We start from the raw sequence: 56,221 nt of genomic DNA on the forward strand, positions 1-56,221 counted from the left end.
TGAAGCGGTGCTGCGCGAGCGCGACCCGACCAAGGCCATCCCGCCCTTGGCCGGTGCGCTGGTGAAGAACGAGCAGGACGTGCAACTGCTGGAGCGCCTGGCCTTCATGAGCCGGCGCGGCAACCGCTGACAGGAGCCGGGCCATGCTGCTCAACCTGTTCAATGAAATGCGCGCGGCCAAGGTGCCGGTGTCGGTACGCGAGCTGCTGGACCTGCACCAGGCCCTGCAAAAGCGCGTGGTGTTCGCCGACATGGACGAATTCTACTACCTCGCCCGCGCCATTCTGGTGAAGGACGAACGCCATTTCGACAAGTTCGACCGGGCGTTCGCCGCCTACTTCAAGGGCCTGGAAAACCTCGACCGGCACATCGAGGCACTGATCCCCGAAGACTGGCTGCGCAAGGAATTCGAGCGCTCGCTCACGGACGAAGAGCGTGCACAGATCCAGTCCCTTGGCGGCCTGGACAAGCTGATCGAGGAATTCAAGAAACGCCTTGAAGAGCAGAAGGAGCGCCACGCCGGTGGCAACAAGTGGATCGGCACTGGCGGTACCAGCCCGTTCGGCTCAGGCGGCTTCAACCCCGAGGGTATCCGCGTGGGCGAAGCCGGCAAGCGCCAGGGCAAGGCAGTAAAAGTGTGGGACCAGCGCGAGTACAAGAACCTGGACGACCAGGTGGAACTGGGCACGCGCAACATCAAGCTGGCCCTGCGCCGGCTGCGCAAGTTCGCCCGTGAGGGTGCCGCCGAAGAGCTGGACATCGACGGCACCATCGACCACACCGCGCGTGATGCCGGGTTGCTGAACATCCAGATGCGCCCTGAGCGGCGCAACACGGTGAAGCTGCTGTTGCTGTTCGACATCGGCGGCTCGATGGACGCGCACATCAAGGTCTGCGAAGAGCTGTTTTCGGCGTGCAAGACCGAGTTCAAGCACCTGGAGTACTACTACTTCCACAATTTCGTGTACGAGTCGGTGTGGAAGAACAACCTGCGCCGCACCTCGGAGCGGTATTCCACCTTCGACCTGCTGCACAAGTATGGCGACGACTACAAGGTGGTGTTCGTGGGTGACGCGGCCATGGCGCCCTATGAAATCACCCAACCGGGGGGTAGCGTGGAGCACTGGAACGAAGAGGCCGGGTATGTGTGGATGCAGCGCTTCATGGAGAAATTCAGGAAGATCATCTGGATCAACCCGTATCCGAAGCAGGCCTGGGACTACACGGCTTCGACCCATCTGGTGCGGGATTTGATCGAAGACAAGATGTTCCCGCTGACCTTGCAGGGGTTGGAGGAAGGGATGCGGTACCTGTCCAAGTGAGTATGGGGCCGCTTTGCGGCCCATCGCGACACAAGGCCGCTCCTACAAAGATACGCGATCCCCTGTAGGAGCGGCCTTGTGTCGCGATGGGCTGCAAAGCAGCCCCAAAAATCTCAAAGCCAACGCACTCCAAAAGCCTGATGCTCCCGCCAGGCCTCATCCTGCACCACCGCCCTGAACCGCACCACTGTCCCAGGCATGCACTGCGCCAACTGCGCCAGCGCCAACGGCGTCAACGCCCCCAACCGTGGATAACCGCCAATGGTCTGCCGGTCATTGAGCAGCACGATCGGCTGCCCATCCGGCGGCACCTGCACAGCCCCCAGCGGTATACCTTCGGAAATCATCGGCGCGCCCTGATAGACCAGCTGCGGCCCCAGCAGGCGGATGCCCATGCGGTCCGCCCGGTTGTCCAGCGTCCAGTCACTGTTGAACGCCTCGAACAGGCTGATACCGCTGAAGTCGCCAATCTGCGCGCCCATCACCAGGTCGAGCACAGGCTTATGTACATACTGCGGGCGCAACGCTTGCGGCACTTCGCACAGGGCTGCAGGGCCGCCGGTAAATGCCAGCGCCTGGCCTTTGGCAAGTGCAGCGCCTTGGCCATCGATACCGCCCAATTCTTCCCGCACAACCGTGGCGCAACTGCCCAGTACGTCTTCAGCCTGGAAACCGCCCGGCGCCGCCAGATAAGCCCGCACGCCTTGCTTCGGCTGCGTCAAAGTCAAACGTTGCCCTTTGCCCAGGGCAAAGCTACGCCAAGGCGCAACCGGCTGATCATCAACCCGCGCATCCAGGTCGGCACCGGCCAAGGCCAGCACACAATCCTGCTCCGCCACCACGCAGAACCCACCCAGCGCCACCTCGACCACCGGTGCTCCCAACGGGTTGCCCAGCAGCCAGTTGGCCCAGTGCATCGCCACCCAGTCCAGCGCGCCGCCCTGGGTTACGCCCAAGTGGCGCACGCCAAAGCGCCCGGCGTCCTGCAACTGGCACAACGGCGTACTGGCCTCGATCTTCAACTGCTTCATGCCTGCGCCTCCACATCACCACCCAAGGCCAGGAATTCGCTGCGCGAAACCGGCACGAAGCGCACCCGGTCACCGGGTTGCAACAGGCTGTAGCCCTCGCGACCCCGGTCGAACAGGCGCACCGGGGTACGGCCAATCAGGTTCCAGCCGCCCGGCGATACCGCCGGATACGCTGCCGTCTGCCGCTCGGCAATGCCCACGCTACCCGCCGCCACGCGCTTGCGCGGGGTGCTCAGGCGCGGGCTGGCCAGGCGCTCGTCCACCAGGCCCATGAAGCCGAAACCGGGGGCGAAGCCCAAAGCGAATACCGGATAGTCGCGCTCGCTGTGCAAGCGGATGACATCGGCTTCACTCAAGCCGCTGCGGGCCGCCAGAACGGGCAGTTCAGGGCCGACGCTGGCGTCATACCAGACTGGAATCTCATGACGCCGACCACCGCTGCCGACGTCTGGCTGCAAACCGTCCAGCGCCTGGGTGATCAGCGCCCTCGCCTCACCCGGCGGCAAGTCGAACTGCACCATCAGCGTTGTGTAGGACGGTACCAGGTCCACCAAGTGCTTACCGAACGCGGCGCTCAGGCGCTGACTGGCGGCGAGCATCCACGGCATGTTGGCCTCGTCGATACCGTCGAACAGGCGCACCATCAGGCTGTCGATGGCCACCACTTCGATGCGCGGCTTCATCGTGCCTCCAGGGCATCAAGGGCCTGGCGTATCTGCCGCACCGCTGCCACCGAACTGTCGTTGTCGCCATGCACGCAGAGGGTGCTGGCGTGCAGGCGCAGGGCACTGCCATCGTCCGCCACCAGGGTGTCGCCCCGAGCCAGACGCACGGCCTGCTCAACGACCAGTGCCGGGTCGTGATGCACGGCCCCGGGCAGGCGTCGCGACACCAAGTGGCCGCTGGCGGTATAAGCGCGGTCGGCGAACGCTTCGAACCACAGCGGCACGCCGACTTCATCGCCCAGGGCCTGGGCAGCACGGTTGTCGGCAGTGGCCATGAGCATCAGCGGCAGGTTGCTGTCGTAGGCTGCCACGGCCTCCAGCACCGTGCGCAGCTTGAGCGGGTCGGCCATCATGTCGTTGTACAGCGCGCCATGAGGTTTCACATAGGCCACGCGGCCCCCCAGCACTTTGCAGATACCCTCCAGCGCACCGATCTGGTAGTGCAGCAGGTCGCGGATTTCTTCCGGGCTGCAAGCCATGGAGCGGCGGCCGAAGCCGACCAGGTCCGGGTAAGCGGGGTGCGCGCCGATGGTCACCCCATGCTCCAGCGCCAGGGCCACGGTGCGGCGCATGATGCCGGGGTCACCCGCGTGGTAGCCACAGGCGATGTTGGCGCAATCGATGTAGGGCATCACCTCGGCGTCCAGGCCCATGCGCCAGCTGCCGAAGCTCTCGCCCATGTCGCAATTGAGTAGCAGGCGTTCCACCACGCGGTCTCCCTTGTTGTTGTCCATAGCCCTACCTTACCGCGCCTTGAGCTGTTTGCCGCGGGTTTCCGGCAGGCTCAAGGCCGCCACGATAACAATCCCGTAGGACACTGCGGAGAACACGCCGATACCCAGGCCCAGTGGCACATTCTGGCCAAGCATGCCGATCATCAACGGGAACAGCGCCGCAATGACCTTGCCGATGTTGTAGCAGAAGCCTTGCCCCGAGCCACGAATGCGCGTGGGGAACAGTTCGGTGAGGAACGCGCCCATGCCACTGAAGATGCCCGAAGCAAAGAAGCCCAGCGGGAAGCCCAGCCACAGCATCACGCCATCGCTGACCTGCATTTGCGTGTACAGCAGCACGATGACGAACGAGCCCACGGCGAACAGGATGAAGTTCTTCTTGCGCCCCAGCAGGTCGGACAGGTACGCGCTGACCACATAACCCACATACGAGCCAACGATCACCATGGCCAGGTAGCCACCCGTGCCCAGCACGCTCAGGCCGCGCTCGTTCTTGAGGAAGGTCGGCAGCCACGAAGTGATGGCGTAGTAGCCGCCCAGTGCACCGGTGGTCAGCAGGGACGCACGTACAGTGGTCCAGAGCATGCCCGGGGCGAAAATTTCGTAGAAGTGCGAAGGTGCCTCGGCGTTTTCCACCGCCTTGGCCTCGCGGTACACCTCAGGGTCCTTGACCAGGCGACGGACGAAGATCACGAAGACAGCCGGCACCAGCCCCAGCAGGAACAGCGCCCGCCAGGCCTGCTCTGGCGGCAGCCAGGAGAACAGCAGCGCGTAGAGAATCGCCGTAAGGCCCCAGCCGATGGCCCAGCCGGATTGCACCATGCCCACCGCCTTGCCACGGTCCTGGGCGCGGATGACCTCGCCGATCAATACCGCGCCAGCAGTCCATTCACCGCCGAAGCCAAAGCCCATCAGGGTGCGGGCGATCAGCAGCTGTTCGTAGTTCTGGGCAAAGCCGCACAGGAAGGTGAAGAAGGCGAACCACAGCACCGTCAGTTGCAGGGTACGCACCCGGCCGATGCGGTCGGAGAGGATGCCGGCGACCCAGCCGCCTACGGCCGAGGCGATCAATGTGCTGGTGTGGATCAACCCTGCTTCGGTGGTGGTGATACCCCACAGCATGATCAGCGTAGGGATGACGAAGCTGAGCATCTGCGTATCCATGCCGTCCAGGCCGTAGCCGATCTTGCAGCTCCAGAAGGTGCGCCGTTGCTGTTTGTCGATATCGCGGTACCAGGCGAAAGGCCCGGACGAAGGTGGGGAACTGACCTGCTGCTGCACGCCGGTGGGGTTCATGGATGCCTCGGCTTGTTGGTATTGTTTTATGGGCGACATAAAGCGTCGCGGCCTGGGCACCATTGTTCAGAGGCCACGCCGCCTGCGTCCAACGAGAAAAACCGCCGGTCTGGAACAAGAAAAACTGATCATGAACCTTCGCTTCCTCGAAACCTTCGTCTGGGTCGCCCGGCTCAAGAGCTTCCGCCTGACCGCAGAAAAGCTGTTCACCACCCAGGCCTCGGTGTCCAGCCGCATTGCCGCGCTGGAGGCAGACCTGGGCGTGAAGCTGCTGCTGCGCGATTCCCGCGGGGTCAGCCTGACCCCGGAAGGCGGCAAGGTGCTGGAATACGCCGAGCGCATGCTGGAAACCGCCAAGGCCATGAAGCAGTCGCTGGACAGCGACCGGGCCAAGGTCGGGCGCATTCGCATCGGGGTGATGGACACGGTGATCCACACCTGGATGAGCGCGCTGGTGGCAGAGCTGACCGAGCGCTACCCGCAGGTGGAGATCGAACTGGTGGCCGACACCGCGCTGAACCTGCGCGAGCAGCTGCAGAAGGGTTTTCTCGATGTAATCCTGCAGACCGACCTGCTGCGTGAGCAGTCGATCCGCAGCCTGGACCTGGCGCGCTACCCGATGGGCTGGGTGGTGGCGGCAGGCTCGCACCAGCACCGGGACTATGCATCGCTGGCCGAGCTTGGGCGCGAGCGCATCATCACATTCTCGAAGAATTCACGGCCGCACCAGGAGGTACTGAGCTTGCTGCAAGCTGCGGGGGCTGAGGCGCCGCGGCTGAACTGCGTGAACTCGGTGGCGGCGATTACCCGGCTGTTGCGCGATGGGTTTGGTATTGGCGCGTTGCCGCCAGCGTTGGTGGATGCCGAGTTGGGCCGGGGCGAGCTGGTGTTGCTGGAAGGGCTACAACCCCCGCCCAGCCTGGAGCTGGTGGTGGCCTGGCAGACCGGGGTGGCGCTGGTGGATGAAGTGGTCGGGGTTTGCCGGCAGGTGCTGGAGCTGTATGCCCGAGATGTGGGGGGGCAGCGGATTGTGTTGGTTTCGTAGATGCTTGCCGTTGGAATTGCGGCGCCTGTGGGATCGAGCGCCGCCCGCGCGGCGCATCGCGAGCAAGCTCGCTCCTACATTTTTTCGGGCCAATTCTTCCTACAAGATTTGCGCGCGAACGCCTTGGCGCAAGACTCGATATCGCGTCGTACAAGCAAGGCGGTCGCGTGCGCCTGTCACAGGAATGACTGGCCCGAAACAAATGTAGGAGCGAGCTTGCTCGCGATGCGCCGCGCGGGCGGCGCTCGGTCTCACAGGCGCTACAAATTTTGTGGCGAGCTCAACGCCAGCTCTCTTTGACCGCCCTGCGCCGCCCGCCGAGGATCACCCAGCCAATCCCGAGCAACAGGCTCTCAACCACAAAGGCCAGCACAAACCCGGCCCCTACACCCCAGCCGACCGCCTCGGGCACCAACAGAATCTGGTAGCTGTAGCTATTAAGCGTTTCTTCCCGTAACTGCTGATCAGCCTGCACCAGCACATGCCAGGTACGTTGCGCCCATGGCGCTTGCAGCGCTTGCCATTCGTTTTCCAACAGTTCGTTGCGGATCATCAGGCTTTCGATGCTGTTGGCATCACTGTTGAACACCGGGTCGTCACTGCTGCGGTAATGCTGCAGCAACGCCTGCAAGTCACCTTTGAAAAAGCGCTCGGCCGTTTGCCGGAAGCCATCCAGCGCCTCGCGTGATTCGAACAGGTGCGCCTCGACCCGCTGGCTGTAGTCCTTGACCAGCCCCGGAACCTGGATACCGGCCAGCAGGCCGAAAGTGAACAGCAGCAACCGCAGGTAACTTCTGAACATGCAGCGTCCTTAGCTCTGGCCGTGCGCCACGCACTCGCCGTGCCGCCACACGGCCCATTGACCCGGCTCGTAGCGCTGCCAGGTCTCATTTTCGGTCAGGGCCTCGGTGGCGATCACCGTGACCACGTCGTTGGGGGTGGTTTCGGTATGGAAATCGACGATCAGGTCGACATCCTTCAACCGTGCGGCACCAAAAGGCGCACGCCGGGTAATGTGTACCAGCTTGGTCGAGCAGAAGCAGAACAGCCAGTCGCCGTCACTGAGCATGCAGTTGAACACGCCCTGGCCACGGTAGCCGGCACAGGCTTCGACCAGCACCGGCAGCAGCTGTTCCACCGGCACCGGCTCGGGGAACGCACTGCGGATGCGGTTGAGCAGGTCGCAGAAGGCCGCTTCGCTGTCGGTGTCGCCCACCGGCCGGTAGAAACTGGCCAGGCCCTTGAAGTCACCCAGCTGGCCATTGTGCGCGAAGCACCAGTTGCGGCCCCACATTTCCCGCACGAACGGGTGGGTGTTGGACAAGCACACCCGGCCGACGTTGGCCTGGCGGATATGGCCGATCACCACCTCGCTCTTGATCGGGTAGCGCTGCACCAGGTTGGCCACTTCCGACTCGCTGCTGGCTGCCGGGTCCTGGAACAGGCGCAGACCACGGCCTTCGTAAAAGCCGATGCCCCAGCCATCACGGTGCGGGCCAGTACGGCCGCCGCGCTGCATCAGGCCGGTGAAGCTGAAAACGATATCGGTGGGGACGTTGGCACTCATGCCCAGCAGTTCGCACATAGGCGTGTCTCCTGCGCTTACAGACGGGGCTCGACCCGGCCATTGCCGCGCGGTGCGGCAGGGCGTGGGTCGTCGCGGTAACGGTCGCCGCGTTCGGCAGCCAAGGGCGCCTGGGCGGAGAGCTGGTCATCTTCGGCCGCCTGGCGCTGGGCGGCCGCCTCGGCTTGCGCACGGCGCTCGCGGGCGCGCTTTTCCAGTGGCCAGCGCAGCAACACGAAGAGGAAATACAGGCCAAAGGCAATCATGCCGTACATGGCGAAGTCGGACACCGCACGCCAGGCGTTGTTGCCGACCTTGAACGCGACATCCAGGGCCGTGATGGCGATGGCCGGGGCGAAGCTGTCCTTGACCGGGTCGACCACGGTCGGGGTCAGCAGCAGCACCGCCAGCACCACCCGCAGCGGTTCGCGCAGCCAGCGCCACATCCAGCCGGTGAGCTTGAAGCCCACCAGCAGGCAGCCCAAAGCGGCCACAGCGTACAGGCCCCAGGCGAAGGTGTAGTCGTTCTCGGTCATGGTGTTCGTGCAAGCCAGGCAAAGAGACGCCTATGATAAACACTTTTCCGGGCGCAGACAGTGTTTGCCTGTCCCTAGCCAAGAGATCACCAATGCCCAACAAGCCCCAGCCGCCCATCGCCCACGCCGACAACACCACCGACCCGTACGCCTGGCTGCAACAGCGCGACACCCCCGAGGTGCTCGCCTACCTGCAAGCCGAAAACGCCTACCAGGAAGCCTGCCTGGCTGACCAGGCCCCCTTGCGCGAGCAACTGTTCGAAGAGATCAAGGGCCGCATCCAGGAAACCGACCTGTCGCTGCCGTCTCCCTGGGGCCCTTACCTCTATTACACCCGCACCACCGCTGGCGACGAATACCCACGCCATTACCGCTGCCCCCGTCCGGCCGACGACTCCAATACCGTTGATGAAAGCCAGGAGCAACTGCTGCTCGACCCCAACGCCCTGGCCAATGGTGGTTTCCTGTCGCTGGGCGCCTTCAACGTCAGCCCCGATCACCGCCTGCTGGCCTACAGCCTCGACACCAGCGGCGACGAAATCTATACCCTGTACGTCAAGGACCTGGCCACTGACAACGTCACTGCCCTGCCCTTCGACGACTGCGACGGCAGCCTGACCTGGGCCAACGACAGCCAGACGCTGTTCTTCGCCGAACTGGATGACACCCACCGGCCATGGCGCCTGCGCCGCCACACGCTGGGCAATGACGGTGCTCAGACCGTGTTCGAAGAGCCCGACGGGCGCTTCTTCCTGCACTGCTACCGCACCAGTTCCGAGCGCCAGCTGGTGCTGCTGCTGAACAGCAAAACCACCAGTGAAGCCTGGGTGCTGGACGCCGAAACCCCACAGGCGCCGTTTACCTGCCTGGCCCCGCGTGTCGAAGGCCACGAGTACTTCCCCGACCACGGTCAGCTCGATGGCGAATGGCGCTGGTTTATCCGCACCAACCAGGACGGCATCAACTTTGCCCTGTACCACGCACCGGCCACACCCGTACCAAGCCGTGAGCAATGGCAGGTGCTGGTGGCGCACCGCGACACGATCATGCTCGAAGGCCTCAGCCTGAATGCCGGTGCCCTCACCCTGAGCCTGCGCGAAGGCGGACTGCCAATCATCGAAGTACGCCCGCAGGCTTTGCCGGCCTATCGCGTCGAACTGCCAGACGCGGCCTACAGCCTGTACGTGCAAGACAGCCTGGAGTTCGCCAGCACCCGCGTACGCCTGCGCTACGAGGCACTCAACCGCCCAGCCCAGGTGCGCCAGCTGGAGCTGGCCACGGGCGCCCAGGCCGTGCTCAAGCAAACCCCTGTACTGGGTGCGTTCGATGCCGATGACTATGTGAGTGAACGCCTTTGGGCAACCGCAGCAGACGGCACCCGGGTGCCGATCAGCCTGGTGCGTCGCCGCCAGGACCTGGGCAAGACTGTGCCGCTTTACCTTTACGGCTACGGCGCCTATGGCGAAAGCCTCGACCCGTGGTTCTCCCATGCGCGCCTGAGCCTGCTGGAACGCGGCGTGGCCTTTGCCATCGCCCATGTGCGTGGCGGCGGTGAACTGGGTGAGGCCTGGTACCGCGCCGGCAAGCAGGAGCACAAGCCCAACACCTTCAACGACTTCATCGCCTGTGCGGAGCATCTGATCGCCGAGGGCGTGACCGCTTCTGACCGCCTGGCCATCAGTGGCGGCAGTGCCGGTGGCCTGCTGATGGGCGCGGTGCTCAACCTGCGCCCCGAGCTGTTCCGCTGTGCAATTGCCGAAGTGCCGTTCGTCGACGTACTCAACACCATGCTCGACCCCGAGCTGCCGCTGACCGTGACCGAGTACGACGAATGGGGCAACCCTGAAGAGCCCGAGGTGTATGAGCGGATCAAGGCGTATGCGCCCTACGAGAATGTAAAAGCGCAGGCCTACCCGGCGATGCTGGTGGTGGCGGGTTACAACGACAGCCGCGTGCAGTACTGGGAAGCGGCCAAGTGGGTGGCGCGGTTGCGTACCCGCAAGACCGACAGCAACCTGCTGTTGCTCAAGACCGAGATGGGTGCTGGCCATGGGGGCATGAGCGGGCGGTACCAGGGGTTGAAGGATGTGGCGCTGGAATATGCGTTCGTGTTTGGCGAGCTAGGTATTGTTTGAGATGGCTGGGGGCGCGTTGCGCCCCTTTCGCGACACAAGGCCGCTCCTACAGGGGAACGCGATCGCCTGTAGGAGCGGCCTTGTGTCGCGATGGGCTGCGAAGCAGCCCCAAAAAGCCGACAGCCACACACATCTTCCAGTCAATCATCATCTACCGCCGGCTTCGCAGGCTCAGGTCGCAACCCCGGCAACGGCTGGTCCTTCGGTGGCCCGGGCACCGGCATGGGCGGTAACAGCGGCGCACCCGGCTGGCTGTCATAGGCCTTCGGCGGTGTACTCGGGGTTATCTGCGGGTATGGCGTGGGCGTCGGTGTGCCCGGCGCACCAGGCACAGGCGTCGTCAACCGGGGTGGCGTGCTGGCCGCTTCGGCCAGCGGCAAGCCAGCCAACAACAGCGCGGTGAGGATCGCGTGAAACATCAGCAACCTCCTGTCGGGAACCTTCCTACAGGCTACGCCTAAATCAAAGCTTTCGCCTGTCCGCCCGCCCTGCAAGCGCGCTAGACTCAATGACATAACCGTCATTTGCCTGATCAGAACAAAGGAAACACCATGAGCTCCACCTCTTCCGCCGCCGCCACCGCGCGCCTCGACCGCATCCTGGCCGATGCCAAGCGTGACAAGGAAATGGGCTACCGCGACAAGGCCCTGAGAATGTACCCGCACGTGTGCGGCCGCTGCGCCCGCGAGTTCGCTGGCAAGCGCCTGAGCGAGCTGACCGTGCACCACCGCGACCACAACCACGACAACAACCCGCAGGACGGCTCCAACTGGGAACTGCTGTGCCTGTACTGCCACGACAACGAGCACTCGCGCTACACCGACCAGCAGTACTTCAGCGAAGGCTCCACCAGCACCCCGAGCATCGCCAAGGCCACCCACAACCCGTTCGCCGGGCTGGCGGGCATGCTGAAGAAAGACTGACCATCGATTCGCCCCCCGCTGCTACCGGGCAGCCCGTATAATCGCGCTTTTTTCGCGAAGGGCCCCGGTACGTGGCAAACAAACGATACAGCTGCATCGGCCTGTTCAACCCCAAGTCGCCAGAAAACGTCGGCTCGGTGATGCGCGCGGCGGGCTGCTACGGCGTCAATTCGGTGTTCTACACCGGCAAACGCTACGAACGCGCGCGTGACTTCGTCACCGACACCAAGCGCGTGCATTACGACATTCCGCTGATCGGCATCGACGACCTGCAACGCATCATCCCGCTGGGCTGCACGCCGGTGGCGGTGGAGCTGGTGGAAGGGGCGCGGCCGTTGCCGGAATACACCCACCCGGACCGTGCCATCTACATCTTCGGGCCAGAGGACGGCTCGTTGAGCGAGGATGTGCGGGGCTGGTGTGAAGAGACCATCTACATACCCACCGAAGGTTGCATGAACCTGGCGGCGACGGTGAATGTGGTGCTGTACGACCGCATGGCCAAGGGGCTGAATACCCGCTCGGGGCCGAAGTTCAAGTAATAAAAAGGCCGCCACTGCAATAGCAGGGCGGCCAGGTGCCGAACTCCGTCAGAACAGCACCGGTCTTGCTCAGATCACGAAGCGTTGATCCAGATGGTCTTCAGCTCCGTGTATTGGTCATGGGCCCAGATGGACTTGTCGCGCCCACCAAAGCCAGACTCCTTGTAGCCGCCGAACGGCGTGGTGACATCACCTTCGCCGAAGCAGTTGACCGTCACCACACCCGCGCGGATTTCACGCGACAGGCGCAGCGCATTGCGCAGGCTGCCGGTGTAGGCCGAAGCGGCCAGGCCGTAAACGGTGTCGTTGGCCAGTTCGATGGCCTCGTCGATAGTCTCGAAGCTGGTCACGCTCAGCACCGGGCCAAAGATTTCCTCGACGAACAATTTGTTGTCGCGGCCCACGTTGTCGACGATGGTCGGCTGCACGAACACGCCTTCTTCGGTCTCGCCACCCTGGACGATACTGAGCTTCTGCTCGGCAGCGTATTCCAGGTACGACTTGACCTTCTCGAAGTGCGACTTGCTGACCATGGCGCCCAGGCGGTTGTCCGGGTCCAGCGGGTCGCCCAGTTTCCAGTCCTTCAGGTGCTTGGCGATCAGGCCCAGCAACTCGTCCTTCACGTCCTTGTGGACGATCAGACGCGAAGAAGCCGAGCAGTTTTCGCCCATGTTCCAGAACGCACCGGCGGTGACGAACTGGGCCACTTCGTCCAGGTCTTCGCAGTCGTTCATGACCACGGCCGGGTTCTTGCCACCCAGCTCCAGAACGATGCGCTTGAGGTTGGATTCGGCGGCGTACTTCAGGAACAGGCGGCCGGTGTCGGTGGAGCCGGTGAAGCTGACCATCGGGATGTCCATGTGGCGGCCGATGGCCTCACCCACTTCGCGGCCACCGCCAGGCACCAGGTTGAACACACCGGCCGGGATGCCCGCCTCATGGGCCAGCTCAGCCACGCGCAGGGCGCTGAGGGTGGTTTCCTTGGCCGGCTTGACCACGATCGAGCAACCGGCAGCCAGCGACGGGGCGATCTTCCAGGCCAGCATCAGCAGCGGGAAGTTCCATGGCAGCACCAGGCCAACCACACCGATGGCTTCACGCACCACCATGGTCACGGCAGCGTTGCCGGTCGGGGCGGTGGCGTCGTAGATCTTGTCGATCAGCTCGGCGTGCCAGCGGATAGTGTGGATGGTTTCCGGCACGTCGACGTTCTGGCACTCGCTGACCGGCTTGCCGCTGTCCAGCGCTTCCAGCACGGCCAGCTCGTGGGCGTTGTCTTCCAGCAACTGGGCGAACTTCTGCAGCACATGTTTGCGGTCATTCGGCTGCATCTTCGACCAGGTGCCTTCTTCGAACACGCGCTTGGCAGCCGCCACAGCCACGTTGACGTCGTTGACGTCGCAGGCCGCCACTTCGGCCAGTTGCTTGCCGGTGGCCGGGTTGGTGGTGACGAAGGTGCGGCCGGAGATGGCATCGCGGAACTCGCCGTCGATGAACGCCTGGGTACGCAGTTGCAGCTCGGCGGCGATGGCCGCGTATTGTTCCTTGCTCAGCAATTCAGCCATTTTTCCAGCCTCCTTATTTGATCTGGGCGATGGTGGCCTTCAGTTCGGTGACCACGCGCTTGAGTTCTGCTTTCTCGGCGTCATCCAGGTCGTACAGCGGCTTGCGCACGCCGCCGGTCTTCAGGCCGTTCAGGGCCACGCCGTTCTTGATGGCCTGGACGAACTTGCCACCTTCGAGGAAGTCCATCAGCGGCATCATGGCGGCCATGATCTTGCGGCCCTTGTCGAAGTTCTTCTCGATCACGCAGGCCTCGTACAGGGCCACGTGCTCGCGCGGGATGAAGTTGGAGCCGGCGCAGACCCAGCTCTTGGCGCCCCAGGCGAAGAATTCCAGGGCCTGGTCGTCCCAGCCGCACGACAGCTGGATGTTCGGGCGCTGGATGGCCAGGCGGTGCAGCTGGGCCATGTCACCGGAGCTTTCCTTGATGGCGACGATGTTTTTCACATCGGCAACAGCATCGAAGAATTCTTCGCCCATGCTGACGCTCATGCGGCCTGGGTAGTTGTAGAGCATGATCGGCAGGCCGGCGGCGGCGTCGACGGCTTTGACGTGCAGGGCGATTTCCTGCTGGGTTGGCAGCGCGTACGGCGGGGTGCCCACCAGCAGTGCGTCGGCCTTGATTTCCTTGGCATGCTGGGCAAAGGCCACGGCATCTTCGGTGCGGATGCCACCGGTGCCGACGATCAGCGGCAGGCGGCCGTTGAGCACGTCCTTGGCCTGGGCGGCCAGCTCGATGCGCTCCTGGGTGGTGTGGGCGTAGTACTCGCCGGTGGAGCCACCAATGATGACGCCGTGGATTTTCGACTCGACCAGGTATTCGAGGACCTCGGCAAACGCTGCCTTGTCGATCGAGCCGTCCGCAGCCAGCGGAGTGATTGCCGGGGTGTAGATGCCTTCGAATTTCACGGTAGGTTCTCCAGTGCGTTGCTCAGTGTTGTAAAGGCCGCCGCGCAACGACGCGGCGGTGGGTTGTAAGGCTTCAGCCAAGCGAAGCGGCTTGTTGCAGGTTCAGCGAACGGGTTTCCGGGGCCAGGGCAACCGAGAAGGCCAAGCCGACAAAGGTCACGGCGGCGGCGGCATACATGGTGGCGCCGATGCCATAGCTGTCGAGGGCGATGGGTACCAGCCAGGTGCCGACGGCGGCACCGACCCGCGACATGGAGGTGCCGACGCCTACGGCGCCAGCGCGGATTTCGGTGGGGAAGAGTTCGTTGGGGTACACCAGCTGCAGCACCTGGGCGCCACCGATGAACAACGCATAGGCCCCGAACAGCACCAGGATGAGCATCTCGTTGCCATTGCTGAAGGCGCCCAGGCCCAACAGCGCCAGCCCCGACCAGAAGAAGCTGTGCAGCAGCGTGGTGCGCCGGCCGAGGGTGTTGAGCAGGCGGGTGCCGACAATGCAGCCGACCACGAACAGGAAGGTGATGGCGATGGAGCCGATCGAGGCCCAGTCACCTTTCAGGTTCAGCGCGCCCAGCACTTTCGGGGCGAACGCATACACGGCAAACACCGGGATCACCGAGCAGGTCCAGAACATGGTGACGAACAACATGCGCTTGCCGTAGCCCGAGTGCAGCAGACTGAGGAACGACAGCTTGCGGGTCTTGGGCTCTTCCGGCAGGTTCTTCAGCGAAAAACCGTTGCCATAGACGCGCTTGATCACCTGCTCGGCCTCGGCCGAGCGGCCTTTGCTGATCAGCCAGCGTGGCGACTCCGGGGTACCCAGGCGAATGGCGAACAGCAATGCACCGATGACCGCCGCACTGGCCAGCACCAGGCGCCAGGCATCGTCGCCACCGTGGCGCAGGATGGCTTCACCGGCCAGATAGGCGGTGGCGGCACCGGCGAACCACAACACCGTCAAGGTAGCCAGGCGCGGGCCGCGGTTTTTCTTGGGCAAGAACTCCACCAGCAGCGAGGTGGCAACCGGGTATTCGATGCCCACGGCGATACCGATGGCGAACCGCAGCAGGAACAACGCCAGCGCCGATTCGACCCAGAACTGCGCGACCGAGGCCAGGATGAACAGGGTCGGACCAACGAAAAACACGCGTTTGCGGCCAAAGCGGTCAGTCAGCCAACCGCCGAAGAAGCCGCCGAAGAAAATGCCGATCAACGCCGAGGCGGCAATCATGCCCTGCCAGAAGCTGGTGAGGCCCAGGCCTGCGGACATCTGCACCATGGCCACACCGATGATGCTCAGTACATAGCCATCGACGAACGAACCACCACCGGAACGCAGGGTCAGCAACTGGTGGAAGTTGTTGATCGGTACATCTTCAATCGAAACATTCGGACTTGTCATTGTTGTTCCTACCACGTCTGCTACATGCACATTTTCAAGGCGAGCGCGTCCGCGAAACTGAAAACCACACTCAGCCCCGGGCGACCGGACAACGCATCTCGATCATCAAATTCGGGCAAGCCGCGCCCGTGCCGGCCAACTCACGCCGACGAAAAATGTTCTATGGCCTAACTCAGGTAACGATCAGCTCTCTTTGCCAGCGCGGAACTGCCCCCACATCAGGTTGGCGTTCAAGCCCAGGGAAACCAAGGGCTGCGGCGGGTTCGCACAAGGCCCGGGGGCATTGAGCAAGAATTCGATCAGTTCGTTCTTGTCGCCGGCCAGCCAGTCGGCCAGCAACTTGCCGGTGACGGTGCCACGGGTTACACCCAGGCCGTTACAACACAGCGCACCCACCACATTGGGTGCCAACTTGCCGAAGAAACCCATATGGTTGCGTGACAGTGCCAGTGCACCGCCCCAGGTATATTCGAAGTTCACACCAGGCAACATCGGGAAGCGCCGGGCGAACGAGTCGCGGTGACGCTCGACAAAGCGCTCCAGGTATTTGCGGTTACTGCGGCCGTCAGGGTTGTAGCTGAAGCTGTTGCGGATCAGCAGGCGGTTGTCGACGGTGCGGCGCATGGTGGTGCCGAACGGGTCGGCAGGGATGACGCCCCAGTAGGGTTTGCCGCCCAGGCGCGCCTGCTCTTCTTCAGTCAGCGGGCGGGTGATGCTGCCGTAGGTGAACACGGGCAACATACGGCCCTTGAGGAAACCGAAGCTCATGCCGAAGGCGTTGGTGGTGAGCACCAGCTTGTCGGCCGTGATCGAGCCGTTGGCGTGGCGCAACACCACCTTGTCGCCGTACTCCACGTCGGTGATAGGCGTGCGCTCGTACAGCGAAACGTTACCTGGCAAGCTGTCGGCCAGGCCTTTGACCAGTGCCGAGGGTTGCAGCAAGGCCGTGCCCGGGGTGAACAGGCCCTTGCGGTAGAAATGGGTGCCGATGTGATCGGGCAGGTCGCGGCCTTCGATCACTTCGTACGGCTGACCAAGCTTGTCCAGGCCCCGGCGGTAGGCGTCCAGCACGGCGATGCCGCGGTCTTCGATGGCCGCTTGGTATTTGCCGCAATGGCGAAACTGGCACTCGATGTCGTAGCGCTCGATCAGGTCCTTGAGGTACTGCTGGCCACCTAGGTTGAGCTTGAGGACAGTCTTGGCGATGTCGATGTCGCCGATGTAGTCCTCGGCGCCGATGTCGTGGGGCAGGTCGATGGCAAATCCGGCGTTGCGCCCGGAGGTACCAAAGCCGACCTCCTGGGCTTCGACCAGCACGATCTCGTCATGCGGAAAGTTCGTTGCCAACTGCCGCGCGGCAGCCAGGCCGGTGAAGCCGGCGCCGACCACCACCCAGCGTGCCTGGCTGTGGCCTGTGTGGGCCGGCCTTGGCGTGCGGGGCTTGCTCAGGTGATACCAACCACAGGTGGCATCATCGGCAGGTAACGAACTTATTCTTGTCATGTCACTAACCTGGTTCTTGTTGTCGACGGGTGGTCAGCGCCAGCGGGCTGACCTGTGTAACTCATATCTGAATCGGCACATCCAGCCCTTGCGGTGCGGCGTACTCGGCCATGCGCCGGCGCGACAGCTCGAAGTGCTCGCGCACCAGCTGACCGGCGGTTTGCGGGTCGCGGCGCTCGATGGCCTGGATCATCTGATCGTGCTGTTCGCAGGCGATTTCGAGGTCGCGCTGCATGTCGTCGGTGGTCGGGTGGCGGTAGAAGATCTTGCCCAGGCGGGTGTGGTCGATCAGCAGACGGCGCAGGCTAGGCAACAGGTAGTCGTTGTGTGCCATCTTGCCGATTTCCAGGTGGAAGGCGTCGTTGTAGAGCACGCGGTTTTCCACGTCACGCTCTTCGATAGCCTGACGGAACTGGGCCTGGATGCCTTTGAGCACTTCGATTTCTTCAGCGCTGGCGTAGGTGGCGGCCAACTGGGTGGTGGCCACGTAGATGAGCGGTGCGGCAACGTAGAAGCTGTGCAGCGACTCGTGGTTCATGGCGGCAACGCGTGGCGCGCGGTTGGCTTCCAGCTCGATGTAGCCTTCGGCGGCGATCTGACGCAGCAGTTCACGGACCGGGGGGCGCGACAGGCCAAATTCGTCGCACAGGGCCAGTTCGTCCACCACCGCGCCCGGGGCCAGTTCCATGCTGAGGATCCGGCGGCGCAGTGCTTCGGCCAGGACGGCTTTGCGGTCCTGCGGCACTTCTGCAGCGAGTGGTTGGACGGTGGCTTTCATGGCGGCCTTCTTTGTTGTCATAGAGCTATGTCTACTATTTGTATAACGACTATAGGGCACTGTTAGACAATGTGTCTACAGCATTTTCGATGAACGGTGAAATCTGTTTAGGCCCCTGTTTTAAAGGGTTCTAGCGGGTTACAGGGGTGGAATTAAACACCCTTGAGGCTGCATTGCCAAACCGGACAGGTATTTCGCCAGATGCGACACAGCGGGCATTTGTGGCGCCTATACGATCGAGCGCCGCCCGCGCGGCGCATCGCGAGCAAGCTCGCTCCTACATTTGTTTCGGGCCAGTTATGCCTGTGACAACAGCGCGCGACCGCCTTGTTGGTCCGACTCAATACCGAGTCATGCACCAAGGCGGTCGCGCGCAGGTGTCACAGAAATGATTGGCCCGAAACAAATGTAGGAGCGAGCTTGCTCGCGATGCGCCGCGCGGGCGGCGCTCGATCTCACAGGCGCCAAAAACCGCTCGGCGTACGCCCCGCTATTACCTCAACCATTCACGCAGTTGTCAGCGCCTCCCGCCGCGCATGCCGTTTGCTGGTAATCACCCCCAACACCAGGATCACCAGCGCCAGCGCCAAGGTCAGCGACACCTCCATCCGGTGCTTGGGCATGACGAACATGGTGCCCAAGGCAAAGATGATGAAACCGATCACCGCATAGGTCAGCCACGGGTAAAGCCACATACGGAAGGCGATCTCGACATTCTGCTTCTGCAGGATCGCGCGCATACGCAGTTGCGAGAAGGCAATCGCCAGGTACACCAGCAAGGCAATCGACCCGGAGCTGGCCAGCAGGAAGGCAAACACCTCGGCCGGGGCGAAGTAGTTGACGATAGTCGCCAGCATGCCGATCAGCGTGCTGCCGATGACTGCCGCGCGCGGCACGCCCACTTTCGAGGTGCGCTGGATGAAGCCCGGGGCATCACCGCGCTTGCTCAGCGAGTAGAGCATCCGCGAGGAAATGTAGATCGACGAGTTCAGGCAGCTGGCCACCGCCACCAGTACCACGATGTCCACCAGTTGCTTGGCATAGGGAATGTTCATGATCTCCAGCGCCCGCTGGTAAGAGCCCTGCACCGGCAGCAGCGGGTCGTTCCATGCCACCACCGAGATGATCACGAAAATCGACAGCAGGTAGAACACACTGATACGCCAGATAACCGAGCGCGTGGCCTTGGCGATGTTGCGCGCCGGGTCTTTCGATTCGGAGGCGGCAATGGTCACCGCTTCGGTACCCAGGTAGCTGAACATGGTGGTCAGCAAGGCGCCGATGATTGCCGTCCAGCCATTGGGCATGAAGCCGCCCTGCTGTTCCAGCAACAGTGGCAGGCCACTGACTTCACGGCCCGGCAACACGCCGGCCAGGGCCGCAGCACCCAGGGCAATGAAGGCAACGATGGCGATGACCTTGAGCATGGCGAACCAGAACTCGAACTCGCCGTACTTGGCCACGCTGAACAGGTTGGTGGCGGTCAGCAGCACGGTCATGCTCAGGGCGAAGAACCAGGCATCGATGTGCGGGAACCAGTTGTTGAGGACCACGCCAGCGGCGATGGCTTCAATAGGAATTACCAGCACCCAGAACCACCAGTACAGCCAGCCGATGGTAAAGCCGGCCCAGCGGCCAATGGCGCGGTCGGCATAGGTGGAGAACGAGCCGGTATCGGGGCTGGCAACGGCCATTTCCCCGAGCATGCGCATCACCAGCACCACCAGCGCACCGGCCAGTGCATAGGCGACGATGGCCGAGGGGCCGGCTGCCGCGATGGCGTGCCCGGAGCCGATGAACAACCCGGCACCGATCACCCCGGCGATGGAGAGCATGGTCACATGGCGTTGCTTGAAGCCTTGCGCCAGCTGATTGCCGGCGCCACTCGCGCTTGTCATTGTCATCCTGATCCCTGCTTTTGTTTTCTTTGTGGGGGACGTGAAGCTCCTGGATCGAAACCCAGCGTGGATGAGCTTCGCGCCCGGTCACGGTACGCCAGCGAGGGGCTGGTCAAGTTGCCTGGATCCGCCACGGACTTGACCATAAATGACATCGAACACGTTTAAACAGGCAAGATAGAGCTATCGCGGCCTAGCGCAACGCCTTGCTCTGCAACACCTCGGACTTGCGCCCCAGCACGTTCTCGCTGATTTGCACGAAGTCTTCGGTGCTCACGCTGGGCAGGCGCATCAGCCCGCGTACCACATCGTCCAGCGAGCGCTTGGCCTGGGTATGAATACGGATTTCCTTGTCCAGTGCCTGCAACAGCATCACCCCGCGCGCCACCTGGGCAGGGCTGGCGCGTTCACCCTTGAGCCGGGTGACCTTGGCGCCCTGCTTGCTCAGGCGTGCCTGCCAGGCCTGGTAACGGTCATCGCTCACCCCGCCCGAGCGGCGCAGCAACTCGCTGGCGTAGTAGTCGGTCAGGCTTTCCACCAGCCAGTCACTGCCGTCACGCCCATGGATCTGCGCAAACAACTGCACCACTTCGCGCAGCAACGGGCTGCTGCCGTTCTCGCTTACCATCGGCCGGGCGCTGTGCAGGTACAGCGAACCCTGTGCCGCCATTGCACCACGCCACATGCCGTCACGGGCACCGACCAGCAGCAGCTTCGGCGGATTGCGCGGGAACACCGCCTGCAACTGCGGCCATACGAACGTCAGCAGGGTCAGGCTGTCCATACGCCGCATACCCTGCCCCACCGGTGCGGCCACGGTCACCTCGGTATCGCCCAGGCGAGCACGGCGGCTGCCCAGGTCGCCGGCCAGCATCCAGCCAGTGGGGCGGTCGAACAGGCGCGAAACGTTGTCGATGCGGAACTTGTCCTTGCCGATGCGCGGCCAGGAGGTCTCGATACTCTTCCAGCCCTCGGGCAGGTCGAACGCCAGGCGTGCCACCAGCTCGGTGCCATCCTGCTGGTCAAGGCGCGCGGGCGGCACCAGCTGGTCACCGAGGAACAACGCCCAGTGCGGGGTAACACGCGAAGAATAGGCACCGCTGGCGAGCTTCTGGTCCAACTGCACGCGGTAGCTGAGGCTGGTCTTGCCGGCCGCCGGCTGCCACACGCCGCGCTGCCCCTGCAGTTGCCATTGGCCATCGGCCTGGAAGCCGCTGTAGGCCCCGGCCTTGCCCAGGTCGAAGTCCAGGCTGCGCACGGCGCTGCCTTCGGCCAATGTGAGGCGGACTTCAGCCTGGCCACTGGCAGGCAACAAACGCACCTGGTAGTCGAGGTCGACCTTTTTCGCCCAGGCCGGCGAACTGGCCATCAGGCCCAACAACAGCAACAGCTGGCAACGCATACAGAAACTCCTTGTTTCCCCGTGGCAGCGGGCCGCGCCGGTCAGCTGGCGCGGAAGATCAGGTGGTCTTCCCAGTCGTCTTCGTGCACATCGTGTTCACTGAGCATACGCCCCGACTGGGAAATACGCTGTTCATGAACCTGCTGGCGATCGCCGCAGACCAGGTGGTGCCAGGCGGGCAAGTCCTTGCCCTCGCTGACCAGGCGGTAACCGCAGGTGCTTGGTAGCCACTTGAACTGGTCGGCCTTGCCTGGGGTGAGCTGGATGCAGTCCGGCACGTGGGCAAAGCGGTTGGGGTAGTCGCTGCACTGGCAGGTGTGCATGTCCAGCAGCTTGCAGGCGATGCGCGTGTAATAGACGCTGTTGTCGTCCTCGTCCTCAAGCTTTTGCAGGCAGCACAGGCCGCAGCCGTCGCACAGCGACTCCCACTCTGGCGGGCTGAGTTGTTCGAGGGTCTTGCGCCGCCAGAACGGCGCGTTTTCAGCGATCATCACACGGTTTCCTGCATTCATCGTTGGGCCACGGCGCGCGGCGGCGCCAGTCTAGAGCCTGACCTTGCGCAAAGCCAGACCGCTTGTCAGTCGCGACGGGACGCAGTAGCGTGCGGGTTTCCCGTCCTTTTACAGGAGCTGTCATGAGCGCCAACCCTCGCATTGCCGATTACGCCATCAACGAGCAGTTCATCAACCGCTGGTCGCCGCGTGCTTTCACCGCCGAGCCGATCAGCGAAGAGACCCTGCTGAGCTTCCTGGAAGCCGCCCGTTGGGCTCCGTCGGCGTACAACTCGCAGCCTTGGCGCTTCCTGTATGCCCGCCGCGACACGCCAAACTGGGAGCGTTACCTGAACCTGCTGGTGCCGTTCAACCGCAGCTGGGCACAACAGGCCTCAGCACTGGTGCTGATCATTTCCAAGACCACCTTCGCCGCCCCGGGCGCCACGGAGGAAAAACCGGCACTGTGGCATACCTTCGACACCGGTTCCGCCTGGGGGCACCTGGCCCTGCAGGCCAGCATCAGCGGCTGGCACACCCATGGCATGGCCGGCTTCGACCAGGACCTGGCGCGTCAGGAGCTGAAGGTTCCTGAAGGTTATGTGCTGCATGCCATGGTGGCGATCGGCAAGCTGGGTGACAAGGCCAGCCTGGATGAGGCGTTGCAGGCACGTGAAGTACCGAGCCCGCGCAAGCCGCTGAGCGAGCTGGCTGCCGAGGGTGATTTCAGCCTTTAAGCCTTGTGCTGGCTCTACTGGCCTCTTCGCGGGCAAGCCCGCGAAGAGGCCAGTACAGGCACTACAAATCAGTAGCCCTTGGCAAAGTCCACTTCACCCCGCAACCCCTGCCCCGCTTCATACGCCTGCATATTCTCGACAAACAGCCGCACCATCGCCGCCGGCGAGGTGGGTGCCGAGCTGTGTCCGGTCAGCAGCAAGCCCCAGGCGGTCCAGAACGGGTGCTGTTTAGGCAGTGGTTCCTGGCGGCACACATCGATCACCGCACCGGCCAGATGCCCTTCCTTCAGCGCCTCGACCAGGTCCGCATCCACCACCGCCGCGCCTCGCCCGGCATTGATGAACAGCGTGCTCGGCTGGAAGCACTTGAACAGCGCCGCGTCATACAGGTCATGGGTCGCCGGGGTATCCGGCAACAGGTTGAGCACGTAGTCGACCTGGCCAACCATGCGCGGCAAGTCGGCCAGCGCCGCCACCTCGACGAACGGTGCCTGCTCCCGGGCACTGCTGGCAACCCCATACAACACCACACCAAACGGCTGCAGGAACTCAGCCACGCGCTGGCCAATATCGCCGGTGCCCACGATTAGCACCTTGCGCCCTTCCAGCGTACGTCCTGGGCGATCGTCCCAGCGCCGCTCCACCTGGCTGACCAGGCGCGACAGCACCTCGCGTTCGTGGCCGAGCATGTAGGTAAGCATGTACTCGGCCATCACCTGGCCGAAGATGCCTACTGCGCGGGTCAGGCGATAGTCACGCGGCAAGCCATCGGCCAGCAACGGCGTGATACCCGCCCAGGTCGACTGCATCCAGTCCGGCTTGTGGCCTTGGCGCAGCAAGCTCGCCAGCAGGTCCGGCTGGCCCAGCCACACCTTGCACTGTGGTGCGTGGCGGGCCAGTTCGGCGGAATCATCGCTGGTCAGTACTTCCACTTCAGGCGCGGCTTCGCGCAAAAGCGCGGCGTAACGAGCATGATCATGCTCAGCAATCAGTACGCGCATGGTCAGACCGGGTCGTTTCGGCGCAGCAGCTCTTCAGGCAGGTGCTCGATGTACTCGTCTTCCGCTGGCGGCATCTGCAGGTGGTAGCCCTGGTTGTCGAGGTTCTCCAGCACCTTGGCGATGTCCTCGCGGGCCAGCTTGCGCTCCGGGGTGAGCACCAGGTCGAAGGCATGCACAGGGGTGCCGAAGAACGGCAGCAGGCCTTCCGGCACGCGCTCCAGGCCGTCGGCCTTGAGCACATACAGGTACATTTCGTTCTTGCGGGGGCTCTTGTAGATCGAGCAAATGCGTTTCATCGGGTCTCTCCGGCACCTGCAAGGCTGTCCAGCAGGGCCTGGCCCATACGCTCACGGCGCCAGCCGCGCAGCGAATCGGGCAGTTGATAAGGGCCATTGGGGTAGCCGCTCTTGAGCAGCGCTTCCAGGGCTTTTTTGCGCAGCATCAGCTCGGGGGCGATCCCCAGGCGTTCGCCTTCGGCCTGGCCGATGGCACGCAGCTGCTTGAGGATGCCGGAGGCCTCGATCGGCAGCGGCTCGGGCAAAGGCGCTGGCCACTGCTCGGCAGGCAGGCTGGCGGCGCGCTGGATCAGCTTGATCAGGAACTCTCCGTCCTGGCGAATGGTGCGCGGGTGCATCTCGTCGATCCTGGCCAGCGCCGACAGGTTGTTCGGCTGGCTCTTGGCCATGGGCCACAGCGAGTGCTCCTTGAGGATGCGGTTGCGCGGCACATCGCGGCTACGGGCTTCACGCTCGCGCCAGGCGCACAGCTCTCGCAACACCGCCAGTTGCTGGGGGGCCAGCTTCCAGGCGAGCTTGACGTCGCGGTACAGGGTTTCGGGCTCGACCTCACGGCGCAACGCAGCCACCAGCTCGGCGCCGTCTTCCAGCACCCAGGCGTACTTGTCGTCGCTCAGGCGCGGGCGCAAGGCGGTGAACAGCTCGGCCAGGTGCACGGCATCTTCGGCGGCATAGCTGACCTGCGTGTCGGAGAGCGGGCGCTGCAGCCAGTCGGAGCGGGTTTCGCCCTTCGGCAGCTCGATACCCAGCACCTCCTGCACCAGGCGCGAATAGCCCATGGAGAAGCCCAGGTTCAGGTAGCCGGCTGCCAACTGGGTGTCGAACAGCGGCTGCGGCAGCTTGCCGGTCAGGCGCAACAGCACTTCGAGGTCTTCGCTGCAGGCGTGCAGCACCTTGACCACACCGCTGTCTTCGAGCAAGTCGGCCAAGGGTTGCCAGTTACCGATCAGCAACGGGTCGATCAGGTAGGCCCGCTGGCCGTCGCCGATCTGGATCAGCCCGGCTTTCGGGTAGAAGGTGTCAACCCGCATGAATTCGGTGTCGACAGCGACAAAAGGCAGTTGGTGCCAGTCGCGGCAGTGTTCGGCCAGGCTCTGGTCGTCACGGATCCAGTGAATTTCGATGGCCACAAGGCTCTCCCACTAACATTGGCGCGCAGTATATACGGCGCGGGCACTGCTGGTGAAACCCGGGCCATCCTTGATATCGATAAGTGGTGGTGTTGCGTGGGTCAGCGTTTGGCCGCCAACCACGGACGGCAGCTGGCAAACATGTCCAGCGACTGCTGATACACCTCGGTGCGCACCTGCAACAGGCCGAGCATGGAGTGGAACAGGTTGTCCTGCGACAGCGGCGCATCGCTGAGCTTGGCCAGGCAGTCGGTGTCGATGCCGAAATCCTCCTTGTAGCTGTCGGAGAACCAGGTCAGCAATGGCACGTGCTTCTGCTGCTCCGGGGCGATGGCGTAAGGCGTGCCGTGCAGGAACAGGTTGTACTCACCCAGCGACTCGCCATGGTCGGACAGGTAGATCATCGCAGTGTCGACCTTGTCCTGCTTGCTGCGCAAGGTGTCGATCAGCGAAGACAGCACCTTGTCGGTGTAGGCGAGGGTGTTGTCGTAGCCGTTGATGATTTCCTGCTCGCTGCACTGGTTCAGTGCATTGCTCTGGCACACAGGAGTGAAGCGCTGATCACCTTCCGGGTAACGCTTGAAGTATTCGGGGCCGTGGCTGCCCATCTGGTGCAGCACCAACACAGTGTCCTTGTCGAGGTTGTCAATCAGCTCGTCCAGGCCTTGCAGCAGGATCTGGTCATGGCATTCGCCATTGGCGCACAGCTGAGGGTCCTTCAGGTTGCTGACATCGATGAACTGCACGCGGTCGCAGGTGCCCTTGCAGCCCGACTGGTTGTCACGCCACTGCACGGCCAGGCCGGCACGCTGAAGGATATCCAGCAGCCCTTCGCGGTTTTTCGCTATACGGGCATCGTATTCCTTGCGCGCCATGCCAGAGAACATGCACGGCACCGAGACAGCCGTTTCCGTACCGCACGAATGCACATCGGAAAACGCCACCAGGCCCTGCTCCTTGGCCAGGTTCGGGGTGGTATCGCGGTCATAGCCCAACACGCCAAAGTGGTCGGCCCGCGCACTTTCACCCACCACCAGCACGGTCAACGACTTGCGCTCATGCTTCTGCCAGGCGGCATCACGCTTGGCATCTTCGCCATAGTGCTGGAAAGGACGCGATGCGGTACCGACGCGTTCGCTGACATAGCCAATGGAGGCACCGACGATATTGCTGGGGGTCAGCATCAGGCGCAATTCGTGGTGGTTGCGAAACAGCGAGGACAACCCTTGATAGTTGACCAGCGCCACCGAGCCCAGGGCTACCACGCAGGCGCCACTGACTACCAGCTTGCCCAGCAGCTCGCGGTGCCAGGGACGGTAGGCAATGGGCGCCTTCCACAACAGCACCGAAGGCACCACGCCCAAGCCCAGGATGTACAAGGCAAACTTCAGCGAAAGCAGGTCGCGTACTTCGGTTACGTTGGTTTCTGCAATGTTGCGGAACATACCCGCATCTATAAGTACGCCGTATTGATTCATGAAGTAAGCCACACCCGCGCCACTCATGAACAACACGATAAGTACCGGCTTCAATACATATCGGAAGGCAAACAACGTGAGGATGAGATTGAAAGCGAACAGCATCAGCACGGCAAACGCCAGGCTCAGCCACAGCCCGGACAGCCCGGCAGGCACCACCTCTTGCAGGTGCCCCCAAAGGAACATGTTCAGGCCAATCAGCAGGTAAAGGCTGGCCAGCAGCGTGACCCATTCAGTCCGCAGGGATTTGAAGTTGAGCATTAGCGTTCGCAATCAAGAGTGATTATCAACCCCCAGGCCGGGTGGCACCGTGGGAAAGTTGGGCGAACTCTAGAAAGCGCGTCATCAATTTTTTGTGAAAAAGTTGGTAACAATTTCGTGAGGACGCGTCTTTCGGTGATTAACGACGCTTCATTCAGCTGCCATTCAGGCTGACCGACATCACCGGCCTGCGCAAAGGCGGCTATCCTCAGAGGTCAGGACCTTACCGACAACCCTGACAGAGGTGAAGAAATGCCAGTTCCGCATGATCTGCTCGCTGACCTGCACGTTACCGCTGATGCATTCCAGGCGCTCATTGACAAGGACCAGACGCTGCACTCACTGCACAAGGAATACAACGCCAAGGACAAGGAGGTGGTTGCCGCCGAAGGCAACGGCACCAACGACGACACCGTCAACCGCCTGCGCAAGGAACGGTTGCTGATCAAGGACAAGATCGAACGGATCATTCATCCGCCGAAATCCTGACTGAATATCTTCTTTGAATTTACCGGCCCTATCGCCGGCAAGCCAGCTCCCACAGGGTCTCCACAGATTTCGAACCTGTGCTGCACCTGTGGGAGCTGGCTTGCCGGCGATAGGGCCAGCAGCCCTTACACGGCAACCAGAGCCTTGAGCGCGCCATCCAGGTCTTCGATCAGGTCACGGTAATCCTCGATCCCCATCGACAACCGCAGCAGGTTCTCGCTGATCCCCATCACCCCTTTCTGCTCCGGGCTCAGCGAGCAGTGCGACATGGTCCACGAATGGTTGATCATGCTCTCCACCCCACCCAGCGAGTCGGCCAGCACAAAGATCTGCAACGCTTCCACCAAGCGGTTGAGCGCGGCCCGGTCGCCCTTCACTTTCATCGCCACTACCGCCCCGCCGCTGCGCATCTGGCGTTTGCACAGTTCATGCTGCGGGTGGCTTTCCAGCCCCGGGTAATACACCTGCTCGATCTGCGGGTGGCTTTCGAGGAAGCGCGCTACCTGCAGGGCATTGGCACACTGGCGCTCCATGCGCACATCCAGGGTTTTCAGGCCACGCAGGGCCAGGTAGCAGTCGAACGGCCCCTGCACCGCGCCAATTGCCATGCTGATGCGGCGAAGGCGCGCCAGCAGTGCATCGTTGGCCGCCACCACCACACCACCGGTGAGGTCGGAGTGGCCACCGATGTACTTGCTGGCCGAGTGCATCACCAGGTCCACGCCCAAGGTGATCGGGCGCTGGTTCCACGGCGAGCAGAAGGTATTGTCGATGCAGGTGAGGATGCCCCGGGCCTTGGCCAGGTCGCACACGGCCTTGATGTCGACCAGGTGCAGCAGCGGGTTGGTCGGCGATTCGATCCAGATCAGCTGGGTTTCCGGCTTGATGGCGGCGGCCACGGCCTCCAGGTCGTTGAGGTCGACATAGGTGGTGGTCAGGCCCGAGGTGCGGCTGCGGTAGTCTTCCAGGATACGGAAAGTGCCGCCGTACACGCCGTTCATCACCACGACATGGGCATCCTTGGGCAGCAGCTCCAGCACCGTCGCTGTAGCGTTCACGCCCGAGGCACAGGCAACCGCGCCCACGCCCTCTTCCAGCGCGGCGACACAGGTTTCGTAGGCATGCCGGGTGGGGTTGCCAACGCGGCTGTAGGAGTATTCCGGTTTGTCGTCCAGGCTGCGTTTGGTGAACGAGCTGGCTGTGACGATAGCCGGGAAAATGGCATTTTCAGCGACGCTGAACTGCTCGCCGGCGTGAATGGTACGGGTGGCGAAATTGCGCGGCTTGTCGGACATGGTCAGCCCCATTGGCAGAGTTAAGGCTGCAACTATCGCACAACCCAAATGTTCTGGCCTTGGGGTAATCTGTGAAAAATTTTCTTCACGGCCCGCGCGCGATATGGACAGTTTCGATCAGCACATTCTTACCCTGCTTCAGCGCGATGCCTCGATATCGCTCAAGGACCTGGCCGAGGCCGTCAACCTGTCCACCACGCCCTGCTGGAAGCGGGTCAAGCGCCTGGAAGAAGAAGGCTACATTCTTGGCCGCGTCGCCCTGCTCGACCCCGAGCGGCTTGGCCTTGGGCTGACGGTGTTCGTCCAGCTCAAGACCCAGCGCCACGACAGCGCCTGGCTTGAGCAGTTTGCCGCGACCGTGACCGGGTTCGAGGAAGTGATGGAGTTCTACCGCATGTCCGGCGACTGGGATTACATGCTGCGGGTGGTGGTGGGGGATATCGCGGCGTATGACCGGTTCTACAAAAAGCTGATTACCCGTACCGATGGGCTATCGAACATTACGTCCAGTTTTGCCATGGAGCAAATGAAGTACACCACAGCCTACCCGGTGCATCGGTCATGATCCTGTATGGCTGTACCGACCCTATCGCCGGCAAGCCAGCTCCCACAGGTACGCCACAGGTCTCGAATACGGTGGAATACCTGTGGGAGCTGGCTTGCCGGCGATAGGGCCATTGCAGGCAACCCATCAATCCGAAGCAAGCACCGCCGCAATCCGGTTCCCCGCCTTGGCTTTCTCGACCTTGATCGCCACAAACTTCGACGTCGGCGTATAGGTTCCCACGCCATAACTCTCCAGCGGCACCAGCGGATTGGTCTCCGGGTAGTACGCCGCCGCCTGCCCTTCAGGCACGTCATAGGCCACCAGGCGGAACCCCGACACCCGCCGCTCGACGCCATCCTCCCACAGCGACACCAGGTCCACATGCTCACCCGGCTCGAAGCCCAGGCGGCGAATATCGGCCTCGTTCACGAACACCACTTCACGCAGGCCGAACACGCCGCGGTAGCGGTCGTCCAGGCCATACAGGGTGGTGTTGTACTGGTCGTGCGAGCGCAGGGTCTGCAGGATCAGGTCGGGCTTGTCACCCCGCGCCAGCACCTTGGCGTTTATCAACTCCTCTGGCAGCGCGTGGGGCATGAACCGTGCCTTGCCCGTGGCCGTGCGGAAGTTGCGATCGGCTGCATTGTTGCCCAGGTGGAAGCCGCCCGGGCTATGCAGGCGTTCGTTGAAGCCGGTGAAACCAGGGATCACGTCGGCAATCATGTCACGAATGCGGTTGTAGTCGGCCACCGCATACTCCCAGTCGATCGGCTGGTTGCCCAGCGTGGCCTTGGCCATGCCGGCGATGATCCACGGCTCCGAGCGCATGTGCGGTGAACGCGGGCGCAACTGGCCGTTGGAGATGTGCACCATGCTGAAGGTGTCTTCCACGGTCACGCCTTGCGGCCCTTCAGCCTGCAGGTCGATTTCGGTCCGGCCCAGGCAGGGCAGGATCAACGCATCGCGGCCGGTGACCAGGTGCGAGCGGTTGAGCTTGGTGGAGATCTGCACGGTCAACGCGCAGTTCTGCAGCGCCGCGTGGGTGCGCGGGGTGTCCGGGGTGGCTTGGGCAAAGTTGCCGCCCAGGGCGACGAACACCTTGGCCCGCCCCTCTTCCATGGCCTTGATCGCCAGCACCGCGTTGTGCCCATGGGCACGCGGCACACGGAACTGGAAGCGTTTTTCGATGGCATCGAGCAGCGCCGGCTTGGGCTTTTCGTCGATGCCCATGGTGCGGTCGCCCTGCACGTTGCTGTGGCCACGTACCGGCGACAGGCCAGCGCCGGGTTTGCCGACGTTGCCGCGCAGCAACTGCAGGTTGACGATTTCCTGCACGGTAGGCACCGAATGGCGGTGCTGGGTGACGCCCATGGCCCAGCACATGATCACCCGCTCAGCCTTGCGGTACATGCGTGCGGCCAGCTCGATCTCGGCCAGGGTCAAGCCCGACTGCTTGACGATGTGCTCCCACGAGGTGGCGTCCACTGCCGCCAGGTAGTCATCGACGCCACTGGTGTGCTCGGCGATGAAGGCATGGTCGAACACCGCCGGCTCACCGTTGGCCTGGGCTTCGCGCTCCCACTGCAACAGGAATTTGGCAATGCCGCGCATGGCCGCCATGTCACCGCCCAAGGCCGGGCGGAAGTAAGCGCTGGAAGTCGGCTCGGAGCCGTTGCTGAGCATTTCGAACGGGTGCTGCGGGTGCTGGAAGCGCTCCAGGCCACGCTCTTTCAGCGGGTTGAAGCACACCACCTGAGCCCCGCGCTTGACCGCCTCACGCAGCGGCTCGAGCATGCGCGGGTGGTTGGTGCCTGGGTTCTGACCGATGACGAAGATCGCGTCGGCCAGCTCCAGGTCGTGAAACACGACAGTGCCTTTGCCCACCCCGAGGGTTTCCGACATGCCTGCACCGCTGGCTTCGTGGCACATGTTCGAGCAATCGGGGAAGTTGTTGGTGCCGTAAGCGCGCACGAACAGCTGGTAGAGGAATGCCGCCTCGTTGCTGGCCCGGCCCGACGTGTAGAACTCGGCCTCGTCTGGCGACTGCAGCGCACGCAGGTGTCTGGCGACCAGCTCGAAGGCCTCCTGCCAGGTGGTTTCGACATAGTGGTCGGTGGCAGCGTCGTAGCGCATCGGGTGCGTGAGGCGGCCCTGGTATTCGAGCCAGTAGTCAGTCTGGTCCTTCAGCGCGCTGACGCTGTATTTGGCGAAGAACGCCGGGTCAACCGAGCGGCCGGTGGCTTCCCAGTTGACCGCCTTGGCGCCGTTTTCGCAGAACTTGACCATGTCGCTTTCCGGCGACTCACCCCAGGCACAGCCGGGGCAGTCGAAGCCGCCGTTCTGGTTGGTCTTGAGCATGGCCCGCAGGTTCTTGAAGGCATTTTCGCTGCCCAGCCAGCTCTTGGTCACGCTCTTGAGCGCTCCCCAGCCGGCGGCTGCGCCCTTGTAGTCCCTGATATGTTCGTCCTGGCTCATGCGATGAATCCTCACGCTTCGATGCTTTTTTCCAGCCTATTGAGCGTGGGGGTGGGGCGTCCAATCGAAAGATCTTACGGCGTGATAAGCGGTTTCGATCATGGGCTGGAAGCTTTGAGGCATAGGGCCTGCAGCCGTGATAGAAACCATCGATCAACCAGTCGGGCAAAGCAATTTGACGGCCCTGCGGCCAGGTTATAGCTTGGAGTGAACCCACCCCATTCGAGCGCGAACGTGGAACAGAACAGCCGGGCCCTGATCGACGGCTTCAACCGGAAAATCGACTACCTGCGGATGTCGGTCACCGACCGCTGTGACTTCCGTTGCGTGTACTGCATGGCCGAAGACATGCAGTTTTTGCCGCGCCAGCAAATCCTCAGCCTCGAAGAACTGTTCCAGGTGGCCGAGCGCTTCGTCGCCTTGGGCACCCGCAAGATCCGCCTGACCGGCGGCGAGCCGCTGGTACGCCAGGGCATCGTCGAGTTGTGCGGGCGGATTGCCGCCCTGCCCGGGCTGCGCGAGCTGTGCATGACCAGCAACGGCTCGCAACTCGGGCGCCTGGCGCAGCCACTGTTCGACGCCGGGCTGTCGCGCCTGAACATCAGCCTCGACAGCCTGGATAGCGAACGCTTCAAGCAGCTGACCCGTACCGGCGACCTGCACCAGGTCATCGCCGGGATCGACGCCGCACGCCAGGCCGGCTTCAAGCGCATCAAGCTCAACTGTGTCGTGCTCAAAGGCCGCAACGACCACGAACTGGTCGACCTGGTGCGCTTTGCCATCGATCGCGAGCTGGACATCACCTTCATCGAAGAAATGCCGCTGGGGGTAATCAGCGAACACGAGCGCGGCGAGTCGTTCTGCTCCAGCGACGAAGTACGTGAGCGCCTGGCAGAACAGTTCACCCTGGTGGAGTCCACCGAATCATCACAGGGCCCTGCCCGCTACTGGCGCCTGGCCGAAGCCGCCAACACCCGGGTCGGTTTCATCTCGCCGCACAGCCACAACTTTTGCGCCACCTGCAACCGCGTGCGCCTGACGGTCGAAGGCCGCCTGTTGCTGTGCCTGGGCAACGAACACTCGGTAGACCTGAAGCACGTGCTGCGTGCTCACCCAGGCAACCGCGAGCGCCTGGAAAAGGCCATCCGCGACTCGCTGCACCTCAAGCCCTACCGCCACCACTTCGAAGTGGGCGGCGATGTGCAGATCCTGCGCTTCATGAACATGACCGGCGGCTGAACGGCCGTCTCTGGATTTCCATGATTGTCCACCCAACCCCCGATGTACTGCGTGTGCTGTTCACCCTCAAGGGGTCGATCGTCAAGCGCATCGCCCTGCGCTGCCTGATGGTGACCCTGCTGGCCGCGCTGATCGTGCTGGTCGAGCGCCATTTCCCCGCGTTTTTCTACCCGGTCAGTGCCACGCCGTTTACGTTGCTGGGCCTGTCGCTGTCGATCTTCATGAGCTTTCGCAACAACGCCTGCTACGACCGCTGGTGGGAGGGCCGCAAGGCCTGGGGCAAGCTGATTATCGAAACCCGCTCGTTCGTGCGCGAAAGCGTGGTGATTGCTGACGAGGCGCTGCGCGCAGAGCTGCTGCGCAGCCTGTGTGGCTATGCCCATGCGCTGAATGCCCGCCTGCGTAACGAGGACGACCTGGCGGCCGCCCGGCCCTGGCTGGCCCGGCCAGAGGCGATCAGCCCGCATAACGTGTGCGATGGCATCCTGCGCGACATTGGCCAGCATTGCTCGCGGCTGGCGGAACAACAGCACATCAGCGATTGGCGCTACAGCCTGCTGGAACAGCGGCTGGTAGGCCTGACCGAGGTGCAGGCCACCTGTGAGCGGATCAAGTTCACACCTTTGCCGTTCCCCTACACGCTGTTGCTGCACCGCACCATCTACATCTTTTGCCTGCTGCTGCCGTTTGCCCTGGCCGAGCCGCTGGGCTGGCTGGCACCGCTGTTCACCACCATCGTGGGGTACACGTTCTTCGGGCTGGATGCGATTGGCAACGAACTGGAGGACCCGTTCGGGCGGGATGAGAACGACTTGCCGACCGATGCCATGGTGCGGACGGTGGAGCGGGATGTGCTGGCAGGGTTGGGGGAGACGCAGTTGCCGCCGGCGTTGTTGCCGGTGGGGTATGTGTTGAGCTGAGGCAGCCCCTGTAAGGTTCTTGTGGGAGCGGCCTTGCGTCGCGAAAGGGCTGGGGCAGCAGCCCCAGGATCTCAGCCATGATACAAAGATTGCCGGGGCCGCTTTGCGGCCCTTTCGCGACGCAAGGCCGCTCCAACATTGACCGCGATAGCCAGCAAATGTCGAATCAACCCCGGCTGGCACAGGCCTCGATCGGCAACAGGTGTTTGACGAAATTGCACGGCCGGTGTCGGGCATCCAGCTGCTCCGCCAGAATCCCTTCCCACGCCGTACGGCACGCCCCGGTAGAACCCGGCAGGCAGCACACCAACGTGCGGTTGGACAACCCGGCCAGCGCTCGGCTCTGCACGGTAGAACTGCCGATATCCAGAATCGACAGCGCCCGGAACAGCTCGCCAAAGCCATCGATGCGTTTGTCCAGCAGGCACTCGACCGCCTCGGGCGTGCTGTCACGCCCGGTAAAGCCGGTACCGCCGGTAATCAGCACCACCTGCACCTGCTCGTCGGCAATCCAGGTGGCGACCTGGGCGCGGATCTTGTACAGGTCGTCCTTGAGCAACGCCCGCGCCACCAGCCGGTGGCCGATCTCGACCGACCGGCTGGCCAGCAGCTCGCCGGAGGTATCGTTGTCGTAGGTACGGGTGTCGCTGACGGTCAGCACGGCGATGTTGAGCGGTACGAAGACCGCATCGGGTTGGACGCGCACGGTAAAAGCTCCTTGAATGGCATTGTCACCACGCTAGAGGCGTGGCTCGGGGGCGTCCAATCGTTATGGCTTACCGGCCGATCAATGACATCTATCGCAGACGTGGGTTATGGTCTGCACAACCATACGCCAGGCACTTTCATGGACATCAAGCAGCTCAAGTTCCTCATCGCCCTCGACCAGACCCGCCACTTCGGCCAGGCGGCGGCGCTGTGCCATATCACTCAGCCGACGCTGTCCATGCGCCTGCGCAACCTGGAGGACGAGCTGGACCTGGTGCTGGTCAAACGCGGCCAGCGCTTCGAAGGCTTCACCGAGGCCGGCGAGCGTATTCTGGCCTGGGCCCGCACCCTGCTCGCCGCCCACGACGGCCTGCAGGCCGAGGCCGCCAGTTGCCGCGGCCAGGTGGTCGGCAGCCTGCGCCTGGGCACAGTGCCACTGGCCAGCTTCAACCCCATGCACCTGCTGCTGCCGCTGCGCGAAAAATACCCCGAGCTGCACTTTCAGCTCAGCTCGCTGAGCTCGGAGCAGGTCATCGACGGGCTCAGCCGCAACCAGCTCGACCTGGGTATCTGCTACCTGGACCAGGTCAACACGAGCTTCTTCGAAGTACTGGAACTGGGCACCACCACCATGGGCCTGCTGCACGACACCCGGCACTTCCAGTTTGACAGCGACACCCTGCGCTGGGACGCGCTCAGCGACATACCGCTGGGCCTGTTGAGCAAGGGTATGCACTACCGACAGTCGCTGGACCTGAGCTTCCGCAGCCGTGGCCTGGAACCGCATGCGGTACTGGAAAGCGACTCGACCTTCCAGCTGATCCAGGCCATCAACACCGGCATGTGCTGCGCGATCATGCCGTTGGACTGCGGCCTCGAAGACCTCAGCGAGCACCTGCGCATTCTGCCGGTGGCCGACGCTGCCATCCACAGCCCGGTCGGCCTGTTGCTGCGCCGCAGCGAGCCGCGCTCGGCAATTGCCGAGCAGTGTTTTGCCGAGGCGCGCGGCTTGTTCGCCAACGCTTGAAGTTCATGCTTCGCGAACAATAAGGAAATTTCCCACAATCAACTCGGAAGTTTCACTAACGACATGTCAGCTTGAGCACTTTTATTATCGTCACCTTATCGGACCCGCCGGCCTGATGCAGACACAAGGCCCGCTTACTTCGCTCAAGGAGCTGACATGACGACCTCCACCAACCTGGCCTCCTCATTCTGGAGCATAGAAACGCTCGCCCCATTGGGCGGTATCGGTGTGGCGATACTGCTGGGGATGGCGTTATGGTTCATCTACAGCCGGGCCGGCTCGCTGTATTTTCTCCGAGACCTTATTTGGCGCAGCTTTGGAGGCACCACCGAATTCGACAGCCACTCGCAGTTGAATACCCTGCGCAAGGAACTGCGGGAGATCGAATTCTTCCGTTATGAGTTCAACATCCCGGCCAACAACCTGGACGAGGCCAGCCAGGCGCACCGCTGGATCGTCGACAACGGCGTTGCCCCCGGCGACCTGAGCCGCAACCGCGCCTACATCGACTGGACTGACTTCAGCGCCCCCAAGTTCGCTACAGCGCGGTTCTCCCCGCGCCGCTTCAAGGGGTTCATTGCCTTGCTGGCCGTACTTGGCATGATGATGGCCCCTCTACCCATGGCGAGCCAGTCGGAATACTTGATGGTATCGCTCAAAAATGACCCGGACTCCCCCTTTTTCTATCTGTCACCGCAGGACATCAAGTTTGAAATGTGGTTTCCGGATGAAAAGCTGACGCTGGACCAATGCCGCTCTTCAGAAAGCCTCGCGCCCTTCACCCGGTACATGCCGGAAGAGAAGCTCGACACGATCTGCTCGTTCTTCCTAGCATCCGACTACGGCGCACAAGTAGAAAACGGGGTAAAGGGGCAACGTGGCATTCTGGCGGGATTGTCCGCGATCCTCATGCTCGGACTGGTGCTGGTTGTGCTGAAACTGTCACGTATGGAACGCGCGCAAAAGGTCTATAACCGCTGGCAGGCCAATATCGCGACGCCTGCGGCCACTGCGCCTACAGCGCCGTAGCCTGGCGGTACTGGCGCGGGGTAAAGCCGGTCAGTTGCTTGAACTGGCGGCTGAAGGCGCTGTGGTCGGTGTAGCCGCAGCGCATCGCCACGTCAGTGATCGGCAGGTCCGAATGCAGCAGGCGGTGGGCGTGCTCCAGGCGCGCCTTGTGGATCATCTGTCGAGGCGTGAGGTGAAATACCCGCTTGCAGTAGCGCTCCAGCTGAGCCACGGAAATGCCGGCGATGCGGGTCAGCTCGCCCATGCTGATCGGCTGGTGGAAGTGCTGGCGGATGTGCTCGTCCACAGCGGCCAGGCGCTGGTAGGCAGGGTGAGTGTCGGCGGCTGATTGCAGGTCGACCGAAATGCCGACCAACCCGATGATCTCGCAGGCAGGGTTGTACAGCGGGCGCTTGTGGGTCAGGCACCAGCCGGGCTCGCGGCTGCCATACAGGTGCAACTCCAGCTGGTCTTCCAGCACCAGGCCTTCCTTGAGTACGCGGCGGTCCTGCTCGGTGTAGCCGGGGCCCAGCTGCGCCGGGAACACTTCGGCACTGGTCTTGCCCAGCAACGGCTGCAAGCGCTTGAGGCCACAGCGCTGGACCAGAGTGTTGTTGGCCAGTACGTAGCGGGCGGCCGGGTCCTTGATGAAGATGGCGGCGTTGGGGATGGCGTCAAGGATCGGCAGCAGCAGCGATACGGCGGCAAGCAAGGCCTCCAGGGTGGCGGGGCGGTGCTGGTCCAGGGACTGGTACAGGGTTGCCAGAGAGTCTTGTGTCATCTGCATTCTCTTCGTTGATGCTGCCGGCCCTTTCGCGGGGCAAGCCCGCTTGTATGGTTAGACTTGAAGGGGTGGTGGGACTAAATGCCCGATTCTGACTGCTCGCATCAGTACAGACCGTGGGAGACATCGCCCCACCCCTTCCACCAAAGCGCCGATAAAGAATGCATCGTTTACAAGCGACGATAGAAGCAAGCCAGCGCCTCTTGGTGAAACCCCTTCAAGCCGAAAAACCATAGCGTGAGGAGTCGCCCATGGCAATGCAGGTAGGCAAGCTGATTGTGGGTGCGGATGTCGCAAAAGCTGAGCTGGTTATCCATCACGATGACCGTGATGAGATCGTCAGACTGAAAAATTCCAAACCCGAAATCAAAAAATGGTTGAAGCAGCAACCGCTGAACACCGCTATCGCGGTTGAGGCGACCAATGTTTATCACCTGGACTTGGTTGAGCTGGCCCATAGCTTGGGTTTCGAGGTTTATGTCATCGATGGTTTCCAACTGAGTAACTACCGGAAAAGTGTTGGAGGACGGGTTAAAACCGACCCTTCCGATGCTCGGTTGCTGTCCCGATTTCTGAGAAACGAAGGGGAGGATCTTCGTCCCTGGAGCCCGCCTCCCGCTGTCTACGGCAAGCTTCAGAGCCTGCTTCGTCGCAGAGCAGCCTTGGTAAGTGCTCGCACTGCAATGACTCAGAGCTGGGCTAATGAAGGCCTCTTGAAGGCTGCGTTCAGTACCTTCGTGAAATCGATAGATCGGCTGGAGCTGTTGATCCAAAAGAAGATTAAGGAAGTGCTGCGAGAAGCTGGATTGCACGAGCAAGTCGCTCGCTGCCAGGCAGTAGAGGGTATTGGTTTTCTAACCGCCACAGCGCTGGTAATGGCTTTTATGAGGGGTGAGTTCAAGAGCAGTGACGCGTACATCGCATTCTTGGGAATGGATCTACGAGTCAGTGACTCTGGGCAGAAAAGTGGGCAACGTCGCCTCACTAAGCGCGGTTGCTCAGAAATCCGTCGTTTGTTGCATAACGCAGCGATGGCCGCCAGCAAGTCACCCGTTTGGAAAGGGGACTATGAGCGGCATCGGAACAATGGAAAGGCAACGACCCAAGCATTGGTAATCCTCGCCAGGAAGCTCGCACGGGTGGCATTCGCCCTGATGAAAAATCAGGACGAATACATCACCAAAGGTGCCAAAACAGCTTGCTGAAAACCATAGAATCTCCCACAGGTACTCCACAAGGCTCAAGAGCGGTGGCGTACCTGTGGGAGCGGGCTTGCCCCGCGAATGGGCCGGCAATGCCCATACACATCCACAGCCCTTATACAGCAGGGCCTGCAGCCTAACTATCCAACCCGCTCAGTTGCCAGCTATTTCTGAAACTGTGCCGATTTCGTCACTCCCTCTGCAGAAAACCATCAAGAACCGTCGCCCCGACCGGTTCACTCTATGCCCCACGCAAGCCGCCCAAGTCCTACAAGAGCGCGGCCCAAAAAGCCGCATCTCGTGACATCAGACCTGCCTATCCAATAACCAACAAAAAGGCGAACCCATGTCAGGCAAATTCAAAAAACAGTTATCACTGCTGGACCTCACCTTCATTGGCCTAGGGGCCATTTTCGGCTCTGGCTGGCTGTTCGCCGCCAGCCATGTCTCGGCCATCGCCGGCCCGGCTGGCATCCTGTCCTGGTTCCTCGGCGGGTTCGCCGTACTGCTGCTGGGCATCGTCTACTGCGAACTGGGCGCCGCCCTGCCCCGCGCCGGTGGCGTGGTGCGCTACCCGGTTTACTCGCACGGCCCGCTGCTGGGCTACCTGATGGGTTTCATCACCCTGATCGCCTTTTCCAGCTTGATCGCCATCGAAGTGGTCGCCTCGCGCCAGTACGCCGCCGCCTGGTTTCCCGGGCTGACCAAAACCGGTTCAAGCGACCCGACCGTGCTTGGCTGGCTCGTGCAGTTCGCACTGTTGGGGCTGTTCTTCTTCCTCAATTACCGCAGCGTGAAAACCTTCGCCAAGGCCAACAACCTGGTCAGCGTGTTCAAGTTCATCGTGCCGCTGCTGGTGATTGGTGTGCTGTTCACCTTCTTCAAGCCAGAAAACTTCGAGGTCCACGGTTTTGCCCCGTTCGGCCTGTCCGGGGTGGAAATGGCCGTGTCGGCGGGCGGCATCATCTTCGCCTACCTGGGCCTGACACCGATCATTTCGGTGGCCAGCGAAGTGAAGAACCCGCAGCGCACCATCCCGATTGCGCTGATTCTTTCGGTGCTGCTGTCCACCGCCATCTACGCCCTGCTGCAACTGGCTTTCCTCGGCAGCGTACCGACCGAAATGCTCACCAACGGCTGGGCTGCGGTCACCAAGGAACTGGCCCTGCCCTACCGTGACATCGCCCTTGCCCTGGGTGTGGGCTGGCTGGCCTACCTGGTGGTGGCCGACGCGGTGATCTCGCCCAGCGGCTGCGGCAACATCTACATGAACGCCACCCCGCGCGTGATCTATGGCTGGGCGCAGACCGGCACCTTCTTCAAGTACTTCACCCGCATCGATGCAGAGTCCGGCATCCCGCGCCCTGCCCTGTGGCTGACGTTTGCCCTGTCGGTGTTCTGGACCCTGCCCTTCCCATCGTGGGAAGCACTGATCAACGTGGTATCCGCTGCCCTGGTACTGAGCTACGCCGTGGCCCCGGTCACCGTCGCCGCCCTGCGCCGCAATGCGCCAGACATGCCGCGCCCGTTCCGGGTCAAGGGCATGGGCGTGCTCGGGCCGCTGTCGTTCATCATCGCCGCGCTGATCGTGTACTGGTCCGGCTGGAATACCGTGTCGTGGCTACTGGCCCTGCAAATCGTGATGTTCGTGCTGTACCTGCTGTGCGGTCGCTTCGTGCCCACCCAGCACCTGTCGCTGGCCCAGCAAGTGCGCTCGTCGGCTTGGCTGATCGGCTTCTACGCAGTAACCATCCTGCTGTCGTGGCTGGGCAGCTTCGGCGGCCTGGGGGTCATCGGTCACCCGCTCGACACCGTGGCCGTGGCGGCTTGTGCCCTGGGCATCTACTACTGGGGAGCGGCCACTGGCGTGCCTGCACACCTGGTGCGCCTGGAAGGCGAGGACGAAAGCGAAACCACCGCTGACACCTATGCCGGCCGCCCTGCCGCCGTCGCCTCCTGATCTTTTACGCAAGGGACAAGCCCATGAAACAGATTCACGTCATCGACTCCCACACTGGCGGCGAACCGACCCGCCTGGTGATGAAGGGCTTCCCGCAACTGCATGGCCGCAGCATGGCCGAACAGCGCGACGAACTGCGCGAGCTGCACGACCACTGGCGCCGTGCCTGCCTGCTGGAGCCTCGCGGCAACGATGTGCTGGTGGGCGCGCTGTACTGCCCACCGGTGTCGGCCGACGCCACCTGCGGGGTGATCTTCTTCAACAATGCCGGCTACCTGAACATGTGCGGCCACGGCACCATCGGCCTGGTCGCCTCGTTGCAGCACCTGGGCCTGATCGCGCCCGGCGTGCACAAGATCGACACCCCGGTCGGCCAGATCAGTGCCACCCTGCATGAAGATGGCGCCATCACCGTCGGCAATGTGCCCTCTTACCGCTACCGCCAGCAGGTGGCGGTGGATGTGCCCGGGCACGGCGTCGTGCACGGCGACATTGCCTGGGGCGGCAACTGGTTCTTCCTGGTTTCCGAACACGGCCAGCGCATCGAGCTGGACAACCGGGAAGCGCTCACCGAGTACACCTGGGCCATGCTCAAGGCCCTCGAAGCCCAGGGCATCACGGGTGAAAACGGCGCCCCCATCGACCACGTCGAGTTGTTCGCCGACGACGCAAACGCCGACAGCCGCAACTTCGTGATGTGCCCCGGCAAGGCCTACGACCGCTCGCCCTGCGGCACCGGCACCAGCGCCAAGCTGGCCTGCCTGGCCGCCGACGGCAAGCTTGCCGAAGGCCAGACCTGGGTGCAGGCCAGCATCACCGGCAGCCAGTTCCACGGCCGCTACGAGCGCGACGGCGAACACATTCGCCCGTTCATCACCGGCCGCGCCTACATGACCGCCGACAGCACCCTGCTGATCGACGAACAAGACCCGTTCGCCTGGGGCATCTGACCCCGGCTTTTTCCGACTGAACATTGCGAGGAGTGACAACAATGACTGACAACATCTTCACCGGCACCATGCCCGCCTTGATGACCCCATGCACCGCCGACCGCAAGCCGGACTTCGACGCCCTGGTGCGCAAAGGCCGCGAACTGATCGAGGCCGGCATGAGCGCCGTGGTGTACTGCGGCTCGATGGGTGACTGGCCGCTGCTGACCGAAGCCGAGCGCCAGGAAGGCGTGGCGCGCCTGGTGGCCGCAGGCATTCCGACCATCGTCGGCACGGGTGCGGTGAACACCCGCGAAGCGGTTTCCCACGCTGCCCATGCTGCCAAGGTCGGTGCCGCCGGCCTTATGGTCATCCCCCGCGTGCTTAGCCGTGGTGCCTCGCTGATCGCCCAGAAGCACCACTTCTCGGCCATCCTCGCCGCCGCGCCCAAGCTGCCTGCGGTGATCTACAACAGCCCCTACTACGGCTTCGCCACCCGCGCCGACCTGTTCTTCGAACTGCGCCGCGAATTCTCCAACCTGATCGGCTTCAAGGAATTCGGCGGTGGCGCCGACCTGCGCTACGCCGCCGAGCACATCACCTCCAAGGACGACGATGTGACCCTGATGGTCGGTGTGGATACCCAGGTGGTGCATGGTTTCGTCAACTGCAACGCCACCGGTGCCATCACCGGCATCGGCAACGCCCTGCCGCGTGAAGTGCTGCACCTGGTAAGCCTGAGCAAGCAGGCGGCCAAGGGCGATGCGAAGGCCCGTCGCCTGGCGCGTGAGCTGGAAGCGGCACTGGCGGTGCTGTCGTCGTTCGATGAGGGTTGCGACCTGGTGCTGTACTACAAGCACCTGATGGTGCTGAACGGTGACCGCGAGTACAGCCTGCACTTCAACGAGACCGACGTGCTGACCGATGCCCAGCGCAACTATGCCGAGCAGCAGTACGCGCTGTTCCGTAGCTGGTATGCCAGCTGGTCGGCTGAGCAGAACGTCGCCTGACTTTAGTCCTGCGCGGACTCTTGTAGGAGCGGCCTTGTGTCGCGAAAGGGCTGCGTAGCAGCCCCGGGATTTCCGCGCAGATGCACAAATTGCTGGGGCTGCTTCGCAGCCCTTTCGCGACACAAGGCCGCTCCTACAGGGGCTGCGGTTTCCCTTGATACCCGTATTTGATTCCAAGGAGGCTACATGCCCCTCACAGGCAACCTGCTGATCGGCCAGACGCCGGTAACCGGCAGCCGCGAAGCCATCCGCGCCATCAACCCGGCTACCGGCCAAACGCTGGAACCGGCCTACCTCGGCGGCACCGGCGAACACGTGGCCCAGGCCTGCGCCCTGGCCTGGACGGCGTTCGATGCCTACCGCGAAACCTCGCTCGAACAACGGGCACAATTTCTTGAAACCATCGCCGCGCAGATCGAAGCCCTCGGCGATGCCCTGATCGACCGCGCCGTGGCCGAAACCGGCCTGCCCAAAGCGCGCATCCAGGGTGAACGGGGCCGTACCTGCACCCAGTTGCGCACCTTTGCCCGGGTGGTACGGGCCGGTGAATGGCTGGATGTGCGGGTCGACAATGCCCAGCCCGAACGCCAGCCCCTGCCCCGCGCCGACCTGCGTCAGCGCCAGGTGGCCCTGGGGCCGGTGGCCGTGTTCGGCGCCAGCAATTTTCCGCTGGCCTTCTCGGTAGCCGGTGGCGACACCGCGTCGGCATTGGCCGCTGGCTGCCCGGTGGTGGTCAAGGCCCACAGCGCCCACCCTGGCACCAGCGAACTGGTCGGCCAGGCCGTGGCGCAAGCAGTGAAGCTGTGCGGTTTGCCGGCCGGCGTGTTCTCGCTGTTGTACGGCTCTGGCCGAGAAGTGGGCATCGCCCTGGTCAGTGACCCGCGTATCAAGGCAGTAGGTTTTACCGGCTCGCGTAGCGGCGGTGTCGCACTGTGCCAGGCCGCTCAGGCACGCCCGGAGCCGATCCCGGTGTACGCCGAAATGAGCTCGATCAACCCGGTATTCCTCTTCGAGGCCGCTTTGCAGGCCCGCGCCGAAGCGCTGGCGCAAGGCTTCGTCGCTTCGCTGACCCAGGGCGCCGGCCAGTTCTGCACCAACCCCGGCTTGGTGATCGCCCGGCAGGGCCCAGCGTTGCAACGCTTCATCAACGCCGCCAGCGAGCAGGTGCGCCAGGCAGTCGCGCAGACCATGCTCACACCGGGCATTTTCAGTGCCTATCAGGCCGGTATCGGTGCCTTGGCGGATAACGCCAATGCCCAGGCTGCGGCCAGTGGCCAGGCCGGGCAAGGCCCCAACCAGTGCCAGGCACAGCTGTTCGTGACACAGGCCGAAGCTTTCCTGGCAGACCCGGCGTTGCAGGCCGAAGTGTTCGGTGCTGCATCGTTGGTCGTGGCCTGCGCGAACGATGAACAGGTACGCCAGGTGGCCGAGCATCTGGAAGGCCAGCTGACCGCTACGTTGCAACTGGCCGATGCCGACATCACCAGCGCCCGCGCCCTGCTGCCGACCCTTGAACGCAAGGCCGGGCGCATTCTGGTCAATGGCTGGCCGACGGGCGTTGAGGTGTGCGATGCGATGGTCCACGGCGGACCGTTCCCGGCCACCTCCGATGCCCGCACCACCTCGGTGGGCACGGCGGCGATCCTGCGCTTCCTGCGCCCGGTGTGCTACCAGGACTTCCCCGAAGCCTTGCTGCCGTCGGCGTTGCAGCACGGCAACCCGCTGCAGCTGCGGCGCCTGCTTGACGGTAAACGGGAAGGCTGAGCATGCTCGAAACCGCTGAAACCGATATCGCGGTGGTTGGCGCCGGCATTGTCGGCGTCGCTTGCGCCCTGCAACTGGCCCGTCAGGGCCGCCGAGTGCTGCTGGTCGACCGCCAGGCACCCGGCCAGGGCGCATCCTATGGCAATGCCGGGCACCTGGCGACCGAGCAGGTGTTCCCGATCGCCGACCTGTCGATCCTCAAGCGCTTGCCGCGCATGCTGCTGGACCCGATGGGCCCGTTGCGCCTGGACTGGAAGTACCTGCCCAAGGCCATGCCGTGGTTCACCCGTCTGCTGCTCAACCTGCGCCCGGCGCCGTTCCAGCGCAGCGTGGCCGGCATCCGCACACTGAACGAAGGCAGCCTGGGTGCCTGGCAGCGACTACTGGGCTCGATCGGGCGCAGCGAGCTGTTCCAGGAAGATGGCTCACTGCTGGTGTTCGAGAAGCCTGAATCACGCCAGGCCCTGGAGGCCTTGCGCGCACGCATGCAACAGCAGGCGGTGCCGGTGGACTTCTGGTCGGCCGAGGCCGTACGCGAAGCGGCACCGCAGTTGAACCCGTCATTGCTGGGCGGGCTGTTCTTTCCGAAGACCGGTCATTTCATCGATCCGTACCGGGTGGTGTGCGAGCTGTTCGAAGCGGCCAAAGCCAGTGGCGTACGGTTTGCCCAGGCGCAGGTCGAGGGTGGCCGGTTGCACAGCGGCGGGGTCACCCTGGTCAGCGACCATGGCACGTTCAATACCCGTCAAGTGCTGATCAGCTGTGGTGCGCACTCTGCGAAACTGACTGCCGCACTGACCGGCAAACGGGTGCCGCTGGACACGGAGCGCGGTTACCACCTGATGCTGCCGGGCGAGCATCAGCGCCTGCCGTTTGCGGTCACGTCGCTGGAACGCAAGTTCATCATGACGCCCATGGCCGACGGCTTGCGCCTGGCCGGCACGGTGGAGTTCGCCGGGCTGGAGGCACCGCCGAGCATGCAACGCGCCTGGCAGTTGCACCATTTGAGCAAGGGGTTGTTCCGGCAAGACTTGAATGCCGAAGGGGCTACGCCGTGGATGGGCTTCAGGCCTTCGTTGCCAGACTCGTTGCCGGTGATCGACAGGGTGTGTGACGGGCGGGTGCTGTTGGCGTTTGGGCATCAGCATTTGGGGCTGACCCAGGCGGCGGTGACGGCGGAATGGGTGGGGCGATTGGCTGAGCAGGCCAGTAGGCCTGAGATGGGGGCCTACAGGTTGGATCGGTTTTAGATTCGAGGGCCGCTTTGCGGCCCTTTCGCGACACAAGGCCGCTCCTACAGGGGACCGCGTACGCTTGTAGGAGCGGCCTTGTGTCGCGAAAGGGCTGCGCAGCAGCCCCCGACATCACTCAGCGATAGCGCTCAAGCCAGTGCGCATACGGCGCCGGCAAGGTCCAGGAAGCTTTCTCCACCCCCAGCTCCTTGGCCGCAAAATACGCCCAGTGCGGATCAGCCAAATGCGCGCGCCCTACCGAAACCAGGTCCAGCTGGTTGGCCTGCAATGCAGCCTCAGCCAGTTGCGGCGTACCAAAGCCCCACGCCGAGGTCACCGGCAACTTCGCCTCACGGCGCACGCGTTCGGCAATCGGCCCCATGAATGCCGGTCCCCACGGAATGTTGGTCTCAGGGATGGTGAAACCGACGCTCACGCTCAGCAGGTCCAGGCCACCGGCCTTGAAGCGGCGCGCCAGCTCGATCGACTCTTCCAGGGTCTGCTCATCGCGGCCATCGTACTCCAGCACACCAAAACGCGCGGTCAGCGGCAGGTTCTCCGGCCACACTTCACGCACTGCAGCCAGGGTTTCCAGCAGGAAGCGGCTGCGGTTGTCGAAACTGCCGCCGTAGGCGTCGGTACGCTTGTTGGAGTGTTCGGAGAAGAAGCTCTGGCCCAGGTAACCGTGGGCAAAGTGCAGTTCGATCCACTCGAAGCCGGCATCACGCGCACGGCGGGCGGCATCGACGAAGTCCTGCTTGACCCGGGCGATGTCGTCCAGGGTCATTGCGCGCGGCACGTTTGGCAGGTGTGCGCCAAAGGCAATGGCGGACGGGGCGATGGTTTCCCAGCCACGTGCGTCATCAGCACCAATGTGGTCGTCCCCCTCCCACGGGCGGTTGGCGCTGGCCTTGCGGCCGGCGTGCGCAATCTGGATGCCCGGCACCGAACCGGCCGCCTTGATGGCCTGCACCACCGGCACGAAAGCCTGGGCGTGGGCATCGCTCCAGATGCCGGCGCAACCAGGGGTGATGCGCCCTTCCGGTGCCACCGCCGTGGCTTCGACCACCAGCAGGCCGGCACCGCCACGGGCCATGCTGGCGTAATGCACCTGGTGCCAGTCGTTGATCAGGCCATCCTCGGCCATGTACTGGCACATGGGCGGAATGGCGATGCGGTTGCGCAGGGTGACATCTTTGAGGGTGTAGGGTTCGAACAGTGCGGACATGGGAAACTCCGGGTTCATCTGAATACTGTTGTTCGATCATAATCGAACTATGGCAATTAATGAAACCCCCGTTATCATGTGAGCCATGCGAGCCTACAAACACCCCACCGCTGAAGACCTGATCCTCGAACGCCTGCTCTATGCGCTGAGCGACCCCGTGCGCCTGGAAATCGTCCGGCACCTGGCCGGTGTCACCGAAGCCAGCTGCGGCGAGCTGGACGGCGGCCGGCCAAAGTCCAGCATGTCCCACCACTTCCGCGTGTTGCGCGATGCGGGGTTGGTGCATACCCGCAATGTGGGAACAACCCATATGAATTCGCTGCGTAGCGAAATGCTGGGTGAGCGGTTTCCCGGGTTGCTGGAGTGCATCCTGCGGCAGAGCTGATGTCCCCTGTACCGGCGGGTACAGGCTGCATCAATCGTTCTTCTGGCCCAGGGCAAACCGGCACACCTGCCCGCCCCTGAGCATGCACTCCTCATGGCTGACCTCAGCCCCACCCAGGGCCCCGATCAACGCCAGGTCCAGCTCACACACCACCGGGTGCGCCTTGGCCAGATGATGGAACACACAATTGTGCGCGACGATCTCGGGCTCACCTGACGAGCGAAAGAACACCTGCGCCTCATACCCGGCAGTGTTCATGTGATCGACAATGCGCGCTTCATCCACCACCTCGTGCTCCAGATCCGCCGCCAGCCTGCGGCCCAGTTGGCGCATCAGCGCCTGCAGTGCTTCCGGCCCAAGCAAACCAGCCACTTCACCAATCAGCAAATTGGCCAGCAAGGGGTACTGGCGGGGAAACTGTTCGCGGGCGAGATCGGTCAGCTCGTGCAGCTGTTCCGGCCGACGCCCGGTAGGCCGGGTAGCGCCGCGCTTGACCAGGCCATCACGCTCCAGTGCGGCCAGGTGCTGGCGCACGGCCGTGCGGGTAATCGCCAGGGCCTGCGCCAGGTCGTCGATGCTCATGCCGGCTGGCTGGTGCAGCAACGCGTGGAGCAGGTCCTGTTGGGTACGGCCCAGGCCTTCGAGCATCAGAACTTGTCCGGGAATTGTTTGACCAACGCTGCGGCCAGGGCATCCGACAAGGTCAGGATATGCTCACGCATCATTCCCCATGTGCGCGCCTCGGCCGCGTAGTCACCGGCCGCCAGCTGATCGATCTGCGCCACATGGTGGCCGCCATGGGCGCTGAGCAACGTCAGCAGGGTCGGCTCGGGCAGGTTCGGGTTGGCCTTGGCCAGAAACGCGGCGATGGCCTTGGCATTGCGGGTCAGCTCATCGACGGCGGCTTGTTGACCCTTCTTGTCCTTGGCCACAGTGGCATCGCTGTAGTGCTTGATCGCGCCCCAGTGGCCGGCCAGCAGTTTCAACAACTGGTCAGCAGCGGGCTGGCCGTACAGCGGGGCAATGCTGTTGGCGATTCGAGTGGCATCACTGACCACTTCATTGGCGGCGGCTTCAGCTTGTCTGGCGTTGCCGGCCTGGTTGGCGACGGCGTAGCTACGCACCCAGAAAATGTGCTCCACCCACAGGTCGCGCAGGGCCATGCGCGTGGTCAATGCAGCGGATTCTGCCGGTTCGGCGGCGAGGGGCGGGGTTGCGTAGCTCTGGCTCCATGCCGGCTGGGCGCACAGGGCGAGCAGCAGTAGTGCGGCAATCTTGACGTTCATGACGGCACCCTCCTGGAGGGGATCGACTGACAAGATTAATTTAAGCATCAAAATATGTTTTTATTGGTCTCTCATCGGGTTTCCGATCAGTGGTTGTGCTACGCCGGCAACAAAAAAGCCACGAGGTCTCCCCCGTGGCTTTCCTGTCACAACAATGGCCGGTTACAGCGCCATGTCGTTCTCCGGCTTGCTCTCAACCGGCTTGCTCACATCGCCACCGAAGTCGACGCTGGCGTCGATCACCGGCGGTTTCTCCAGCTGCAGCACTTCAGCGGTGTAGTTCCACTCTTTCTGGGTGGCCGCGGCCGAATCATTCAGCTTGGTGCCATAGCTTGGCACGATTTCCTTGATCTTGGCCTGCCACTCAGGGGTAGCGACCTTCTCCTTGAACACGGTTTCCAGCACGTTCAACATGATCGGTGCAGCCGTCGAGGCGCCTGGCGATGCACCCAGCAGGCCAGCAATGGTGCGGTCTTGCGACGCCACCACTTCAGTGCCCAGCTTCAGCACGCCGCCCTTCTCGGCATCACGCTTGATGATTTGCACACGCTGGCCGGCCTGCCACAGGCGCCAGTCTTCCTTCTTGGCGTTCGGGAAGTAGGTGCGCAGGGCTTCGAAGCGGTCATCATCCGACAGCATCAGCTGGCCAGCGAGGTACTCGACCAGCGGGTACTGCTCGATACCGACCTTGGTCATTGGCCACACGTTGTGGGTGGTGGTGCTGCTCAGCAGGTCCAGGTACGAGCCGTTCTTCAGGAACTTGGTCGAGAAGGTGGCGAACGGGCCAAACAGGATCACGCGCTTGCCGTCCAGCACGCGGGTGTCCAGGTGCGGTACCGACATGGGTGGTGCGCCAGTCGAGGCGATGCCGTAGGCCTTGGCCATGTGCTGCATGGCCACGGTCGGGTTCTCGGTCACCAGGAACGAGCCGCCCACCGGGAAGCCTGCGTATTCCTTGGCTTCAGGAATGCCCGACTTCTGCAGCAGCTTCAGTGCGCCGCCGCCAGCACCGATGAACAGGAACTTGGCGTCGGTGGCCGATTCGGTACCGTCCTTCAGGTTCTTGTACTCGACGTGCCAGGAGCCGTCCTTGTTGCGGGTGATGTCCTGCACTTCGCTGGACAGCTTCAGGTCGAAGCCTTTCTGGGTTTGCAGGTGGCCAACGAACTGGCGGGTGATCTCGCCGAAGTTCACGTCGGTGCCGATCGGCGTCCAGGTCACGGCCAGCTTCTGGTTCGGGTCGCGGCCTTCCATCATCAGCGGGACCCACTTGGCGATCTGCGCGTGGTCCTCGGAGTACTGCATCGGGCGGAACAGCGGGCTGGCCTGCAGCGCGTCGTAACGCTTCTTCAGGAACTTGATGTTGTCATCGCCCCACACGAAGCTCATGTGCGGGGTGGTGTTGATGAACGAGTGTGGGTTCTTCAACACGCCCTGGCGTACCTGCCACGACCAGAACTGGCGGGAAATCTGGAAGGCTTCGTTGATTTCGATGGCCTTGGCGATGTTGACGTTGCCGTCTTTGTCTTCCGGGGTGTAGTTCAGCTCGGCCAGCGCGGAGTGGCCGGTACCGGCGTTGTTCCAGCCGTTGGAGCTTTCTTCGGCCACGCCGTCCAGGCGCTCGACCATTTCCATCGACCAGCTTGGCTCCAGCTCATGCAGCCACACGGCCAAGGTGGAGCTCATGATGCCGCCGCCGACCAGCAGCACGTCTACTTTCTTGGTTTCTGCGGCGTGCGCTTGCATGAAGCTTGCAGCGACAGCCAGACCCAGCAAGGTCTTGCCAGCTTTCTTGAACATTGATCAATTCCAGTCAGGAGAACAGAGGGCGGGCCTGTGGCTGGCCCAGGTAAAGCGTGTTCTTCAGCGCAGGCTTGTTGTTGATCATTGTTCAGCAGCCAGAGAACCATAAAACGACTCGGCCTTTTGTCGAATTGACCGGCAACGCTGAATCGTTTTTCTGATTGTATATGAAATGCCAGCACAAACAAATTGCCCGCCCCGGCGTCAAGACGACGGGTTGCCCCAGTGGCAGATTGTCACGCCAAAAACAAAAACCCCCGGCCATGTACATGACCGGGGGCCTTGGATCACGCCGCAAGCGTCGCGATCAGGGTACCGCCAAGATTACTGCTGCTGAGGCAGTTTATCGATCGGGCCGCAGCCACCGATGATCTTGGAGATGGAAACCGAAGGGTGGAACAGGTAGTCGTAGGTGCAGTTTTTCGGCTGGTTGTAAACCTGGCCAGTGCAACCCGACAGCAGGGCAACACCCGAAACTACAGCAACGGCTACGGTGGCCTTGAACAGCTTTTTCATTACTAAGTCCTTTAAATGAATCATCTTCGACCATCGTCTGATGGCGGCGGGATGATACAGAAAACAGGCATTGGATCCAAGTCGCGCTTGGCAATGATGGATTGCGAATGTGCAACAACAGGTTGTAAAGCACGCGGTTGGCGACGATAGTCATGACTCTGCCTTTGCACTGCTCTACAGGAGTTCACCATGCTCGGCGTCACCGACTACGGCGCATTCGTCATCGCCTTCATCATTCTTTTGGCCATCCCGGGCCCGGGCAATTTTGCCCTGATCACTGCCACCGGCAAGGGCGGCATCAAGGCAGGCCTGGCCGCGACCTGTGGGGTGATCGTCGGTGACCAGGTCCTGTTGTGGCTGGCGGTTGCCGGCGTCGCCACCTTGCTGGCCACCTACCCTGCGGCGTTCCACATCGTGCAATGGGCCGGCGCCGCGTACCTCGCCTACCTGGGCCTGCGCATGCTGTTGAGCAAACCGGGTGACGCGCCGCGCACCAGCCGCATGGACAACGGCCAATACCTGCGCCAGACCATGCTGATCACCCTGCTCAACCCCAAGGCGATCATGTTCTACATGGCGTTCTTCCCACTGTTCATCGACCCGGTGAAACATCAGGGGCTGGTGACATTCGGCTTCATGGCGGCAACGGTGGCGGTGATCACGTTCCTGTACGGGTTGATTGCCGTGGTGCTGACCCACCGGCTGGCTGAACGCATGCGCGCCAACCCACGCATTACCAATATGTTCGAGCGGCTGGCAGGGGCTTGCCTGGTAGGGTTCGGCATCAAGCTGGCGGCGATGCGCTGAAACTTCTGACTCGCAGAATTGAAAAAGCCCCCGGCAACTCATCGTTGCCGGGGGCTTTGTTTATCAGCGATCAACCGGTCAATTGGTTTCCAGCTCATACGCCTTGCTCACGAACAACGCCGCAAACAGGCTCTTGCCTTCCTTGAAGGTGTACTGCTCTTCAAACTTGCCATCCTCGACCAGCTTCTGCCCGATGGCACACTCCGAGTCGCTGTGGTTCTTGCCCTTGGCACCGAAATCACTGCTCCACGTCGACAACCCGACCTGTTCACAGAAGGCGGCGAACTTCGCCTTCGGTACATTCTGCTGGTAGTCGCTGTAAGCCTCTTTCAGCGGCTTGAAGCCGCTGTAGCTCACGCTGTAGTTCTCCACCTTGGCCTTGCGTGCAAAACCACTCACCGCCTCGGCCAGTACTGCCTGACCGGTGTACGTGCTGTAGGCCCCGATCAGCATGGCGCTCAACGCACTCTTGAGCTGGGTTTCGACATCGTCGAGCTCCGGCAGCGACTGGAACTCGGCCTTGCGCACGATCTCACCCACCTTGGAGCCGTCGTTACGGTGGGTCACGACGAATTCCATCGAGCCTTCACCGTCGCTGGAACGCTTGAGGGTGAAGTCCACGTCGATCGTGGTACCAAAATCGCCGGTGCTGCTGACCAGGAATGCGCCGGTCATTGGCTGACGCACCGCCATGTTGCTACCCCAGTCGAAGTTCGACTGGGTGGCCCGGCCATTGGCGGCCAGTTCGGCACGCGGCTGGATCTCGTCGCTGACATCAGACACCAGCACCACTTCAGCGCCCTTGCTGGCAACAAAAGGGTTGCCCATCTGCATGCCAAGCAGCTGGATGTGGATCGTGCCGTCCTTGCTGTCACCGTCGTGCGCCAGCTTCAGCGCATCGGCCTTCAGGTAGACGCCTGCAACGTTGCCGCTGGCGTTGAGTTGGTACTTGGCCCAACCGGCCAGGCCTTCCTCCGCCGAGGCACCGCGAACCGACTCCATCAGGCCCGACAGGCCACGCATGAACTGCTGGGCACCGTTGGTCTGCGCGGCCGCCACGCGGATCTCGGGGTCGGCGACAGTCAGGTTGCCAGAGAACGCCGAGTAGGAAATATCACCTTCAGACAGCACGTCCTCAAGGAAGTAGCGCTCCTTGAAGTCGTCGTAGTATGCCATCGCAGCCTTCTTGCCCGAGCTGGACAGCATCGCGTAACCACCGCCGAGCACCAGCACCGCTGCGGCCACACCGCCAATCAGCAGCTGCTTCTTGTTCATCTGTTTGATCATGGTGTTTGCCTCACTGGACCATGGCGGAAGCGTTGTTCCAGTCGTTCACGTACTTTTGGGAGACCTCGGGGGTCCAGCTGAAATCGATACCGGCGTTGGGGAATTCCTTGCCCAGCACGGCGCCGAACGACACCAGGTCGGCACACTTGTCCTGCTTGCACGCCTGGGGCTCGCCCGCGTTGTAGGCACGGAAAGTGGGCACGGCGCGGCCATCGTCCAGCGGGTAGTACGGCGTGGCGTTGGCCACTTGGGCCACGTACCAGCCTTCGCTGTATTCCTCGTCCGCCACCAGGCGGCCCTTGCTCGGGAAGTCGATGGCGTAGAAGTCGCCCTGCTTGCCGGTGACGTGGACCATCATCGGCGCCACGCGGGACGAGGTTGCCGGGTTTTGCTGTTCCAGCGGCGAAGCGAAGCGCACCTTGATGCCGGCCATTTGTGCCAGGGCTTCGGTTTCGCGCCCTTTGAACTCGCTCATGCCGTCTTGCAACTGCTGGTAACGCTCCAGTACCCGGGTGTGGACGCTGGCCAGTTCCTGTTGACGCTGGCGCGCCTCACGCACCCGCTGCTCCTCACGCTGAACGGCCCAGTTCGCGCCATCACGCACATCGAAGAACAGGCCTTGGCGATTGATGCCGATGCGGTTGCGGGTGATCTTCTGAGCGTCGTTGCCCCACATGTTGTTCGTGATCGCCGAAATGTCTTTGACGATGAGCAGGTTGGCCACGTCGGTGGTGGTCGGCGAGGTGGTCTTGATCAGGTCAAAGATTTCCAGCGCAGCCTCCTTGTACTTGGCTGCGTCCAGGGCGAACGACTCGTCCGGGGTTACTGCCACGTAGTAAGGGTCGCTGCCGAACGGACGGAGCACGCCGTAGCTACCACGGGTGAAGGCCAGGTACACCTTCATCTGCCGGCTGGGGATCTCGCCCACCAGGAATGCAGCCTGGCCAGCGTCTGCCGTGAGGTAGGAAACGGCCTTGTCCTTGACCGCAGGCTCGAAGACCTTGTTGAAGATCAAGCCGCTCGGGTGAACGTATACGCGGTTCCAGTTATCCCCACGGTAGGTGCCCACGGCCTTCCAGCTGATTTTTTCGAAGTTGCCTTCGCCAAAACCGGACGCCGGGCACGGCATGGCCGGGGTGGTGCCGAACGACAGGGTGTCACCGTTGCTGATGATCTCGCGGCTGAGTACCCATTTGCAGCCGGAACCGTCCGTTACCTGCATCAGGTTGCGGTTTTCCAGGACCACGGCGCGGCCGAAGTCCGAGGTGGGGGCTGCGGCTACAGCGGCGGCAGGGGCTGCGACGGGCGGAGCGGCAGGCACTGCGGCCGGGGTTTCGGCTGCCGGTGCTGGTGCGGCCTCTGCGGCAACGGCCGGGGCTGGCACTGGAGCAGGGGCTGCTTCTACTTTCGCAGGTGTCGATTCGACTACCGCAGGAGCTGGTTCCGGCGCTGGGGCTGGGGCTGAAGCAACGGCCGCCGGGGCTTGCGCCGGTGCAGGTGCCGGTGCCGGGGCTGGCGCAGCCGGAGCGGGTGCCGGGGCAGCAGTGACAGCGGCAGGCGCGGCGGCCAGGGTCACCAGGCCCAGGTTGCTGGCATTGCCCGAACCGCTGGCGTAGAGGTTGCCTTTGGCGTCCACGGCTTTCCAGCTCACCTTGGCGGTCGAACAGTCCTTGGCGAACACGAACGGCAGCTTGGTCAGCAAGCCCGATAGCAGCTCCTGGTTGTCCCAGGCCGGACGGGTGATGGTCAGCTCGACCTCGGGTTTGCACCAGGTGGTGGCGTCCCCAGGTACTTCGACCTTGATGTTTTCTTTCTTCGAGAAGGCCAGCTCATGGGCGAACGCCTGCGGTACCAGACCACAAGCGCCGATCACAGCCAGCGCGAGCGCGTGCTTTTTCATGGAGTTCCTCAGATCAGTTCCCAGGTGCCGTTGGCTTGTTTGCAGAAGGTGTTCTGCTCTTGCTCGGTCTTGCCGCTTTGCGACTTCAGGTTGACCGTGACCGGGCGGCAGGCCGCTTCGGCAGCGACGGTTTCGGTCGGCAGCGACTGCACCGAATCCAGGTCGAAGCCTTGGGTTTCCTTGCTGGCGGCTACATCAAGCTCGTCCAGGTTCACCGCCGGGGTGACGCGCTTGGCAACTGCCTGCGCCTTCGGTTCGACGTAGTTCTTGTGCACATAGCCAACAGTTACGCCTTTGCGGCCGACCAGGATCCAGTCACCTGTGGAGCCGACGGCGGTGAACTCAGTGTGGTTCTTCAGGCTGCCGACCTTTTCACCGTTCTGGTTAGGCGCGGCGCGCACGTTCAGGTTGTCGCTGATGGTCACGTAGGGTTCGTTGATCAGCTTCATCGACGGCACCGCCTGGATCTTCGGCGCACGCTTCACCTCAACCTTCTTGGTCTGGGTGTATTCCTTGCCCGGCACGATCTGCGCGGTAGCGCCCGAGTGGTCGGATGTCCAGGTCACCGGCTGGGCGCTGGCGGTGGTCTGCTGTTGGCTCAACACTTCCTGGGTGCGCAGCGCCAGGGCCTGCTGGTCCTTCTCGTCCAGCATGTGGCCGATGCGGTTGCCCACGTAGGCACCGATGCCACCTGCAATCAGGGCCGCGGCGATCTTGCCGTTGCCGCTGCCCATGGTCGAGCCGATGGCCACACCGGCCAGGCCACCGATCACGGTGCCCGCTTGCTCTTTGCTGATCCCGAGCTGTGCACAGGCCGTGGTAGAGGCGATGGCAACCGCCAGTAGGGACGCGACGAATTTCTTACGCAAGTGGAGCACTCCATTTTCGGTGGGGCGCACAGCCGCGTACCGCAGCCAGGGTCTGGCGGCAGCATTCGACGTTGTGCGGGGATTTCAGAGAGGGTGCAGCACTGGCCGCAGACGACAATTCAGCCGTCCAGCGAAGGGCGTAGAGGGAGACCAGTACGGCGCGAAGCATCCAACGAATCCATGTCAGAAAAAGGTCATCGCCCAGCGCGCGTAATCATTACGGCGTTTGGCCTGGGCGTGAGTGGCGTATTAGAGGAGCGCATTGTAGCGCAGGGTGCCATTGACAGTTCAAGACAAAATGTTGCGAAAAGCCGCTCTACCTCAAGCCCCTACAGCCCCGAGGATCAACTCTGTCGACGCATGAACTCTGCGAAAAGCGGCACGGTGAAATCCAGCACGCCATGATCGGTGCTATAGGCCATCCCTTTGGCAATAACCTTGGCCCTCGTCGGCCCCAATGAGGATTGGGTGCGCCCCAAAACCTTGGCGATATCACTGACCGCATAAGGGCCATCACCAAGCTCCGACATGGCTCGGACGAAGAGCACTTCACTCGGGGTCAACTGATCGATACGCACCCTGAAGAAACCCGCATCGAGCAAAGCCAAGGTCTCCGAATAAGACTGAACGACATCGTCCAGCGAAATTTCCGGTCCTTCTGAGTAGTTCCAGGCCGTGGAAGCCCACTCCTGAAGAAAGAATGGATAGCCCTTCGTTCGAACGACAATTTCCTTCAAGGCGGCCTCTGCAATGGAAGCCTCTTCGTCAAGAATCGGTTTAAGAACAGCCTGAGTAGCTGCCTCGGCATCGAGTGCATTGATTTCGGGATAGAGGAACAACCGCTCTGCG

At 62.8% G+C, this 56,221-nt stretch carries 54 protein-coding genes (2 of these 54 running past the window's edge); 21 read left to right on the plus strand and 33 right to left on the minus strand.

Translation table 11 applies throughout. From position 1 onward, the window contains the following. Together QQ992_RS21080 and QQ992_RS21085 are read left to right on the plus strand one after the other, a co-directional pair. Positions 1–130, plus strand: the 3' end of a protein-coding gene (locus QQ992_RS21080) for an AAA family ATPase (RefSeq protein WP_012273667.1). 716 nt of this gene lie to the left of the window's left edge; only the last 130 of its 846 coding nucleotides appear in the window; its start codon lies beyond the left edge, outside the window; its stop codon occupies positions 128–130. Between the two features lie 13 nt (positions 131–143). Further along, positions 144–1,322, plus strand: a complete 1,179-nt coding sequence (locus QQ992_RS21085) for a vWA domain-containing protein (protein ID WP_119369140.1) — start codon at positions 144–146, stop codon at positions 1,320–1,322. 113 nt (positions 1,323–1,435) lie between these two features. Here QQ992_RS21085 and QQ992_RS21090 read toward each other — a convergent pair whose 3' ends face one another. From QQ992_RS21090 to QQ992_RS21105, 4 genes are read right to left on the minus strand one after another with little or no spacing between them, the layout of a single operon-like run. Beyond that, a complete protein-coding gene (locus QQ992_RS21090; RefSeq protein ID WP_286110907.1) occupies positions 1,436–2,353 on the minus strand; it encodes a 5-oxoprolinase subunit C family protein in 918 nt (305 codons plus the stop codon). After that, positions 2,350–3,036, minus strand: a complete 687-nt coding sequence (gene pxpB, locus QQ992_RS21095; RefSeq protein ID WP_286110908.1) for a 5-oxoprolinase subunit PxpB — start codon at positions 3,034–3,036, stop codon at positions 2,350–2,352. The genes QQ992_RS21090 and pxpB overlap by 4 nt, the downstream gene beginning before the upstream one ends. After that, positions 3,033–3,812, minus strand: a complete 780-nt coding sequence (locus tag QQ992_RS21100; RefSeq protein WP_286110909.1) for a 5-oxoprolinase subunit PxpA — start codon at positions 3,810–3,812, stop codon at positions 3,033–3,035. The genes pxpB and QQ992_RS21100 overlap by 4 nt, the downstream gene beginning before the upstream one ends. A 9-nt stretch (positions 3,813–3,821) precedes the next feature. Further along, entirely contained in the window at positions 3,822–5,108 is a 1,287-nt protein-coding gene (locus QQ992_RS21105; protein WP_286110910.1) for an MFS transporter, read from the minus strand. Between the two features lie 130 nt (positions 5,109–5,238). Here QQ992_RS21105 and QQ992_RS21110 point away from each other — a divergent pair, with 130 nt between their 5' ends. After that, on the plus strand, positions 5,239–6,153 hold the full coding sequence (locus QQ992_RS21110) for a LysR family transcriptional regulator (protein WP_286110911.1): 915 nt from the start codon (positions 5,239–5,241) through the stop codon (positions 6,151–6,153). Between the two features lie 280 nt (positions 6,154–6,433). Here the strand turns inward: QQ992_RS21110 and QQ992_RS21115 are convergent, their stop codons facing one another. The 3 genes from QQ992_RS21115 to QQ992_RS21125 are packed head-to-tail and all read right to left on the minus strand — an operon-like array spanning position 6,434 to position 8,253. Beyond that, positions 6,434–6,955, minus strand: a complete 522-nt coding sequence (locus tag QQ992_RS21115; RefSeq protein WP_286110912.1) for a DUF2937 family protein — start codon at positions 6,953–6,955, stop codon at positions 6,434–6,436. Between the two features lie 9 nt (positions 6,956–6,964). Continuing rightward, entirely contained in the window at positions 6,965–7,738 is a 774-nt protein-coding gene (locus QQ992_RS21120; RefSeq protein WP_060498670.1) for a class II glutamine amidotransferase, read from the minus strand. Between the two features lie 17 nt (positions 7,739–7,755). After that, on the minus strand, positions 7,756–8,253 hold the full coding sequence (locus QQ992_RS21125; RefSeq protein WP_105945432.1) for an MFS transporter: 498 nt from the start codon (positions 8,251–8,253) through the stop codon (positions 7,756–7,758). Positions 8,254–8,345: 92 nt separating this feature from the next. On the opposite strand from QQ992_RS21125, the gene QQ992_RS21130 reads away from it, so the two are divergent. Further along, positions 8,346–10,388, plus strand: coding sequence for a S9 family peptidase (locus QQ992_RS21130; RefSeq protein WP_286110913.1), 2,043 nt, complete (start codon positions 8,346–8,348; stop codon positions 10,386–10,388). Positions 10,389–10,528: 140 nt separating this feature from the next. On the opposite strand, the gene QQ992_RS21135 is transcribed toward QQ992_RS21130, so the two are convergent. Beyond that, the gene (locus QQ992_RS21135; protein WP_286110914.1) at positions 10,529–10,807 is read right to left on the minus strand and encodes a hypothetical protein; all 279 of its coding nucleotides are present in this window, start codon (positions 10,805–10,807) and stop codon (positions 10,529–10,531) included. Positions 10,808–10,939: 132 nt separating this feature from the next. Here QQ992_RS21135 and QQ992_RS21140 point away from each other — a divergent pair, with 132 nt between their 5' ends. Together QQ992_RS21140 and QQ992_RS21145 are read left to right on the plus strand one after the other, a co-directional pair. Beyond that, positions 10,940–11,311: a YajD family HNH nuclease gene (locus QQ992_RS21140; RefSeq protein ID WP_003254676.1), complete on the plus strand. Its 372-nt coding sequence runs from the start codon at positions 10,940–10,942 to the stop codon at positions 11,309–11,311. 71 nt (positions 11,312–11,382) lie between these two features. Next, complete coding sequence (locus QQ992_RS21145; protein WP_016711941.1) at positions 11,383–11,853, plus strand: RNA methyltransferase; 471 nt, start codon at positions 11,383–11,385, stop codon at positions 11,851–11,853. A 74-nt stretch (positions 11,854–11,927) separates the two neighbouring features. Here QQ992_RS21145 and QQ992_RS21150 read toward each other — a convergent pair whose 3' ends face one another. The 8 genes from QQ992_RS21150 to QQ992_RS21185 form a co-directional block, all read right to left on the minus strand. Further along, the gene (locus tag QQ992_RS21150; protein WP_286110915.1) at positions 11,928–13,418 is read right to left on the minus strand and encodes an aldehyde dehydrogenase; all 1,491 of its coding nucleotides are present in this window, start codon (positions 13,416–13,418) and stop codon (positions 11,928–11,930) included. A 13-nt stretch (positions 13,419–13,431) separates the two neighbouring features. Next, the gene (locus QQ992_RS21155) at positions 13,432–14,325 is read right to left on the minus strand and encodes a dihydrodipicolinate synthase family protein (RefSeq protein WP_198753546.1); all 894 of its coding nucleotides are present in this window, start codon (positions 14,323–14,325) and stop codon (positions 13,432–13,434) included. Between the two features lie 73 nt (positions 14,326–14,398). Beyond that, positions 14,399–15,727, minus strand: a complete 1,329-nt coding sequence (locus QQ992_RS21160) for an MFS transporter (RefSeq protein ID WP_105945437.1) — start codon at positions 15,725–15,727, stop codon at positions 14,399–14,401. Positions 15,728–15,910: 183 nt separating this feature from the next. Next, positions 15,911–17,230: an NAD(P)/FAD-dependent oxidoreductase gene (locus QQ992_RS21165; protein WP_286110916.1), complete on the minus strand. Its 1,320-nt coding sequence runs from the start codon at positions 17,228–17,230 to the stop codon at positions 15,911–15,913. A gap of 61 nt (positions 17,231–17,291) precedes the next feature. After that, the gene (locus QQ992_RS21170) at positions 17,292–18,008 is read right to left on the minus strand and encodes a GntR family transcriptional regulator (protein WP_105945439.1); all 717 of its coding nucleotides are present in this window, start codon (positions 18,006–18,008) and stop codon (positions 17,292–17,294) included. Between the two features lie 506 nt (positions 18,009–18,514). Further along, positions 18,515–19,912 (minus strand): GABA permease, encoded by a 1,398-nt coding sequence (gene gabP, locus QQ992_RS21175; protein ID WP_286110917.1) that lies wholly within the window; start codon positions 19,910–19,912, stop codon positions 18,515–18,517. Between the two features lie 187 nt (positions 19,913–20,099). Continuing rightward, entirely contained in the window at positions 20,100–21,308 is a 1,209-nt protein-coding gene (locus QQ992_RS21180; RefSeq protein ID WP_105945442.1) for a hypothetical protein, read from the minus strand. A 41-nt stretch (positions 21,309–21,349) separates the two neighbouring features. Beyond that, entirely contained in the window at positions 21,350–21,799 is a 450-nt protein-coding gene (locus tag QQ992_RS21185; protein WP_286110918.1) for a YcgN family cysteine cluster protein, read from the minus strand. 143 nt (positions 21,800–21,942) lie between these two features. On the opposite strand from QQ992_RS21185, the gene QQ992_RS21190 reads away from it, so the two are divergent. Beyond that, complete coding sequence (locus QQ992_RS21190) at positions 21,943–22,536, plus strand: nitroreductase family protein (protein WP_016711945.1); 594 nt, start codon at positions 21,943–21,945, stop codon at positions 22,534–22,536. A gap of 68 nt (positions 22,537–22,604) precedes the next feature. Here the strand turns inward: QQ992_RS21190 and QQ992_RS21195 are convergent, their stop codons facing one another. The 4 genes from QQ992_RS21195 to QQ992_RS21210 form a co-directional block, all read right to left on the minus strand. Then, the gene (locus QQ992_RS21195; protein ID WP_286110919.1) at positions 22,605–23,537 is read right to left on the minus strand and encodes a D-2-hydroxyacid dehydrogenase; all 933 of its coding nucleotides are present in this window, start codon (positions 23,535–23,537) and stop codon (positions 22,605–22,607) included. A gap of 2 nt (positions 23,538–23,539) precedes the next feature. Continuing rightward, on the minus strand, positions 23,540–23,833 hold the full coding sequence (locus QQ992_RS21200) for a YcgL domain-containing protein (RefSeq protein WP_060498660.1): 294 nt from the start codon (positions 23,831–23,833) through the stop codon (positions 23,540–23,542). Beyond that, positions 23,830–24,963, minus strand: a complete 1,134-nt coding sequence (rnd, locus tag QQ992_RS21205; RefSeq protein ID WP_286110920.1) for a ribonuclease D — start codon at positions 24,961–24,963, stop codon at positions 23,830–23,832. Before rnd ends, QQ992_RS21200 begins: the two co-directional genes overlap by 4 nt. A 101-nt stretch (positions 24,964–25,064) precedes the next feature. Further along, entirely contained in the window at positions 25,065–26,702 is a 1,638-nt protein-coding gene (locus tag QQ992_RS21210; RefSeq protein WP_286110921.1) for a phosphoethanolamine transferase, read from the minus strand. A gap of 252 nt (positions 26,703–26,954) precedes the next feature. Here QQ992_RS21210 and QQ992_RS21215 point away from each other — a divergent pair, with 252 nt between their 5' ends. Beyond that, the gene (locus QQ992_RS21215; protein WP_016711950.1) at positions 26,955–27,191 is read left to right on the plus strand and encodes an HP1242/YdcH family protein; all 237 of its coding nucleotides are present in this window, start codon (positions 26,955–26,957) and stop codon (positions 27,189–27,191) included. Positions 27,192–27,316: 125 nt separating this feature from the next. Here QQ992_RS21215 and QQ992_RS21220 read toward each other — a convergent pair whose 3' ends face one another. Next, positions 27,317–28,498, minus strand: a complete 1,182-nt coding sequence (locus tag QQ992_RS21220) for a trans-sulfuration enzyme family protein (protein ID WP_119369126.1) — start codon at positions 28,496–28,498, stop codon at positions 27,317–27,319. Positions 28,499–28,589: 91 nt separating this feature from the next. Between QQ992_RS21220 and QQ992_RS21225 the strand changes: the two genes are divergently transcribed. Beyond that, on the plus strand, positions 28,590–29,051 hold the full coding sequence (locus QQ992_RS21225) for an Lrp/AsnC family transcriptional regulator (protein ID WP_016498365.1): 462 nt from the start codon (positions 28,590–28,592) through the stop codon (positions 29,049–29,051). A 126-nt stretch (positions 29,052–29,177) separates the two neighbouring features. Here the strand turns inward: QQ992_RS21225 and QQ992_RS21230 are convergent, their stop codons facing one another. Next, entirely contained in the window at positions 29,178–31,508 is a 2,331-nt protein-coding gene (locus tag QQ992_RS21230) for an FdhF/YdeP family oxidoreductase (RefSeq protein ID WP_286110922.1), read from the minus strand. A gap of 234 nt (positions 31,509–31,742) precedes the next feature. Here QQ992_RS21230 and moaA point away from each other — a divergent pair, with 234 nt between their 5' ends. Then, positions 31,743–32,747 carry a GTP 3',8-cyclase MoaA gene (gene moaA, locus QQ992_RS21235; RefSeq protein WP_286110923.1) on the plus strand — a complete coding sequence of 335 codons (1,005 nt, stop codon included), beginning with the start codon at positions 31,743–31,745 and terminating at the stop codon, positions 32,745–32,747. Positions 32,748–32,767: 20 nt separating this feature from the next. After that, positions 32,768–33,667: a bestrophin family protein gene (locus tag QQ992_RS21240; RefSeq protein WP_286110924.1), complete on the plus strand. Its 900-nt coding sequence runs from the start codon at positions 32,768–32,770 to the stop codon at positions 33,665–33,667. Positions 33,668–33,833: 166 nt separating this feature from the next. On the opposite strand, the gene moaB is transcribed toward QQ992_RS21240, so the two are convergent. Further along, positions 33,834–34,373, minus strand: a complete 540-nt coding sequence (gene moaB / locus QQ992_RS21245) for a molybdenum cofactor biosynthesis protein B (RefSeq protein ID WP_012273701.1) — start codon at positions 34,371–34,373, stop codon at positions 33,834–33,836. Between the two features lie 141 nt (positions 34,374–34,514). Between moaB and QQ992_RS21250 the strand changes: the two genes are divergently transcribed. Then, the gene (locus QQ992_RS21250; RefSeq protein ID WP_110740194.1) at positions 34,515–35,402 is read left to right on the plus strand and encodes a LysR family transcriptional regulator; all 888 of its coding nucleotides are present in this window, start codon (positions 34,515–34,517) and stop codon (positions 35,400–35,402) included. A gap of 156 nt (positions 35,403–35,558) precedes the next feature. Next, a complete protein-coding gene (locus tag QQ992_RS21255; protein ID WP_286110925.1) occupies positions 35,559–36,431 on the plus strand; it encodes a DUF6216 family protein in 873 nt (290 codons plus the stop codon). Here the strand turns inward: QQ992_RS21255 and QQ992_RS21260 are convergent. After that, a complete protein-coding gene (locus QQ992_RS21260) occupies positions 36,418–37,191 on the minus strand; it encodes an AraC family transcriptional regulator (protein ID WP_286110926.1) in 774 nt (257 codons plus the stop codon). The genes QQ992_RS21255 and QQ992_RS21260 overlap by 14 nt on opposite strands. 254 nt (positions 37,192–37,445) lie before the next feature. Between QQ992_RS21260 and QQ992_RS21265 the strand changes: the two genes are divergently transcribed. The 6 genes from QQ992_RS21265 (at position 37,446) to QQ992_RS21290 (ending at position 45,309) form a co-directional block, all read left to right on the plus strand. Then, on the plus strand, positions 37,446–38,399 hold the full coding sequence (locus tag QQ992_RS21265) for an IS110 family RNA-guided transposase (RefSeq protein WP_119372048.1): 954 nt from the start codon (positions 37,446–37,448) through the stop codon (positions 38,397–38,399). Positions 38,400–38,742: 343 nt separating this feature from the next. Next, on the plus strand, positions 38,743–40,356 hold the full coding sequence (locus tag QQ992_RS21270) for an APC family permease (protein ID WP_286110927.1): 1,614 nt from the start codon (positions 38,743–38,745) through the stop codon (positions 40,354–40,356). 23 nt (positions 40,357–40,379) lie between these two features. Beyond that, complete coding sequence (locus tag QQ992_RS21275; protein WP_286110928.1) at positions 40,380–41,306, plus strand: 4-hydroxyproline epimerase; 927 nt, start codon at positions 40,380–40,382, stop codon at positions 41,304–41,306. A 41-nt stretch (positions 41,307–41,347) separates the two neighbouring features. Then, on the plus strand, positions 41,348–42,295 hold the full coding sequence (locus QQ992_RS21280; RefSeq protein ID WP_016711960.1) for a dihydrodipicolinate synthase family protein: 948 nt from the start codon (positions 41,348–41,350) through the stop codon (positions 42,293–42,295). A 186-nt stretch (positions 42,296–42,481) separates the two neighbouring features. Then, positions 42,482–44,059, plus strand: coding sequence for an aldehyde dehydrogenase (NADP(+)) (locus tag QQ992_RS21285; RefSeq protein WP_286110929.1), 1,578 nt, complete (start codon positions 42,482–42,484; stop codon positions 44,057–44,059). A 2-nt stretch (positions 44,060–44,061) separates the two neighbouring features. After that, the gene (locus QQ992_RS21290) at positions 44,062–45,309 is read left to right on the plus strand and encodes an NAD(P)/FAD-dependent oxidoreductase (RefSeq protein ID WP_286110930.1); all 1,248 of its coding nucleotides are present in this window, start codon (positions 44,062–44,064) and stop codon (positions 45,307–45,309) included. A gap of 118 nt (positions 45,310–45,427) precedes the next feature. On the opposite strand, the gene xenA is transcribed toward QQ992_RS21290, so the two are convergent. Next, positions 45,428–46,519 carry a xenobiotic reductase XenA gene (gene xenA / locus QQ992_RS21295; RefSeq protein WP_016711963.1) on the minus strand — a complete coding sequence of 364 codons (1,092 nt, stop codon included), beginning with the start codon at positions 46,517–46,519 and terminating at the stop codon, positions 45,428–45,430. Positions 46,520–46,604: 85 nt separating this feature from the next. Between xenA and QQ992_RS21300 the strand changes: the two genes are divergently transcribed. Then, positions 46,605–46,904: an ArsR/SmtB family transcription factor gene (locus QQ992_RS21300; RefSeq protein ID WP_025753907.1), complete on the plus strand. Its 300-nt coding sequence runs from the start codon at positions 46,605–46,607 to the stop codon at positions 46,902–46,904. A 30-nt stretch (positions 46,905–46,934) separates the two neighbouring features. On the opposite strand, the gene QQ992_RS21305 is transcribed toward QQ992_RS21300, so the two are convergent. The 4 genes from QQ992_RS21305 to QQ992_RS21320 form a co-directional block, all read right to left on the minus strand. Then, the gene (locus QQ992_RS21305) at positions 46,935–47,552 is read right to left on the minus strand and encodes a helix-turn-helix transcriptional regulator (protein WP_286110931.1); all 618 of its coding nucleotides are present in this window, start codon (positions 47,550–47,552) and stop codon (positions 46,935–46,937) included. Continuing rightward, positions 47,552–48,190: a hypothetical protein gene (locus QQ992_RS21310; protein ID WP_286110932.1), complete on the minus strand. Its 639-nt coding sequence runs from the start codon at positions 48,188–48,190 to the stop codon at positions 47,552–47,554. Before QQ992_RS21310 ends, QQ992_RS21305 begins: the two co-directional genes overlap by 1 nt. 162 nt (positions 48,191–48,352) lie before the next feature. Further along, entirely contained in the window at positions 48,353–49,990 is a 1,638-nt protein-coding gene (gene mqo / locus QQ992_RS21315) for a malate dehydrogenase (quinone) (protein WP_286110933.1), read from the minus strand. A gap of 327 nt (positions 49,991–50,317) precedes the next feature. Next, positions 50,318–50,509 (minus strand): YhfL family protein, encoded by a 192-nt coding sequence (locus QQ992_RS21320; RefSeq protein WP_003254720.1) that lies wholly within the window; start codon positions 50,507–50,509, stop codon positions 50,318–50,320. A gap of 189 nt (positions 50,510–50,698) precedes the next feature. Here QQ992_RS21320 and QQ992_RS21325 point away from each other — a divergent pair, with 189 nt between their 5' ends. Continuing rightward, on the plus strand, positions 50,699–51,316 hold the full coding sequence (locus QQ992_RS21325; RefSeq protein WP_016711965.1) for a LysE family transporter: 618 nt from the start codon (positions 50,699–50,701) through the stop codon (positions 51,314–51,316). Between the two features lie 78 nt (positions 51,317–51,394). Here QQ992_RS21325 and QQ992_RS21330 read toward each other — a convergent pair whose 3' ends face one another. From QQ992_RS21330 to QQ992_RS21345, 4 genes are all read right to left on the minus strand, one after another. Continuing rightward, entirely contained in the window at positions 51,395–52,603 is a 1,209-nt protein-coding gene (locus QQ992_RS21330) for a hypothetical protein (protein ID WP_286110934.1), read from the minus strand. 10 nt (positions 52,604–52,613) lie between these two features. Continuing rightward, positions 52,614–54,503, minus strand: coding sequence for a hypothetical protein (locus tag QQ992_RS21335; protein WP_286110935.1), 1,890 nt, complete (start codon positions 54,501–54,503; stop codon positions 52,614–52,616). Between the two features lie 8 nt (positions 54,504–54,511). Continuing rightward, positions 54,512–55,372 (minus strand): SH3 domain-containing protein, encoded by an 861-nt coding sequence (locus tag QQ992_RS21340; RefSeq protein ID WP_016711968.1) that lies wholly within the window; start codon positions 55,370–55,372, stop codon positions 54,512–54,514. A 344-nt stretch (positions 55,373–55,716) separates the two neighbouring features. Beyond that, positions 55,717–56,221, minus strand: partial view of an ATP-binding protein gene (locus tag QQ992_RS21345; RefSeq protein WP_286110936.1) — the 3' portion only. The gene runs 659 nt beyond the window's last position; only the last 505 of its 1,164 coding nucleotides appear in the window; its start codon lies beyond the right edge, outside the window — the gene reads right to left on this strand; its stop codon occupies positions 55,717–55,719.

The sequence above is a fragment of the Pseudomonas kurunegalensis genome (assembly GCF_030291635.1).
Lineage (GTDB): Bacteria > Pseudomonadota > Gammaproteobacteria > Pseudomonadales > Pseudomonadaceae > Aquipseudomonas > Aquipseudomonas monteilii.

What these genes read in the sequence shown, in the direction of transcription:
- QQ992_RS21085 (WP_119369140.1), top strand. Translation starts at nt 144, where the DNA reads ATGCTGCTCAACCTGTTCAATGAAATGCGCGCGGCCAAGGTGCCGGTG.
- QQ992_RS21090 (WP_286110907.1), bottom strand. Translation starts at nt 2,353, where the DNA reads ATGAAGCAGTTGAAGATCGAGGCCAGTACGCCGTTGTGCCAGTTGCAG.
- pxpB (WP_286110908.1), bottom strand. Translation starts at nt 3,036, where the DNA reads ATGAAGCCGCGCATCGAAGTGGTGGCCATCGACAGCCTGATGGTGCGC.
- QQ992_RS21100 (WP_286110909.1), bottom strand. Translation starts at nt 3,812, where the DNA reads ATGGACAACAACAAGGGAGACCGCGTGGTGGAACGCCTGCTACTCAAT.
- QQ992_RS21105 (WP_286110910.1), bottom strand. Translation starts at nt 5,108, where the DNA reads ATGAACCCCACCGGCGTGCAGCAGCAGGTCAGTTCCCCACCTTCGTCC.
- QQ992_RS21110 (WP_286110911.1), top strand. Translation starts at nt 5,239, where the DNA reads ATGAACCTTCGCTTCCTCGAAACCTTCGTCTGGGTCGCCCGGCTCAAG.
- QQ992_RS21115 (WP_286110912.1), bottom strand. Translation starts at nt 6,955, where the DNA reads ATGTTCAGAAGTTACCTGCGGTTGCTGCTGTTCACTTTCGGCCTGCTG.
- QQ992_RS21120 (WP_060498670.1), bottom strand. Translation starts at nt 7,738, where the DNA reads ATGTGCGAACTGCTGGGCATGAGTGCCAACGTCCCCACCGATATCGTT.
- QQ992_RS21125 (WP_105945432.1), bottom strand. Translation starts at nt 8,253, where the DNA reads ATGACCGAGAACGACTACACCTTCGCCTGGGGCCTGTACGCTGTGGCC.
- QQ992_RS21130 (WP_286110913.1), top strand. Translation starts at nt 8,346, where the DNA reads ATGCCCAACAAGCCCCAGCCGCCCATCGCCCACGCCGACAACACCACC.
- QQ992_RS21135 (WP_286110914.1), bottom strand. Translation starts at nt 10,807, where the DNA reads ATGTTTCACGCGATCCTCACCGCGCTGTTGTTGGCTGGCTTGCCGCTG.
- QQ992_RS21140 (WP_003254676.1), top strand. Translation starts at nt 10,940, where the DNA reads ATGAGCTCCACCTCTTCCGCCGCCGCCACCGCGCGCCTCGACCGCATC.
- QQ992_RS21150 (WP_286110915.1), bottom strand. Translation starts at nt 13,418, where the DNA reads ATGGCTGAATTGCTGAGCAAGGAACAATACGCGGCCATCGCCGCCGAG.
- QQ992_RS21160 (WP_105945437.1), bottom strand. Translation starts at nt 15,727, where the DNA reads ATGACAAGTCCGAATGTTTCGATTGAAGATGTACCGATCAACAACTTC.
- QQ992_RS21165 (WP_286110916.1), bottom strand. Translation starts at nt 17,230, where the DNA reads ATGACAAGAATAAGTTCGTTACCTGCCGATGATGCCACCTGTGGTTGG.
- QQ992_RS21170 (WP_105945439.1), bottom strand. Translation starts at nt 18,008, where the DNA reads ATGAAAGCCACCGTCCAACCACTCGCTGCAGAAGTGCCGCAGGACCGC.
- gabP (WP_286110917.1), bottom strand. Translation starts at nt 19,912, where the DNA reads ATGACAATGACAAGCGCGAGTGGCGCCGGCAATCAGCTGGCGCAAGGC.
- QQ992_RS21180 (WP_105945442.1), bottom strand. Translation starts at nt 21,308, where the DNA reads ATGCGTTGCCAGCTGTTGCTGTTGTTGGGCCTGATGGCCAGTTCGCCG.
- QQ992_RS21185 (WP_286110918.1), bottom strand. Translation starts at nt 21,799, where the DNA reads ATGATCGCTGAAAACGCGCCGTTCTGGCGGCGCAAGACCCTCGAACAA.
- QQ992_RS21190 (WP_016711945.1), top strand. Translation starts at nt 21,943, where the DNA reads ATGAGCGCCAACCCTCGCATTGCCGATTACGCCATCAACGAGCAGTTC.
- QQ992_RS21195 (WP_286110919.1), bottom strand. Translation starts at nt 23,537, where the DNA reads ATGCGCGTACTGATTGCTGAGCATGATCATGCTCGTTACGCCGCGCTT.
- QQ992_RS21200 (WP_060498660.1), bottom strand. Translation starts at nt 23,833, where the DNA reads ATGAAACGCATTTGCTCGATCTACAAGAGCCCCCGCAAGAACGAAATG.
- QQ992_RS21210 (WP_286110921.1), bottom strand. Translation starts at nt 26,702, where the DNA reads ATGCTCAACTTCAAATCCCTGCGGACTGAATGGGTCACGCTGCTGGCC.
- QQ992_RS21215 (WP_016711950.1), top strand. Translation starts at nt 26,955, where the DNA reads ATGCCAGTTCCGCATGATCTGCTCGCTGACCTGCACGTTACCGCTGAT.
- QQ992_RS21220 (WP_119369126.1), bottom strand. Translation starts at nt 28,498, where the DNA reads ATGGGGCTGACCATGTCCGACAAGCCGCGCAATTTCGCCACCCGTACC.
- QQ992_RS21225 (WP_016498365.1), top strand. Translation starts at nt 28,590, where the DNA reads ATGGACAGTTTCGATCAGCACATTCTTACCCTGCTTCAGCGCGATGCC.
- QQ992_RS21230 (WP_286110922.1), bottom strand. Translation starts at nt 31,508, where the DNA reads ATGAGCCAGGACGAACATATCAGGGACTACAAGGGCGCAGCCGCCGGC.
- QQ992_RS21240 (WP_286110924.1), top strand. Translation starts at nt 32,768, where the DNA reads ATGATTGTCCACCCAACCCCCGATGTACTGCGTGTGCTGTTCACCCTC.
- QQ992_RS21250 (WP_110740194.1), top strand. Translation starts at nt 34,515, where the DNA reads ATGGACATCAAGCAGCTCAAGTTCCTCATCGCCCTCGACCAGACCCGC.
- QQ992_RS21255 (WP_286110925.1), top strand. Translation starts at nt 35,559, where the DNA reads ATGACGACCTCCACCAACCTGGCCTCCTCATTCTGGAGCATAGAAACG.
- QQ992_RS21260 (WP_286110926.1), bottom strand. Translation starts at nt 37,191, where the DNA reads ATGACACAAGACTCTCTGGCAACCCTGTACCAGTCCCTGGACCAGCAC.
- QQ992_RS21265 (WP_119372048.1), top strand. Translation starts at nt 37,446, where the DNA reads ATGGCAATGCAGGTAGGCAAGCTGATTGTGGGTGCGGATGTCGCAAAA.
- QQ992_RS21270 (WP_286110927.1), top strand. Translation starts at nt 38,743, where the DNA reads ATGTCAGGCAAATTCAAAAAACAGTTATCACTGCTGGACCTCACCTTC.
- QQ992_RS21275 (WP_286110928.1), top strand. Translation starts at nt 40,380, where the DNA reads ATGAAACAGATTCACGTCATCGACTCCCACACTGGCGGCGAACCGACC.
- QQ992_RS21280 (WP_016711960.1), top strand. Translation starts at nt 41,348, where the DNA reads ATGACTGACAACATCTTCACCGGCACCATGCCCGCCTTGATGACCCCA.
- QQ992_RS21285 (WP_286110929.1), top strand. Translation starts at nt 42,482, where the DNA reads ATGCCCCTCACAGGCAACCTGCTGATCGGCCAGACGCCGGTAACCGGC.
- QQ992_RS21290 (WP_286110930.1), top strand. Translation starts at nt 44,062, where the DNA reads ATGCTCGAAACCGCTGAAACCGATATCGCGGTGGTTGGCGCCGGCATT.
- xenA (WP_016711963.1), bottom strand. Translation starts at nt 46,519, where the DNA reads ATGTCCGCACTGTTCGAACCCTACACCCTCAAAGATGTCACCCTGCGC.
- QQ992_RS21300 (WP_025753907.1), top strand. Translation starts at nt 46,605, where the DNA reads ATGCGAGCCTACAAACACCCCACCGCTGAAGACCTGATCCTCGAACGC.
- QQ992_RS21305 (WP_286110931.1), bottom strand. Translation starts at nt 47,552, where the DNA reads ATGCTCGAAGGCCTGGGCCGTACCCAACAGGACCTGCTCCACGCGTTG.
- QQ992_RS21310 (WP_286110932.1), bottom strand. Translation starts at nt 48,190, where the DNA reads ATGAACGTCAAGATTGCCGCACTACTGCTGCTCGCCCTGTGCGCCCAG.
- mqo (WP_286110933.1), bottom strand. Translation starts at nt 49,990, where the DNA reads ATGTTCAAGAAAGCTGGCAAGACCTTGCTGGGTCTGGCTGTCGCTGCA.
- QQ992_RS21320 (WP_003254720.1), bottom strand. Translation starts at nt 50,509, where the DNA reads ATGAAAAAGCTGTTCAAGGCCACCGTAGCCGTTGCTGTAGTTTCGGGT.
- QQ992_RS21325 (WP_016711965.1), top strand. Translation starts at nt 50,699, where the DNA reads ATGCTCGGCGTCACCGACTACGGCGCATTCGTCATCGCCTTCATCATT.
- QQ992_RS21330 (WP_286110934.1), bottom strand. Translation starts at nt 52,603, where the DNA reads ATGATCAAACAGATGAACAAGAAGCAGCTGCTGATTGGCGGTGTGGCC.
- QQ992_RS21335 (WP_286110935.1), bottom strand. Translation starts at nt 54,503, where the DNA reads ATGAAAAAGCACGCGCTCGCGCTGGCTGTGATCGGCGCTTGTGGTCTG.